The sequence below is a fragment of the Cryobacterium sp. TMT1-2-2 genome (genome assembly GCF_004403505.1).
GTDB lineage: Bacteria > Actinomycetota > Actinomycetes > Actinomycetales > Microbacteriaceae > Cryobacterium > Cryobacterium flavum.
Window position 1 is genome coordinate 1 of sequence record NZ_SOGS01000005.1, and the last position, 55,570, is coordinate 55,570.

Consider the following 55,570-nt stretch of genomic DNA (forward strand, 5'->3'; position numbering starts at 1 on the left):
CGCCGGCACTCCTCGATCGGAGATGTCAGCCCCGTCGCCTTCGAACTGCAATACTCATCACAGACCGCGGAAGTTCAACTCGCCGCTTAACCCGTGTCCACTAACCGGGGGCAAGGCCATTCTGAGGGACCAGAATCCCGTATGACCCGCCTGAGAAAATGCCCGGTCAAGGGGCGACAAACGGAACATCAAAATCAAGCGTCGGCCATACTCAACCAGACTGGACATTGAGCAATTCGTCTCCGACCGGTGATCGGCGGGCGACCAGCGCGGTGGATCAATCGCCGCGTCTCAGCGAGGTAAGCCCGCGTCCGGGCTCTCGTGCAACCTCGTCAGACACGCCGAGCGTGTAACAGTCTGGTGCCCGCCGGACATTATTAGGTATGACCGCCTTTGACGCACACGACAGTGACGCAGACCTCTGGTCGCAGGTGCGTTCGGGCAACGGTCAATCATTCGGGGCGCTCTTCGACAGGCACCGCGACCGCGTCTTCCGCTACAGCCTCAGACTGGTCCGGTCCCACGCCGAAGCCGAAGACGTCACCGCGATGGTCTTCCTCGAAGCCTGGCGACGACAGGCACGTGTTCGTCTCGTCAACGGCTCCATCATCGCCTGGCTGCTGGCCACAGCTACCAACGTCGCTCGGAACCGACTTCGCTCCGCCATGCGCTACCAGCGGACGCTCAACAAGATTCCCCGACCGGACCCAACCCCCGACCACAGCACCCACGTTCTTGACGAACTCGCCGCGGCTCCCGTTCGCCGCACCGTCCAGGATGCCTTCCACGGATTAAATCACCGCGATCAAGAGATCCTCTCGCTCTGTGTGCTCGAAGAGCTCTCAGCGCCAGACGTCGACGAGATTCTCGGCATCGCACCCGGCGCCGTCCGGGCACGTCTGATGCGCGCCAAACAGCGCCTCAGCCACACCCTCGCAATCGATTCCTTGACCGTGCCCTCAGGAGAGACGCAATGAATATGAACGATGAAAACCTCCCTGTTTTCGATGAAGCACGCAGCGCCTCCCTGCGCGCGATGCTCGTCGACGTCGCAGAGATCGGCACCACTCAGAATCGTCGATTCCGTGCGGCTCAACGCGCCTGGACCATCGTCCCGGCCGCCCTCCTCGTGGTCGGCCTCTCAGCAGGCACGTTTTTCGCCACTCAATCAGTGACCGATGATTACTCAGTCGCCTGCTTTGCCCGGGCTGAGTTGGACTGGCGCGGAGCCTTCCCCGGCACGACCGGCGCGTCCTTGATCGGCACAACCGATGGCAGAGATGGAGGATCGGCTCCCATCACGGACGCCGTCGCGTTCTGTTCCGACCTGTGGGCCCAGCACGCACTCGATGCCAGTTCCCCTAACGGAACACCCCCCGGCCCCGGATACGAAGATCGCACCTTCTCCCACCCCGTCCCCAGCCCTTTAACCGAGTGCGTCATGAAAAACGGCGCAGCGGCCGTCATCCCCGGCGGCCCCGACGTGTGCAGCCGACTAGGCCTCGCCTCAAAATCCGAATAAATCGCACCATCGGCACTAGGCACGAAACGCGGCCGGCCTACTCAATTACCGAGCCCGGAGCTCCTCCGATACAGAGTGGCGCGACATGCTCAGATCTGGCGCGACCTGGGTTGCGGATTCGCCGGCTTTGACCAAGCGCCGTGCATTCAGGACTTGGCTTTTGGTGAGACGTCGGCGTCGCCCACCGCAATCCATCCCGGCAGCGCGGCGCTTACCCACACTTTCCACGATGCGTTCGCGTTTAGTGGCCAATTCCATCTCGGCCAACGCGGCCATCATCGTAAAGCCCAGGCTTCTCGCCCCAGGTTCAACACGCGAAGGTCTGCCCCGCGCGTGGGTAGCGATCCAGCGAGACCGAGCAGGATGGCCGTCGATCTTCCTAAACCATGAATTCTTTGCTGCCGACAGGTTGATTCCGCGGGGTTTATGCGGGGTCGTCGAATGAACATCGACCACCGTGTCGAGAGCGAATTTTCCCTCTAAAACGGAGGTCTGGCGGGTAGACAAATAAGCCGGAATTGGGTCGTTGAAACGATCAAATCGAATGTACCCGCTAATTCAATGTGCGGGGTTGATGGTGGCAAAACCGCAATTCAGCGAAAAAATACCCCGGACTTCCGCAGAAGTCCGGGGCGAATTTAGTGAATACCGTGTAGCGGGAGCGGGAATTGAACCCGCGACACCACGATTATGAGCCGTGTGCTCTAACCAACTGAGCTACCCCGCCGCGACTTGTCGGCTGTTCGCTTCCAAGCCTGAGCCCCCTGTGGGAATCGGACCCACTACCTCTTCCTTACCAAGGAAGTGCTCTACCAATGAGCTAAGGGGGCAGAGCAACCAAAAGACAGTAGCACTGCCGCGTTTTTGGCAACCTAGAAACTTTATCACCCCGACGGCGAGGTCCAGACCACTTCCACCACGCTACAGGCATCCAGCAGCGATGCCGTAGCATTTTAGGATGACTGGCACCGAACTGACCCATGGCACCGAATGGTGGCGCACAGCCGTTATCTATCAGATCTACCCGCGATCGTTCGCCGACGCGAACGGTGACGGAATGGGTGACCTCGCCGGCATTAGCGCACGACTGCCGCAACTGAAAGACCTCGGCATTGATGCCATCTGGCTTTCTCCTTTCTATACCTCTCCGCAACGCGACGCCGGCTACGACGTCTCTGACTATTGCGACGTCGACCCTCTGTTCGGCACCCTCGACGACTTCGAGGTATTGCAACGCACCGCGCACGATCTCGGCATCCGCGTCATCGTCGACATCGTGCCCAACCACTCATCCAGCGCTCACGGTTGGTTCCAGGCCGCCCTCGCCGCTGGCCCCGGCAGCGACGAACGCGCCCGCTACACCTTCCGTGACGGAAAGGGCCAGAACGGGGAGCTACCCCCGAACAACTGGGAGTCCGTCTTCGGCGGCCTGGCCTGGACCCGAACGACCGATTCAGATGGCACCCCCGGCCAGTGGTACCTGCACCTGTTCGACAGCAGCCAGCCCGACTTCGACTGGGACAGCGAGTGGGTGCGCGAACAGTTCCGCGCCGTGCTGCGCTTCTGGCTCGACCGCGGCGTCGACGGCTTTCGAGTGGATGTTGCGCACGGCATGATCAAGGCTCCCGGCCTCCCCGATTACACGCCTCCCGCCGAGGGCGGCAGCATGGGCGGAGCGCCGGCATCCGCTCTTGAGCCGGGCATCACCGCCGAGACGCCGCTGACCGCACCGTACTGGGCGCAGGATGGCGTGCATGAGATCTATCGCGACTGGCACAAAGTGCTCGCTGCCTACCCGGGCGACCGGGTTCTCGCTGCCGAAGCCTGGGTCGACCCGCTCAGCCAGATGGCTAAATGGGTGCGCCCGGACGAGATGCACCAGGCCTTCAACTTTGCCTATCTTGAAACGCCGTGGAACGCCGCGCGTCTCAAGGCCGTCATCGACGAGTCCCTCGAAGCCTTCGGCAATGTGGGAGCGCCGAGCACCTGGGTGCTTTCCAACCACGACGTCGTGCGCCACGCCTCCCGGCTCGCCCTCACCGGCGAAAACCTGCAGGGACACGGCATCGGCCCGAAAACGGTGGGCCTGCCCGACACGGCGCTGGGCCTCCGACGCGCTAAGGCGGCATCCGCTTTAATGTTGTCGCTGCCGGGCTCGAGCTACCTGTATCAGGGCGAGGAACTCGGCCTGCCTGAGGCCGTCGACCTGCCCGACCACGCCCGCGAAGACCCCACCTGGTTTCGCACCAACGGCGAGCGTTACGGACGAGACGGATGCCGCGTGCCTATTCCGTGGGAAGCCGCCAGCGAATCGTTCGGCTTCAGCACCGGCGCGAAGAGCTGGCTGCCGCAGCCAGCCGAGTGGGCTGGCCTGGCTCGCGACCAGCAAGACGGCGTCGCCGGATCCACCCTCGAGCTGTACAAGCACGCGCTGACCCTGCGCCGGGAGCACTCCCTCGCCTCCGGAACCGTGGAGTGGATCGACGGCTTCGGGCCGGAGGTCGCGGCGTACCGCAACGGCGACGTGACGGTCGTAGCCAACACCGGCGCGGCATCCGTTCAGCTTCCCGCCGGTGACGTGCTGCTTTCGAGTGAAGAGCTGGTCGGCCGAACCCTGCCGGGCGATGCGACGGCCTGGTTGCGCTCAGTAGAGGCATGACCGACGCCGTTGACCGTTCGAGCGATGCCGGCAGCAACGCGCTGGCGTCGATCGCGGCCATGCAGGAGCTGAAGCTCGAGCTGACCCGGTTCATGATGTCGTATAAGTTCGCGAGCGACGAGATGCTTACGAAGATCAACATTCTGAAGGAGGAGTTCAGCTCGATCCACGACTACAGTCCGATCGAGCATGTCAGTTCAAGGCTGAAGTCGCCGGAGGGCATTCTCAAGAAGGCGATCCGCAAGGGGTACCCGCTCGAGCTCGACGGTATTCGCGACAACATTCAGGACATCGCGGGCATTCGCATCACCTGCAGCTTCATCTCTGACACCTATCGCATCCGCGACCTTCTGGCCGGGCAGCGGGACGTGACTGTGCTGCTGGAAAAGGACTACATTCAGGAGCCGAAGGCCAACGGCTACCAGAGCCTGCACCTCATCGTGGCGATTCCGGTGTTCATGTCAGATCGCGTGCAGCCGGTCACCGTGGAGATTCAGATTCGCACGATTGCCATGGACTTTTGGGCGAGCCTCGAGCACAAGATCTTCTACAAGTACAACGGTACCGTGCCCGATACCCTCGTCGAAGATCTCCGGCAGGCAGCGGATGCAGCCAATCGCCTCGATGTGAAGATGGAGCTGCTGCACGACCAGGTTGTGGCGCTCGAGTCCGTCGATGCCGGCGACGCAGACCTGTTCAGCTTCGACGGCCTGCCGCCGTTTCCGCTGCCGAAGGGCCTGCTCGACTCATTCATGCGCGGCCGCACGCAGCCCGAATAGTCCCTCTACGCCACGGTTCGGCCGGGTGCGGCCTGCCGTGTGGGCATGACTCCTGCAATTCGCGGGCGAACAGAGAAACTCCCGCGTCTTTTCGGGCCTTCAGCTCTCGGGCACAACAAATTGCAGGAGTTATGCTGGCCCGGAGTTCGGAACCGCGGGGCGGAGCTGCCGCGGTTGGGCTAGTTCGTGTTGGCGTAGAGCCAGGCGAGGGGGTCGACCTTGGTGCCGGTGATTCCGCCCTGGCGAATCTCGAAGTGCAGGTGCGGGCCGGTCGACATTCCGGTGCTGCCGGTCTTGCCGATGACCTGGCCGACCTTGACCACATCGCCCTCCTTGAAGAGCATCGAGCCGTGAATCATGTGCGCGTACACGCTCGTCACGAGCTCGCCGTTGATCATGTGGTCGATCATCATGTGCACGCCGAGGCTGGCTTCGCCGTCTTCGGCGTAGCTCACCACACCGTCGGCAATGGCCTGGATCGGGGCGCCGAGGCCGGGGTTGAAGTCCTGTCCGCCGTGGTTCACTGAGCAGCCGGCGCAGTTGCGATAGCCGATCTGGTCACCGATGTGCACGCCCACGGCGAAGGGCCACTGGATGGTGCCATTTGGATTATTGGTGAAGGTGTCTTCCATGCGAATACCGCTGGCCGCAGCAACTTCGGCGATGGTGCTCGACTCGTAGCCATCGCGCTCGACGGTGACGGTGTCGCCACCGGCCATGTCCATGCTCTGCCCCTCATCAGCCGGCAGAACGCGCTGGGCTTCCAAAACGGATGCCTGTACGTCCTGCGACGAGAGCAACGCCTCAGCCGGAATCGAGGTGGCCACGGCCATCAACGCCACGAAAGACATGGCAAGAATGGATGCGCTCTTGGCCGCACGCTTGCGCATGGTGCTGCCCAGCGGTCGTGCGCGCAGGGCGCGGCGCGGCAGCGCGCCAGCGGGAACGAAGTCGCGCGCGGGAGCAAACGTCTCGCCGGGCTTCTGCTCGATACGCTGGCGGCGGCGCGGCAGGTCGCCGGCGGCGGGAATCACCGTCGGAATCGACTGGGTGACGCCGGGAGCCAGCAGCTTCTCATAGTCGGTGGGTTCCGCGTCGGCGACCGGCACGGCCGCGACGATGCGGTCGGTCTCGGTCACGACGGCCGGTTCAAGATCTAGTTCACCGAGGTCGGCGGCGACGATCAGGTCGGCGGCGGGGCTGAGCCGAACGACGTCTTCGACACCTTCGTCGACCGGTGCAGCAGTCGATTCCGCGACTCGAGAGAATGCCACTCGCTCGCGCTCACGCAGTTCGCGACGTGTCAGAGCCGCCGGTTCTGCCGGGGGAAAAACGGTGCCGTCACTCTCGCCGGACACGGAGGTGTCCATGGATGGAGTGTGACGTGACAAAGTGCAGCTTTCGGCGTAGCGGACGGGATCTCGTGCTCGTTCTGGATAACGCCACATGACGCCAGGCAAATATAACGAATTGATTAAGGGTAACGCGCAACCCTGAGAATACCAGAGGAAATTGACCAATCACACCCAAACGGGGGTAAGTGGGCGTAATGTCACTGGGCTTTTGCGCCAAACGGGAAGCGTTCGAAGAGTCCGGCGAGCACGGGTTCGAACTGATCGTAGAGGTCAGGGGCGGCTGCGATGAGCAGATCGTGACCCTCGGCATCCGCTTGCAGAGCGCCAACTTTGGTCCCCGCCTCGCGGGCGATCATGGCGCCGGCGGCGTGATCCCACGGGTTGAGTCCGCGTTCAAAATAGAGGTCGAGCCGCCCGCAGGCGACGGAACACAGGTCGAGTGCGGCCGAACCAATACGACGGATGTCCCGCACCTGGCCGATCAGACCGCCCACGACCTTCGCCTGCCAGACCCGCCGGCTGGCGTCGTAGCCGAATCCGGTGCCGGCCAGCGCGAGCGACAGTGGTACGTCATGGTTGACGTGCAGGCGCGCATCCCCCAGCCAGGCGCCGGAGCCGGCGGACGCTGTGAACACCTCGCCGAGCGCGGGGTTGACGACCGCGCCGGCGAGGGCGTTCCAACTGGCCGGGTCGGGCTCGCCCTGCACGACGGCGATGCTGACGGCGTAGAACGGAACACCGTAAAGGTAGTTGACGGTGCCGTCGATGGGATCGACGACCCAGGTGAGTCCGCTGGTGCCGCCGGTCGCGTCGGATTCCTCACCGTAGAACCCGTCGTTCGGGCGGGCGTCGGCGAGTAGGCCTTGAATGAGCAGCTCGACCTCACGGTCGGCCGCGGTGACAATGTCTTCGGGCGACGACTTCGAGGCGGCGATCTCAACGCCCTGGACGAGGCGACGATGGGCCAGCGCGCCGGCGGTGAGCGCGATGGTGCGCGCGAGGTCGAGCAGCTCGGTCGGGGCAGGATGCGTCATGCCCTCACGCTACAAGCCGCGCCTCAACCAAAACAGGCAGACCCGAAGGCCTGCCTGTTTGCAGTGGTGAACTGCTCTGGTGCTGGTGGCGAGTGCGAGGTTCGAACTCACGAAGGCTACGCCGTCTGATTTACAGTCAGGGATTACCCCTGATCATCAATTATTTTGTGTGCCGCTGAGTGTCGTTTCGTCAGGCACCCAGTGGCTCGCCGTTGCCCTGAGGTTACGTCCTGACACACGCTGACACACACAATCACAGCAGCGGTGTGCTCACCCGCGTGCGCACGGCCCGGCTCATTGCAGGAAGATCGCAACGACCGCGACAGCAAGCGACGCAACTGCAATCCCAACCGATGACCACGAGATTATTCGCGAGTGCTTCTCTACGAGTCGTGCATCCTCACGAGCAGTCTCGGCAAGCGCGAGACTCTGGCTCATTGCGTCGACAAGCTCCGCCAGCGATTGGCTGCTCGCACGCGCATTGCGGTCTGCGTCGCCGTCAGTCGCATATTGAATCGGGTGATCAAAGGACATGTCTATTCGCAATCTGAGTTGTCTAGTGATGGCTCGTGCGGGCAACTACTGCCCTAGAACTGCACGATGTATTCGGCTCCATGCGTTGCCCGCAGTTGGTGACAACACTGCCCGAAACGCGACGAGCTCGAGATGCGCTGAACAACCCTACTTCGCCCGTCGAATTGCCGAACTCAGGGCTAAACCTCGCCGCAAGCGCCTTCCGGCACAAGGGGGTGTCCGTACAGGACAAAAGTCGTCCCGTCGGCTTCTGCAAGGCTCACGTTTGTGACCCCATCAAGGTGCGCAGCGGCGTCGCAGATCGCGAGCGCCGATACAGCCTCAGCACTTCCGGCGTCTCCGCGAGGGTCGACAATCGTCGTCTCCACATTCACACGCCCCGCCTCAGGCTCAGTCGCCGCAACGACCAGTTCGGCGGCGTCGGGGCTGAGTGCCGCCTGTAGCTCAGCAGTACGATCGACGGCTACAGCGCTTGACGCGGCGGGTGCCTCAGATTCTGCGGGGGCACTTGTTCCAGACGAGCACGCCGAAAGCAGCAGAGTGGCAGCTATGGCCAGCGGGAAAAATATTCGTTTCATCCACTCAAGGTATCGGGTCGCCACGACCCTGGCGCTCAAACACGAAGAGCGCGAGAAGTGCTCAGCAGCCCCCTCGCGCTCTTGCGCATTGCTGCGTACTGCTCGGCGGTGAACTCGTGCATGGCGGTGATGAAGGCGGCGAGCGCGGCCCGTCGTCGTGCTTTGGCTTCATGTAGCATCGAGCGCGCAGCGGTGGGTGCCAGAATCGCCTGAGGCGAGCTCTCCCCACCGCTGCCGACAGCGCCGCCCGTTGTGGCGCTGAAAACGCGTCAGATGAGCGCCCAGCACTTCGCTGGTCATCGCCCGCGCCCGTAGAGCTTGCGAATGATGCGCTCCCGCTGCTTATTGATCTCCCGCAGCTCGGCCTCACACTGGTCGGGCGATTCGAGCAAGTCGAGCAGGGCCGCGAGGTCTTCGCCGTCGTCAAGCTCGTCAAGCTGCGGCGATGATTCGAGCAAGTCGAGCAGGGCCGCGAGGTCTTCGCCGTCGTCAAGCTCGTCGAGCTGCGGCGATGATTCGAGCAAGTCGAGCAGGGCCGCGAGGTCTTCGCCGTCGTCGAGCTCGTCAAGCTGCGGCGATGATTCGAGCAAGTCGAGCAGCTCAGATGTGCTGTCGCTCGCGACGAGGCTGTCGAGCATGCGGATGAGCTCGGCGGGTATCGCGGCCTGAGCAGCTTCAGCGTCTCGATTCCATGCAGCTATCTGTTCATCGGTGGGATTGCCGAGCTCGGCCAAGATTGCCGCCGCGAGGTCCAGCGGGTCGAGGCCGTCGGGGTGATTCGCTGAATCGTTCAAAGGGTCACGTCCTGTGGGATCATGCGCGCGTCTGCCCACTGTTGGCCGCTTACGCTCAGCAGCTCATATGCAGGCTCACCCAGTTCGGGGCCGTAGTAGCTGTCGCCGTGGCCGACGTTGTGGCGCAGCTCAACGATTCGCTGATGAGCTTCAGCATTCGAGAGCTCGCGCCAGCTGTCAATAAGGGCCGCGTTGGGCGGGCTGTGCTCGCTGAAGATGTGCAGGTCCCGCAGATAGCTCAGCTGCGCTTTTGAGCTATGACTGTAACGAGACTCAACGGCTGTAGAGGTGTCGTCTTCATTAGCGCTCTCGTGCTGTGCGAAGCGCTGCACGTTATCTAGTTCATGGGTGTTGTTACTGGGTCTAGTTCGGGGCTCTGTCTGAGCCCACCCGTGGGCTCTCTCAGCGCCTACGTGGGCACTCACAGAGCCCACCTCAAGCGGCAGCGTGTAGACGTTGGACAGGTTCTTCCCGCCCACTTTGCGCCGCTCGACACACACAAGGCCGCGCGCTTCAAGCGTCCTCACAGCGCGCTTGACCGTCTCGCGGGAGACGTTCGCAACGGCACCGATGCGGCCAAATCCCGGGTAGCACTTCCGCGTCTGGTCGACGTGCCGCGCGAGCGCTGCGTACACTGCGAGCTCTTGCGCGGTGAGCCCGCCTGTATCAATTACTGCATTTGGAATCATCGTGAATCCTGTTCTGGTCATACTCGCTCTCCGTCGAGTAGTCGTGTCAGTGAGCGACGGGCTCGGCGCACGCGTCGAGCATGGCGAGCAGCTGGGCCGTCGAGACGATGAGGCGCTTGCCGATCTTCAGAGTCGGAATGTCACCACGGCGTGCGGCGTTGTAGGCTGCGCCCCGGCTGAGCCCGAGCACCTGCCCCGCTTGCTCGACGCTGACCGTCACACGCTCGCTCAGTTCACGGCGGTTCATCGCTGTCCCCGCGCCTCTTCTTCGAGAGCGCGCAGCACATCGGCGTATGCGTTCAGGTGCTCCGCGCTCGGGCGGTTGTTGCCCGCTTCCCAGCGGGAAACAGTCATCCGGTTGACACCGAGCGTTCGGGCGATGGCCGACTGGCTGACGCCTGCGCCCTCGCGAATGGCTTTGGCGAGCGCCGGGGCCGGAAGGGCGCGGCGGGCTCGTGCTTCATCAATTGCATTCATCATGACCGTCACGATACGTGAGTGCGACAGTTACGCGCAGCCTTAACCAGTCGCCACTCCCCGCGCGCCATGCGACACCACAACTGTCTAGATAACAACGATCTAAGCCGTTTGAAGATGTCGCACGCGCAAGTGTCGCACTCGGCGCTGCATTCGTGTAGCCTGCCCCTTATGAACTTCTCACGCTGGGACATCAACTTGCACGGGGCACTGCCGCCCGACGAACTCGCCGGGCGTGACTGGCATGCCGTCGACGACACTGAAGGTCATGCTGGGCGGCTCTTCGTTCGCGTCTCTAAAGCCGCAGACGGGCGTCCAGTCATCACGGGCCTACACATGAGCGGCAGCGAGATCACCGCGAACACGCTGCGCGCGATACAGCCCGCCGCGATCCTCCGCACGCTCACATGGCGCGAGGACGGCGGCGCGCCCCCGCGTTCGGTCGGTGAGGTCAGCCCGATGACTGGGCTCGCACGCTTCGAGGGCGTCGCCGACGAAATCTCTGCGATCAGCGAGGCCACTGACGCGACGCAAGAGCAGAGCCAACGCGGGAGCCGAGCGCCTCGCCGCGAACACCTTGTGCGCTTCGCTGAGGTCTATCGGCGGCACCTACAAGAAAGCCCGTACAACGCGATGACGCTCACCGCGCGCGAATTGCTAATGCACCGAGCAACGGCACACAGATGGCGCGACAAATGCCGCGAGCTTGGGCTACTAGACCAGAAAGAGAACGACCGATGATCTTCAGACGCTGCGGATGCCGCGACCAGAGCGGCAAAGTGCTCGGCAACTCATGCCTAAGCCTGAAGTCGAATCCCCGACACGGCACATGGACTTACCGACTGACGCGCACCGACCCCGACACGCGCAAACGCACTTTCGTCACGCGCGGCGGTTTCGCGACAAAGACTGAAGCGAAGCGCGCCCACGACGATGCTGCACGCGTGGTGCGCACCGGCGGCTCGCTGCGCACTCGTGAGCAGACGTTAGGCGACTTCCTCACGCACTGGCTCGCAGACGCTGAGCGCTCGCTGAAGCCGAAGACCGTGGGCGAGTATCGCCGTCACGTCGTCGTCGAGATCATCCCCAAGCTGGGCAAAGTACCGCTGTCACGGCTGCGCAAGCAGCACATTGCCGACTTCATCACGACACTGACGCGGGACGGGCGCGGCGCGACGACTGTGCGGCGCATTCACGCGACACTGCGCAGCGCTCTCAGCGACGCCCTGGGGCGCGATCTCATCGACAGCAACCCAGCCATACTCCCGTCGAAGTCAAGGACATTGCCGAGCATCGAGACGAAGCGGGTCAGCCCGTGGGAGCCCACTGAGGCGGCGCACTTCCTCGACGTGGCATCGGCTCATCGTCTCGGCGCTCTGTTCGAGCTCGCGGTGCTCACGGGGATGCGTCGGGGGGAACTCTGCGGGCTGCGCTGGCAAGACGTCGACCTGACGGCACGCAAGCTGTCGGTGAACGTGCAGCTCGTGCAGGTCGGGGCGAACACTGTCGAGCAGTCGATCAAGACAGCAGCGGGCTCGCAGCGCGTTGTGCCGCTCGGAGATCGTGCCGTGGCCGCGCTCATCACTTGGCAGCTCTCGCAGCTGACCGAGCGTGATGCGGCGGGCGTCGCGTGGGTCACGTCCGGACGTGTGTTCACGATGGATGATGGGCGGCAGCTGCGCCCCGCGTATGCCTCGCGCCTGTTCGACACGATTCAGGACGGCATCGGGGTGCCCCGTCAGCGCTTCCACGACCTGCGGCACCTATTCGCGTCGCTGGCTCTCAGCAGCGGCGAAGACATGGGCGTCGTGTCGAAGCTCATGGGTCACAGTACGTCGGTGATCACGCGTGACCTGTACGCGCATCTGGTCGGCGACCGCGCTCGTCAGGTCGTCTCTGGCGTTGCCGAAATGCTCAGGCCGAGCACTCCAACGTCGCTTTCAGCGACCACGCATGCGTTACTCGCTAACGTCGCATCTTCACCGATCGCGTGAGGACGATGCCGCTAGCTTCTTTGCGGCCTGTGCCCTTACCGCCGCTTCATGAATTTTGGTCATGAGTACGGTGTTTTGACCGCCTATTGTCTGTCCCCCGATCACTCGGTGAAGCGGACGAGAGGACCGAAGAATGTCGGAATTGTTGAAGTCCGGCACGGATTTGTGCCAAAGATGCAGCTTCGACTCATGTGTGAAGTTCATACGCAGGCTCCTGCTCAGCTGCGCCGGAACCCATCGATATCGAGTGTCTTCAATGACCTGATAATCAATTGCACGCGTGGCCACCGCACAAACCCAATCAGCAAACTGAATGTTGGAGCTCAGCACACTGTCGACGTGCATGGGTGGCTCCACGATGCGCAGCATCTCATAGTTCTGCGAGGCCCTAGACAGAATATGACCGTACATATTCGGCAGACGCTTTGCTCTTTCAGCCTCATTGATCTGATCTATGAGCACCATTAGGTTGTGACTGCTGTGCTCTGCATGGGTGCACAAGCGATTGAGAGTTTCGCGCATCGCAGCGCTCTCGCGTTCACCCGTGTTGAGGCTGGTCTGCTTCGGAGTTCCGATTGGCTTTTCGTCAGCGTAGTAAAAGAGCTTGCCCCCTAGGTTCTCAAGCTCCGCGACTAATGCCAAAAAAACGCGAAGATGCTGTGCATGAGTCTCCGGAGTGCGCGGACGAAACATGTCAGCCCCTTTGCGCTCCCACTTGCCGGGATCGGCTGCCGCATCGACCTCAGTCTTGAATAAACGACGCTTCTCAAACGTGAATATCGATCCAAACTTTCGCGCATTCCATTCAGGAATAACAAAGCCCGCATACCCGAAAGCAGGACTTGTCTTGTATCGTGCATCGGTTTTCGAGACGAAGGCCCCAGGCTCTCCGATCTCATCGACGTAGGCAATCTGCATGAGTACGAGTATGCCGCTTAACGCAGAAACCCACGCGCAGTGGCGTGGGTTTCAGGAGTTGGAGCGGGTCCCACTGTTTCAGGGAGCGCTTCCGAGATCAAAGTAGCACAACTAGATCCAAGGTTGTGCGTGTGGCAGAAAAAAGTTCTCGCGTGCAGGAGTAGCGGTGGACTCCTCGCAGCCGCCACATGACGACGCGTTGCGCGAAACGTCCTCGCGTTCGAGGCGGCGCACTAGGTGACACGTGCAAGCTCGAACAGGATTTCAGTTGATCCCAGCACAGGTGTGCTCACGCGCGTGCTCACGCAAACAAGTAAGCCCCGCCTAGCACCTCCAGGGAGGGCGTTGCGGGGCTTACTTCCCAGTAAAACTGGGGTTGTGGCGAGTGCGAGGTTCGAACTCACGAAGGCTACGCCGTCTGATTTACAGTCAGATCCCTTTGGCCGCTTGGGTAACTCGCCAGGCGCTCCCGACCAGGTGTAATCACTTGACCGGAGACGCGGGGTTAACAATACAAGACGAAACGCCTCACCGAGAAATCAGCGAGTGCCGACTTCCGTAGTGAGGCGCATCCGCTACCCCGCCGGCGGGCCACCCACGCCGATCGGCGGGGTGCGCGTCACGGTCGACGTGTCGTCGCCTGGGCCGCTGAGCCCGCTGTCGGTTTGGGTATCGGGGCTGGCAATTGCCGCGTTTAAATCCGCCAGAATCACCTCGTCTCCGGCTTTCACACGAGAAAGCGCACGCGTTGGCGAGGACGGGCGCCCGTTTGAGCACTCCAATCGGGCACTTTTTGCGTCCTCGCGGGTCGGATACCATGGGGGAATGGCAGATTCAACGTTCGACATCGTCAGCAAGGTCGACCCGATGGAGGTCGACAACGCCCTCAACCAGGCGCATAAGGAAGTCGCGCAGCGCTACGACTTCAAGAACGTGGGGGCCTCAATCGCGATGAGCGGCGAGAAGGTGCTCATGAAGGCGAACACCGAGGAGCGCGTCAAGGCGATCCTCGAGGTGTTCGAGGCCAAGCTGATCAAGCGCGGCATCTCGCTGCGCAGCCTCGATGCCGGCGAGCCGTTCGCCTCCGGCAAGGAGTACCGCATCGAGACGACAATGAAGGCTGGCATTGACCAGGAGAATGCGAAGAAGATCAGCAAGATCATTCGCGATGAGGGACCCAAGGGCGTCAAGAGCCAGATTCAGGGTGACGAACTGCGGGTCAGCTCCAAGAGCCGCGACGACCTGCAGGCCGTGATGGCCCTGCTCAAGGGCAAGGACCTCGACGTGGCCCTGCAGTTCACGAACTTCCGCTAGCCGGCGCTCCGCAGACCACCGGGCCCACCTTCGGGAACCGGGACCACGATAGAACATGGGCCCAGTTTCCGCGCCCGGGCCCGGAAAGGTAGACGCGCGGGCCCGGAAGGGTAGACGCGCGGGCCTCCGGGCCCACCTTATGGCCGTGGGCCCAGTTTATAAACTGGGCCCCGGGACGGGGCCCAGGCCCCGTCCGACGAGGGCGGACTACTCGGCTCGAGAGACGGCCACCATCTCGTCGCGGTCGACGACCTTGATGCGGATGCGGCCCACGGCCTCACCGAGGGCGAGCTCGTGCTGGTCCAGGTTGTGCCAGCCGTCGAGGCCCGTGTAGCGAACGCCTCGCGCATCGAGCAGCTCAACGATGCTCTCCTCCGACGGCGACTCGGGCCGCCACCAGTTGCCGAGGTCGTTGATCAGGTGCTTGATGGTTTCCATGGCGTCACTCTTGGTGTGGCCGATCAGTCCCACCGGCCCGCGCTTGATCCACCCGGTCGCGTAGACGCCGTACATCTGCTGGTTGAACAATCCGCCGGTGCCGGCTGACGGGTCGCGGCGCAGCACCTGGCCTTCACGGTTGGGAATGACGCCGCGCTTCTTGTCGAACGGCACGTCGGGCAGTTCGGATCCGAAGTAGCCGACCGCCCGGTAGACGGCCTGAACCGGGATCTCTCGAATTTCCCCCGTGCCGACGACGCCGCCGGCGGCATCCGTTGTGGTGCGTTCCCACCGAAAAGCCGCGACCCGGCCGGTGCCGTCATCGACGATCTCCACGGGCTTGGCGAAGAAGTGCAGGTGCAGGCGGCGGCTGGCCGTGCCGGACTCGCGGGCCCGCCAGACGTTCAGCGTCTTGTCGATCACGAAGACCTGCTTGTTGCTCGCAACGGCGGCTTTCGCGGCCTCGTCGTAGTCGAAGTCTTCGTCGTAGACGATCATGTCGACGTCCCGAAGCTCGCCGACTTCCCGCAGTTCCAGGGGCGTGAATTTAACGGATGTCGGCCCGCGGCGCCCAAAAATGTGCACGTCGGTCACCGGTGACGCCTTGAGTCCGTCATAGACGTTCACAGGAATCTCGGTCGGCAACAGGTCGTCGGCGTGCTTGATGAGCATGCGGGACACGTCGAGCGCCACGTTGCCATTGCCGATCACGGCGATTTCGCGCGCCTCGAGCGGCCAGGTCCGCGGCACGTCGGGGTGACCGTCGAACCAGCTGACGAAGTCGGCGGCGCCAAAGGAGCCGTCATGTGCGGCGCCCGGAATGTTCAGGTCGGCGTCTTGTACAGCGCCGGTCGCGAAGATGACCGCGTTGTAGTGCTTCTTGAGGTCGTCGAGGGTCACGTCGACCCCGAACCGCACGTTGCCGAACACTCGAATATCGCCGCTGTCCAGCACCCCGCGCAGCGCGGTGATGATGCCCTTGATGCGCGGGTGATCCGGACTGACGCCGTAGCGCACGAGCCCGTACGGTGCCGGCAAGTGATCGAACAGGTCGATCGAGACCTCAAAATTGCGTTCGGCCTTGAGCAGAATATCGGCGGCGTAGATGCCCGCCGGTCCTGCGCCGACGATGGCCAGTCTCAATTTGGTCACGGAAGATTCCTTACTGCTCGAGCATTCGGGGCACGCCCCAACACGCTCTAGCTGGAGCGCTCGACGATGGACTCGGCGAATCGGGTGAGTGCTTTCTTGACCGAACCGTTCGGCAACGGCGTCAGGGCGGCGACCGCGTCGCGGGCCCAGCCGTGTGCTTCGGCGAGGGTCTCAGCGGTGACGGCGTGCTCCCGCAGCGCGGTGATGGCCGTATCGGCGGCCTCCGTCTGCGCCGAACCGTCGACCATGACGTCGCGTTCCAGCCGGTGCAGCAGATCAGCGGATGCCCCATCACTCACGGCGCGCTCCCGCAACCGAAGCAGGGGAAGCGTGACGACGCCAGCCCGGAGGTCCGTTCCCGGCACCTTGCCGGTCTCCTGCGGCTGCGGCGACAGGTCGAGCACGTCGTCGATGAGTTGAAAGGCCACGCCGATCTTCTCGCCGAAGTCCACGACCGGCTGCTCGTACTCGGCCGGGGCGTTGGAGAACACCACACCGCCCTGGGCGGCCGCGGCGATGAGCGAACCGGTCTTACCGGCCAGCACCTGAATGTAGTGCTCGACCGGGTCTTCACCCGGGCGCGGACCGACCGTCTCCTGAAACTGGCCGAGCACGAGGCGCTCAAAGGTGGTCGCCTGCAGTTTGATGGCCCGTTCGCCGAGGCGGGCCATCAGCTGGCTGGCGCGGGCGAACAGCAGGTCGCCGGTGAGGATGGCGACGGAGTTGCCCCACACGGTTTGGGCGCTCGGCACACCGCGGCGTTTGTCGGCGTCGTCCATCACGTCATCGTGATAGAGCGAGGCGAGGTGGGTCAGTTCGATGGCCGCCGCCGCCGTGATCACATCGGGCACAACGCCATCGCCCAAGTGCGCGGTGAGCAGCGCGAGCATTGGACGCACCCGTTTGCCCCCCGCGTTCAGCAGGTAGCGACTGGTGACGGTGGCAATTTCGTTGGCGTAGACCAACTCGTCGATGAGCGCGGCTTCGACCTTTTCGATACCGGCATCAATGTTCGCGGCCAGGCCGCGGTCGGCGGGGGAAGAGAAAATGCGATCGCCGAGGCCCGCCTGGCTGGTCACCGACGCGCTGCGTCGAATCACGGGGGCTCTGGATTTCACGTAAGTCAGCCTATCGAGTTGATCCGGGGTCAGGATGCCGCGGGCTTGGTTCCGCGGTGCAGCGCCACGATGCCGAGTGTGAGGTTGCGGTAGGCGACGGCGGAGTATCCGGCCGAGCGCAGCCATCCGCTGAGCACCGGCTGGGTCGGCCAGGCCGCGATCGACTCGCCGAGGTAGTCGTAGGCTTCGGCGTTCGACGAGGCGAGGCGCACCACCCGCGGCATGACGTGATTGAGATACGCGAAGTAGCTCTGGCGCACGAGTGAAAGCGGCGGAGTGGAGAACTCGCAGATGACAACGCGACCGCCGGGCTTGGTCACCCGGTAGAACTCGGCGAGCGCCTTCTTCGGTTCGACCACGTTGCGCAGGCCAAATGAGATGGTGACGGCGTCGAACTCGTTGTCTTTAAAGGGAAGGGCGGTGGCGTCGGCCTGCACGAACTCGATGTTCGGGTTGTGCGCGTGGCGATTCTGGCCGACCTCGATCATGCCGGCCGAGAAATCGGCGGCGACGACGTGGGCTCCGCTGTGGGCGAGGGCCGCGCTGGAGGTTCCGGTGCCGGCGGCGATGTCGAGAATGCGCTCGCCAGCCTGCGGGCTGACCGCCTTGGTCGTCGCGAGGCGCCAGAGCGACGCGTTGCCGACCGACAGCAGCGCGTTCGTGCGGTCATAGTGGGCGGCGACCTCGTCGAACATGGCAGCCACCTGCGCGGGCCGTTTGTTCAGGTCTGCTCTATTCACCCCATCATTCTAGGATGCGAACGACCAGCGAAACTGCATGGTTGCCGGGGCACGGATTCGCATAGCTGCAGTGGCGCGGGCGTAGGCTACAGAAGTGAATGTGCAGGCCTTGACGGTCGAAACCTCCCCGATAGCCGATATCCGCCAACTGATCCTGCTGCTCGATGGCCGCTCGCCCCTGCTCTGGATGCGTCGCAACCAGGGTCTGGCCGGCATCGGCTGCGCCCTGAGGCTTGAATTCTCCGGCCCCACCCGCATGACGGATGCCGCCGCCGCCTGGAAACAGGTCGCCCGGTTGGCCACCGTGACCGACCCGCTCGCGCGCACCGGCACCGGGCTGCTCGCGTTCGGCGCTTTCGCGTTCGATGAGTCGTCTGCGCAAACCAGCGTGCTGATCGTGCCCGAGATCATCGTTGGCCGCGACGATGGCCAGTGCTGGGTGACGCGCATCTGGGCGACCGGGCAGAGCGCACCGGAGAACCCGCTTGCGCTGCATCCGCTCGGCGACGAGTATCGCATCGCCTTGCTGCCCGGAGCGCTGCCCCCCGACGGTTTTCGCGCAGCGGTCAGCTCGGGCATTGAGCACATTCGGGCCCAGCAGGTCAATAAGGTTGTGCTCGCCCGCGACTTGGTCGGGCGGGTACCAGCCGAATCCGACCTGCGCCGCGCCATCACGAAACTCGCCCTCGGGTACCCGGACTGCTGGACCTACGCCGTCGACGGCCTCATCGGGTCGAGCCCGGAGACCCTCATTCGCGCCGACCACGGTTCGGTCAACGCCCGCGTGCTTGCCGGCACGATCTCCCGCGGAGCGGATGCCGAGGACGACCGTGAGGCGGCCCTGGCCCTGGCCACCTCCTCGAAAGACGGCGACGAGCACGAGTTCGCCGTGCAGAGCGTGCTCAAGTCGCTGCGCCCGCACACCTCGGTGCTCGCGACGAGCGAGATTCCGTTCACCGTGAAGCTGCCGAACCTGTGGCACCTCGCGACGGATCTCGAGGGCACCCTGAGCGACGGGTCGACGTCGCTCGACCTGATCGCGGCGTTGCACCCGACCGCTGCGGTCGCCGGAACCCCCACCGACCAGGCACTGAATCTCATTCGCGAGCTCGAACCGTTCGACCGCGGCCGCTACGCCGGGCCGGTCGGCTGGGTCGGCGCCGACGGCGACGGCGAGTGGGCGATCGCCCTGCGCTGCGCCCAGGTTGCTCCCGAAGGCGGCATCACCGCCTACGCCGGCTGCGGAATCGTGCTGGACTCCGATCCGGAACGCGAGCTCGCCGAAACGAAGATGAAGTTTCGCCCCATCGTGGAGGCCTTCGGCTGATTCCGGCCGCGAGCTACTTCCAGCGCCAGGAATCGATGGCGGCGGCGATGATCTCCTCCCCGTTGTCTTCGGGAATGACGAAGGAGATCAGGAAGAACTTCACCGGCTCCCCGGCTGACTGGTATGTGTCCGGGGCGAAGACGGTGAGGAACGCCTTGGTGCGGGTGTTCTCAGCGGTGCTGATCATGCGGGTGAGGTTGGCGTCGACGCCGTCGAGGGTGACGGCTTCTTTCAGGCTCGTTACCTCGCCGGCCTGGGGAAAGTAGCTCTGGTTCAGAAACTCGACCATGTCGTCGAGGCTGCCGCCGGGCACCCAGTCGTCGGTGCTGGCCACCGCCACCGGCTCCACCAGTACGCTCCCGAGGATGCTGCCCACGCCGGTCTTGTGGATGACGCCGTCGGCATCGCGTTCACCCCAGAGTTCCAGGGTGGTGATACAGGCATCCGTCTTCTCAGCGGATTGGTTGCTGAGGTAGTCGCCCGGCCCGTTGAAGGAATAGCAGGGCGTGATGACGGGCTGGGCATCGGTGAGCACAGCCGTGCCGATACCCGAATTCACCAGCGCGACCACGACCACAATGGTCACGAGCACGTTGGCCAGCACGGCCAGGGAAGATCCGATCAGGCCCGCGAGTCCGAACGATCTGCCGCCCGGCCTGCGCATTGCCAGGATTCCGAGGATGATGCCAGCGACACCCAGCAACAGTCCTAGAATCGGAATCCAGCCGCTGACGAAGGCGCTGATGCCCACGATGAGCGCCGCAAGAGCGAGGCCGCCACGACGTGTCGGTGGGTGTGGTGGTTGTCCGGGTGCCTGCCCGGGTGCGTACTCAGGGAGGCCGCCGGTCTGCGGAGGCCCCTGGGGCGAATCGGTCATCTGGGCCTCCCGGCATCCGTGTGTCTTAAACGGTACCAAGCGGCCGCCTGAGCATCCGCTCGCCACAAATCTGTGGATAACTCGCCCCAACCTCGCGAGTGTGGAGATAGCGGCGCCGCTAGCGAAGGAGAGGCACCTCGAGGATCGTGGGACGGGTGGGGGCACCGGTGAGGGCGCGCTCCAGGTCGGCTCTAGTCGCGGCGAACTCGTAGTCCCAGCCGTAGGCAGCGGCGAGCGACTTCAGGTCCACCTTCCGCGGGGTATATAAGACCCGCTCCATCGCCTCAGCGGGAGCCGTCGCGGCTACCTCGAGGCCGTCGAAGATGCTGCCGCCACCATCGACGCCGACGATGACCTGCAGCCGGGGCTCGGCTTCGCCCGGGGCCAGCAGCAGCGATCCGACGTCGTGCAGAAAAGTGAGGTCGCCCAGCAGAGCCCGGGTCACGCCCGCCGAGCGCGGTTCCGGTTCGGCCTGGCTGGCCAGCGCCACGCCGAGCGCGGTGGCAATGGTGCCATCGATGCCAGCCAGACCCCGGTTGGCGCGCACGGTGATCTTCTTGCCTGGCACGCGCTTGTCGGCCTCGCGAATAAGCCGGGACGCCCCGAGCACGAGCCGGTCATGCGGCCAGGATGCCCGCCACACCGCGTCGACGAGCAGCGCCCGGGTGAGCGGCGCACGCAAGACGGCCAGTTCGGCGCGGGTGATGCCGCGCTTGTCGATCGGCACCCGGCCTTCGCCAGCCGCCGCCTCGGCGAGGGCACGGCTGGTCCTGAGCCACCGGCCGAGCCATTCGCGGCCGGCCGGTGTGCGTGCGACCGCAGTGCAGGCGGCATCCGCTCCGACCGAGCGGGTGAAGGCGCGTGCAGCGTGGCCCGGATTGTACCATTCGAGGCCGGTCGGGGCGACGACGATGGTCTCGACGCCGTCGCGGGCGATCAGGGCCGGAATCTCCCGGCTGAGGGTAGGGTGCCCGAAGACGATCACCCGTTCCACCTCGCCGCCGAGGTCGACAGCGGCGAGCAGCTCGCGGTAGTGCACGATCAGGTTCGGCCCGAATCGGGCGCCGCTCGAGACTTCGGCCAGCAGCGGCCAGCCGCCGGCGTGCGCCAGCTCTTCGGCCGCGGGCCCGGCGCCGTCGCCGGCCACGACCACGGTGCGCGGCCCCGGGGCGAGCAGCATGGCCGGCCCGTCGGGCAGCGCGTCCGGCCCGGCGGCAGGCTCAGCCGCGGCCCCAGCGGGAATCATCGGCAGTCCGACCGGCACCGCAGCCGACAGCGGCTCGCGAAAGGCCAGGTTGAGCTGGGCGGGGCCGGGAGCTGCGTTGACAACGCCGGTGGCAGCATCCATCGCCTGCCGGGCGAGCGCCACGGCAATGGTGGCCTCATCGGGTTCGCCGACCGGTGCCGGAACGTCGAGGCACAGCCGGGTGGCAACCCCGAACAGGCCAGCCTGCACGGTGGTCTGGTTTGAGCGGATGCCGCGCAGCTCGGCCGGGCGGTCGGCCGTCAGCAGAATCATCGGCACTCCGGCATGGTGGGCTTCGAGCACGGCCGGGTGCAGGTTCGCGACGGCGGTTCCCGAGGTCACCACGACGAGGGCGGGCAGACCGGTCTCGAGGGCGAGGCCGACGCTCAAAAATCCGGCGCTGCGTTCGTCGGTGCGCACGTGCAAGCGGATGCTCCCGACCCGTTCCAGCTCAGCCGCGGCCAGGGCAAGCGCCTGCGAGCGAGCGCCGGGGCACAGCACGAGGTCACGCACGCCGAGCCGAACGAATTCGTTCAGGAGGGCGACGCTGAAATCGGTCGCCGGGCTACGGGGGTTGAGGGTGGACCGCTCAGGCATCCCGACGGCCAGGCTGTTCGCCCTCGCCCGGTTCGTTCTTCTTCTTCGTCGGGTCAACGCCGGCCGTACCAGCGGTGCCACCCTTGCCCGGCGTCGGGTCGTTCTTGTCGAGGTCCGCGAGGTCCTGCTCCATGCGACGGATGCGCTCTTGCTGGTCTTTTTCGTTGAACGGACGGTTCTCGCCGCTGTCCGTCTTCACGCTGCCGCCGTTGTTAAGACCACGCAGGAACTCTAAATCGTCATCCGGGGCAACGGAACGAAAGGACCGCGTGGTAGGTGTGGCGCGGCCGTGGCCGACGAGCAGCCAGAGCAGCGGGCCAATCAGCGGCACCAGCACGATGACGAAAATCCAGACCCAGCGCGGCAATCCGCGAATGCGCTTGCGGTCGAACACAGCACACTCCACGAGGGTGTAGACGGTGAGGATGACCAGGGCCAGTCCTAGTCCGATCAAAAGCTTGGGCATAACTAGATTGTAAGCCGTTTGACCGTGAGAGACATGTGCGCCCACTCAGCCGCGGCATTCTAAGCTGGATCCATGAAATCCGTGGCCCCCTGGCTGTACTACTCCGTGTTGCGCGTCTTAATGTTTGCCGTTCCACTGGCGATTCTGCTGTCTCTGGGATTCTGGCCCTGGGCATCCGCTGTGATCGCCGCCCTGATCGGGCTGTGCCTGTCGTACCTGTTGCTCGGCAAATCGCGCGAGAGCGTTGCGCGCGACCTCTACAAAGCGCGGCACCCCGACAAGGAGCCGGTGAACCCGGATTCCGAGATCGAGGACTCGGCGTTGAACGCCGCTGAGCAGCAGTCCAACTCAGAACGCGAAAGCAAGTCCCAGTAGCAGCCCGTAGGCCAGCGCCGCGAGGCTCGTCAGTTTGAGGGCGAGGATGAGTTCCTTTGCCGACGTCGCGGTGATGGTGATGAGGCAGGCGGGCAGGGCCAGCAGCAGAACGAAGAACGTGAAGATTCCGAGCGGGTAGACCAGGCTGAACAGTCCGGAGATCACGAACGGCAGCAGCAGGAAGACGCAGAACACGACCCGGGAGGCCCTACTGCCGATGCGCACGGCAAGGGTGCGCTTGCCGGCGGCCTTGTCGGGCACGATGTCGCGCAGGTTGTTGACCATGAGCACGGCGCAGGCGATCAGCCCGATGGCGACGCCGCCGAGCACGCTCTCGGTGGTGAAATCGCCGACCTGCACGTAGGTCGTGCCAGCGGTGGCGACGAGGCCGAAGAAGACGAACACGAATAGTTCGCCGAGGCCGAGATAGCCGTACGGCTTCTTGCCGCCGGTATAGAACCAGGCGGCGGCGAGGGCGACGACTCCCACCAGCAGCAGCCACCAGTACTGGGTCAGAATGACGAGCGTCAGGCCGGCCCCGGCCGCGAGGCCGAAGAAGACCAGCGCGACGCGCAGCACGGTGCGCGGGTTGGCGACACCGCCGCCGGTGAGCCGGGCTGGCCCCACGCGAAAGGCGTCGGTGCCGCGAACACCGTCGGAGTAGTCGTTGGCGTAGTTGACGCCGATCTGCAGCAGCAGGGCCACGGCGAGCGCGAGGAGCGCACGCACCGGATGATAGACACCAGGGCCACTCGCGACGATGGCGGCGCCGGTGCCCAGCAAAACAGGAGCGATGGCGAGCGGCAGGGTGCGCAGGCGGGCACCAGAGATCCAGTCAGAGGCCGTCGCCGGCTTCACCTTCGCCGGCCCCTTGCGGGGCGGTCCGTTCTTATACGCCGGGTGGCCCGATTTGCCGCTGCCCGCGGCCTTACCGGTCTTTGGAGCGCCAAGATCAGCGCCAGCCAGTGTCGCCTGGGGGTTCAATCGTTGTTGTTTGGGCCTGACCGGCCGAGCTCCTTGTGCCACGCCCCCATGCTACTGGCCACTCACGTGCAAAGCGGGCAGCTGCGCGGTCAGCGCTCTGCGGTCGGGCTTGCCCGAGGTCAGCATCGGAATTTCCGCCACCCGCACGATGCGCGCTGGCCTGGCCGCGCGCCCCAGCGCCGCCACAACGGATGCCGCCACCCCGGCATCATCCGCAGCCTCCCCGGCCACCACCACGACCGGCACCTGGCCCCACTTCTCGTGGTCAACACCGATCGCAACGGCCTGTTCGAAACCCGGGCACGAGCGCACGACGCGTTCGACGGCATCCAGGGACACCTTTTCCCCGCCGGAAATGATCACATTGTCGGCCCGACCGAGCACAGTGACGCGTCCGTCGACGATTTCGCCGAGATCGCCGGTGCGATACCAGCGCACGCCGTGCTCCAGCTGAAACCGGTCAGTGGTGCGCGGGTCATCATCGAGGTACCCCTCGGCGAGCACCGAACCGGACAGTTCAAGCTGCCCGTCCACGACCCGCACGAGGGTGTCGCCAATCGGCACACCGTTGTAGATGCAGCCTCCAGCGGTCTCCGATGAACCGTAGGTGCGCACGACCCGCACGTCTTGCTCGGCCGCCCGGGCGATCAGATCGGGTCGAATCGCCTGCCCACCGACCAGAATCGCCGTGAAGCGACGCAGCACGGCCAACAGGGCCGGGTCATCCGCTGCGTCGAGCAGGCGCGCCAGCTGCACCGGAACCAGCGCGGTGTAGCGCAGTGGCTCGGTCATGGTCTCGGCCAGCCGCCGAAATTGCTGCGGATCGAAGTGACCAGGCGGCAACACGACGGGGCTGGTTTCGGACGCAATTGAACGCACGAGCACCTGTACCCCGGCGATGTAGTGCACGGGTAGGGCGAGCAGCCACTGGCCGGCTCCGCCAAGGGCAACGGCCGAGGCCGCGGCGCCGGCGAGCAGGGCGTTGGTGGCGAGCATGACGCGTTTGGGTGCCCCGGTCGATCCCGAGGTCTCGATGACGACGGCGACTCGCTTCGGCACGTCGCTGAGAGTGACCGCGGCACTGCCCACCGGCACCGGCAGCACAGCCGGCCCGCTGCCGGCGAGCGCAGCTCGCAACACGGTCAGAAAGTCGAGCGGATGCTCCGGCGCCAGCGCCCGCAGCGCCCTCACGAGTGCGCTGTCACGGCCCGGAAGCCCGCTGAGAAGGGTTCGGGCACCTGTTCGCTCATGGTGTCAGCCTACGCGGCGAGGCTGCCGACATCTCAAATTTTGCAACTCGTAAGATTAGGAGTTGAGAAGACGAAAAAACCTCAGGTACTGTGGACCAAGCAAGAAGTCAACCCCTTGTCATCCACCCCGTTCGGGGGTGTACTAATGACTTGGAAAGTACGGGGAGGTCGCCATGAAAAGCACGAACGGCAGCACGAGCAAATGTGGGGGCACAGAGCCATGACAACCACGGTTCAGGAATCACGCACCACGACCGCCACGCCTCGTCGCACCGTCTCCCCGGGTAATTACAACGCCGCCTCAACGGATGCCTTCGGCGATTACCTGCGGCGCATAGGCAAGGGGAGCCTGCTCAACGCCGAGCAGGAAGTCGATCTGGCTCGCCGCATCGAGGTCGGGCTGTTCGCCGAGGCTCGGCTGCTGCAGGGTGTCGGTACGCGCGATTCGGCCGACGAGCGCGAACTCGCCTGGCTCGTGCATGACGGGCGCCGTGCCAAGAATCAGTTCATCGAGGCCAACCTGCGTTTGGTCGTGAGCATTGCCAAGCACTACTCCGGTCGCGGTGTGCCCATCATGGACCTCGTGCAGGACGGCAATATGGGGCTCGTTCGCGCCGTCGAAAAGTACGATTTCATGACCGGCTACAAGTTCTCTACCTACGCCACCTGGTGGATCCGCCAGGCCATTCACCGGGGCATGGCCGACAAGTCGCGCATGATCCGCATCCCGGTGCACACCGCCGAGAAACTCAACAAGATCAAGCGCATCCGGCGCGACCTGACCAGCGTGCTCGACCGCGACCCCACAGCACGCGAAATCGGCGAGGCCGCCCAGCTTCCCGTGCGCGACGTGCTTCGACTGCTGCAATATGACAACGAACCGATCTCCCTGCACACCCCGGTCGGCGATGGTGCCGGGGACATGGCCGAGCTCATCATTGACGATGACCTCCCCCAGCCCGACGAACACGCCACTCTGACCCTGCGGGCGGCAGACATCCGCTATTTTCTCGACACGCTGCCGCCGAGGGAGCGTTCCATTCTGAGGGCCCGGTTCGGCCTCGACGGCAACGAGCCGCGCACCCTCGACCAGATCGCCCATATCGAGGGAGTAACTCGGGAGCGGGTGCGGCAAATTGAGAAGCGCGCCCTGGCCCTGTTGCATGTACCGCGGCTGGAGCACTACCTGAGGGACTAAGGCGCCGACCGCACCGATTGCACGCGAGCAGGAGCGAGACATGGGAAAGCTGACCTACGACTCCACCCTCACCGCGGACTTCGACGATCGGGTACTGGCGCATATTCAGGTTGTCATCGGCGCAAAGCTGCGCCGTGGGGAATCGTTCTACTTCAGTTGGCGCGACGACCCGCAGGCTGGCGACGGCCGCAGCACGATCTGGCTGCACCCCGGCATCCCCATCGCCTACAAATACTTCGGCAGTCGCTCACCCACCCTGAACCGCGACTGGATCGAAGTACTCATGGCCACGGCCAATTCTTCCGCCGGATTGCAGATCGTTCCGGAACCCCGCTCTGGAGCCGCACAAACGTCGGCTGCACAATCGAGTTCAGTGAAGGACGAACCATGAACCGCATCGACATTGTCTATGGCGGCAAACCATATTCGATCGGCGGCCGTTCCATTGAAGCAGTCCAGGTGGAGATCGACGGCGCCCTGGGCGCCGGGCTCCCGTACTGGCTGCGCGTGAACAGCGGTGAAGGCCGGTTCGAAGACGCCTATTTGCTTATCGCGCCCGGCATCGCCGTGGCGATGGTCAACGTCAAGCCGAACGGTGTCGATCACGATCACGACGGTGACGAGCTGTACGAACAGGATTAGCGCCCCGCTCTGGCCGTCTATCCAGCCGGAGGCTGACACACTGGAACCATGATGACCTCACTGGATGCCACGGTCCCCCCCCTGGAAGAGCTTCTCGATTCCGCACATGTCGTCTCCCTGAAACTGTTCGACCGGTTTCGCGGGTTGGACAGCCGGGAAGCACTGCTGTTGGAAGGCCCGGAAGGCTGGACCGAGTTCTCGCCATTCGTCGAGTATGCCGATGCCGAGGCCGCCAACTGGTTGCGGGCCGCGATCGACTTCGGCTGGCAGGGCACTCCCCACGCGCTGCGCACGAGCATTCCGGTCAACGCCACCGTGCCCGCCGTTCCGACCGAGAAGGTGGCCGAGGTACTCGCCCGTTTTCCCGGCTGCCGCACCGCGAAGGTCAAAGTCGCCAGCCCCGATCAGACCCTCGCGGACGACGTCGCCCGGGTAGCCGAGGTGCGCCGCGTGCTCGGCCCTGAGGGGCGCATCCGCATCGATGCGAACGGGCTGTGGAACGTCGACGAAGCCGAACACGCCATTCATGCGCTGAGCGCTTTCGACCTCGAGTACGTCGAGCAGCCCTGCATGACCGTGCCGGAGCTCGCCGATATCCGTCACCGCACGACCTATCTGAGCGTGCCGATCGCCGCCGACGAGAGCGTGCGCAAGAGCGGCGACCCGCTTGCCGTGGCCAGGGCCGGCGCCGCCGACATTCTGGTGATCAAGGCGCAGCCGCTCGGCGGCATCCGTGCAGCGCTGTCCATCATCGGCCAGACCGGACTGCCGGTCGTCGTCTCCAGCGCCCTCGACACGTCGATCGGACTGTCGATGGGCGCGCACCTGGCAGCATCCGTTCCGGGGCTGTACTTCGACTGCGGTCTCGGTACGGCGTCGTTGCTGGCCGAAGACGTCACGACCGAGCCGCTGCTGCCGGTCAACGGCGCCGTCCCGGTGCGCCGGGTCGTGCCTGATGCCGCGCTGCTGGCGCAGCACGCGGCCAGCCCCGAGCGCCGCGACTGGTGGCTAGCGCGCTTAGCGCGCACCCACGCGTTGATCGCCGCCGAGTAGCCCGGGATTCTTCCTGCGACAGCGGAAAAACGTTGTTTCAGACCGACCGAAGCAACGTTTTTTCGCTTTCGCGTCGTTAACGGCTACAGGCCCGAATAGGCGTGCAGGCCCTTGAAGAACACGTTGACGATGCCGAAGTTGAACATGACGGCGGAGAAACCGATGATCGCCAGCCAGGCTGAGCGTGATCCGCGCCAGCCGCGGGTCGCGCGGGCGTGAATATAGCCGGCGTAGATGACCCAGATAATGAACGTCCACACCTCTTTGGTGTCCCAGCCCCAGTATCGGCCCCAGGCCTTCTCGGCCCAGATCGAGCCGGCCATGAGGGTGAAGGTCCACAGAATGAAGCCAATGATGCTGATGCGGTAGGCCAGGTTTTCCAACGTTACCGACGACGGCAGCGTGGCCAGAAAACGAAGACGCAGCGCGGATGCGATCGGCCCGCGAGGCGCGGCCGCCCCCTCCAGTACGTGGTTCTCCCGCCGGGACTGCAACAGTTGCACGGCCGACAGGGCAAAGCCCAAGGCGAACATTCCGGTGCCGAGTGACGCCACGAAGACGTGGATCACGAGCCACGCTGACTGCAGAGCCGGCGGCAGCGGAGCGACCTCCACGTAGAACTGCAGGGCGGCAATGCCGAGCAGTACGAGCACGAGCCCGGTAACGAAGGTTCCGAGAAAACGCAGGTCGGAACGGACCAGCACGATCAGGAACACGGTCATGATGAGCAAGGTGCCCGTCATGGCAAACTCGTACATGTTCGCCCACGGCACCCGATCCGCCGCGACACCGCGCATGATGGTCGCCGCGAGGTGCAACGCCCAAGCCAGCACGGTCAGGGCGACGCCCACGCGAAGGCTCGACGACCGGCCGTATGGCAGCGCGGCGTCATTGTCCATGCGGGCGCTGATCCGGCTCAGTACGGGCCGCTTCAGCGCCGGTCGCTCGAGGGTTCGGGTGCTGCCGACGGAGGCGGCGGAACCCGCTGATGAGGCGGCATCCGCTTCGATCGAATCGGCCTCCTCGATCGCACCGACGGCACTGGACCGGCGGGCCAGATCGATCGCGAAGGCGATGAAAGCGAGGGCGTAGACGGCCATCGCCGAATACAGCGCGTAGAGCGAGTACGAATTGAGCAGTGCGGAGTCAGTCAGATTCACAATGTAAGCCTAAGTCGATTCGGGGGTGGCGGCGACGGTTTGGTGGGAGTTGAGCAGTTTCAGGTGCCGGTCGGCTACGGCCGTGACGGCGGCCTCGAGGGCCGGGTCGTCGCCGCGGGCGAGGCCGGCGTACTCGAGCTGCACGGTGCCGTCGGCGCGGGTCGTTGCCTTCACCCAGACTCGGCGGCGCGGCACGAGCAACCCGGTGAACAGGCCGAACAATACGAGCGTGGAGAAGGAGATGAGCCAGATCTGCGTCGGGTCGTAGTGAATATCGAAGCTGGCAAAGCGCGAAACCGACTTGGTGAAGTCACCGGCGGCCGACGCGGCCGGGTCATTGTCGACGAAGCTGACCGTGCCGAGGCCGTTCGGCAACTCGGCTGAGGCGCCCGGCTTGAGTTCGATCGATTCGACTCCGGTTTTGCCGCCGGTCTGCTGGGTCAGAGTGTCGGTGACGAGCGAATAGACGGATGTCGGCACACCGGCATCGAGACCGAGGTCGCCGGTGTACACGTTGAGGGTCAGCAGCGGATATTCGAGATCGGGATAGCTGGAGAAATTCGCTCCCGACGCCGCTTTGTCCTGGGTGGGATAGAAGAAGCCGATCATGCCGAGCTGTTCGGCCAGGCCGTCGGGAACCTTCACGATGCCCAGCGAGGTGAGGTTGGCGTCCTGCGGCAGGAACGGCACCGAATCGGAAAACACGACGGTGCCGTCGGGGGCCGTGACCTGAATGGTCGGTGCGTACCCGTTGCCGAGCAGGTAAATACTGGTGCCGTTGGTGCGCAGCGGTCCGTTGACCTTGACGACGCCGGGCTCTGGAGCCTCACCTTTGGGGGTGACAGTGACGTCGGCGGTAAAGTCGATCGGCTGCCCGTAGGCCTGCAGGTTCTGCTGTTCGTAGGAGACCGAGAAGTCCTCGAGGCTCAGCGTGTACGGGTCGAGGGTGGTGTCATCGAAGAAGCGCCCAGGGTTGAAGGAGTCGTAGGCGAGCAGGGTGTTCACGAAGGTCTGGCCTTCAACCAGCACGCGCTGGCCGGCGAAGCCGTAGCCGCCACCGAAGCCGACGGTCACCAGAATGCCCACGAGCGCCGCGTGAAAAACGAGGTTGCCGGTTTCCCGTAGGTACCCACGCTCGGCCGAAACGGATGATTCGGTGTCGGAATCGAAGCGGGCGACGCGGTAGCCGCTGGATTTCAGGACCGTGCGGGCGTGGGTGATGGCGGTGGCGGCATCCGCTTGCGCCGGCGCGTCTCGTTCGGTGAAACCCGATAGTCGGGAGAGCCGGGCCGGCGTGGTCGGCGGCTTGGCGCGCAGGGCCTGAAAGTGGTGCTTGGTGCGCGGAATGACGCAGCCGATGAGCGAGATGAACAGCAGCAGGTAGATCGCCGAGAACCAGGCCGAAGTGTAGACGTCGAAGGCCTGCAGCTTGTCAAGGTTCGGCGCGAGGTCGGGGTTGTCGGCGAAGTACTGGGTGACGCCGTTCGGGTCGGAGCTACGCTGCGGCACGAGCGACCCTGGAATGGCCGCGATGGCGAGCATCAGCAGCAGGAACAGCGCGGTGCGCATGCTCGTGAGCTGACGCCAGAACCAGCGCAACCAGCCGGTCAGACCGAGTTTGGGCTGCACGACGCCGGGCCCCTGTGTCTGCGGGCGGGAATCGTAGTGGTCAGATGGCCGGGACAAAGTTGCCAATCACCCCTTGCAGATCGAGGAGCCAGGTGTTCCAGATGCCGCTCACCATGAGTACTCCGATGACGACGAGCAGAATCCCGCCGAACAGGTTGATGGCACGAATATGCCGTTTCAGGAATGCGACCGATCCGGTGGCCCAGTTGAGTCCGAGTGCGATCAGTAGGAACGGAATTCCGAGGCCGAGAGAATAGAACAGGGCGAGCAGGCCGCCCTGCCAGGGCGATCCGGTGCCGAGGCTGAGCGAGTTGATGGCGGTGAGGGTGGGGCCGGTGCACGGCGTCCAGCCGACCGCGAAGACCGCGCCGAGCACCGGCGCTCCGGCCAGGCCCATCTTCGGGCGCCAGTTGGTCTTGATGGTGCGTTGCATGGCACCGAACTGCCCGACGAAGACCAGGCCGAGCAAAATGACCACGACACCGGCAATGCGGGTGATCAGGTCGCGATAGGAGTTGAGCCAGAACCCGGCGGCACCGAACACGACTCCGGTGAGCACGAACACCACGGTGAAGCCGAGCACGAACAGGCCCACGCCGGCGAGCAGCCGGGTGCGGCCGCGCCGGTCACGCTTGGACGCGCCGGTGCGTCCATCGGTGAAACCACCGATGTAGGCGAGGTACCCGGGTACGAGCGGCAGAATGCACGGCGAGGCGAAGGACACCAGCCCGGCAAGCAGTGCGATGGGAATGGCGAAGAGCAGCTGACCGCTGAAGACGATCTCTCCGAAGGGATTGTTCACTCGGTCGTGCCAGTCTCCGCGATCGTGTCCCGAATCAGGGTTTCCAGAATGGACGGCGAGGTGACCTGGCCGAGAATGCGCGCAGCGACCCGGCCTTCGGCGTCGAGCACGAGGGTGGTGGGTACCGCGTTGGGCGGGATACTGCCACTGAAGGCGAGCTGCATGGCTCCGGTATCGACGTCGAGCACCGAGGGGTAGGTCACGCTGTAGGTGTCGTTGAAGGCGATGGCGTTCGGCGCCTGGTCGCGCACGTTGACGCCGAGAAAGCTTGCCCCGTCGTTTTCGAACTGGGCGTTCAGGCTTTGCAGGTCGGATGCCTCGGCGCGGCACGGCGCGCAGCTCGCGTACCAAAAGTTGACGACGAGAACTTCGCCGAGCTTGTCAGCACTCGTCACGGTCTCGCCCGTCTCGGTCACCCCGGAGAAGTCGATAGCGTCACCGCGATCGGCGAGGGCGATCTCGGTGACGCTGCCGTCGCCGGCGATGAAGCCCTTGCTCGAGCCCTCCCGGTACTGGTCGGCGAGCGGGTCAGAAGAGCAGCCGGCGAGGAGCAACGCGGCGGCCGCGAGTGCGATCAGTGGAAGGCTGCGGCGGTTCATACGGCACCCACATCGTTGCTCGGGTCGAGAAGGGCCAGTGCCGGGCTGGCGTAGGCGGTTTCGGCGAAGTGATCGCCGTGCCAGGAGAGGGTGGTGATGCTCGACAGGTCGCAGCGGCGCTGGCGCGGGTCATGGGCGAGCCGCTCATGGGCGAGGGAGCGATGCACCATCCAGATCGGCAGCTGGTGGCTGACCAGCACGACGTCGCCCTCGTCGACCGAGTTCCAGGCCTCGTCGATCGCCGCAAGCATCCGCTCGGAGACGGCGCGAAACGGTTCGCCCCAGCTCGGCTTCAGGGGGTTGATCAGGGCCGGCCAGTTGCGCGGGTCGCGGAGCGCGCCACCCTGGCCGCGCATCCGCTTGCCTTCAAAGACGTTGGTCGGTTCGATGATGCGTTCGTCGGTGTCGATCGACAGCGAAAAAGCTGTCGCGACCGGGGCGGCCGATTCCTGCGCGCGCTGCAGCGGCGAAGCGATGACGCGCACGACCGCGCGGCCGCGTTCGACTAGTTCGTCGGCGGCGGTGGCCGCCATGAGCACGCCCAGCTCGGAGAGCCGATAGTTCGGCAGCCGTCCGTAGAGCACGCGTTCGGGGTTATAAACCTCACCGTGACGCACGAGATGCACTTGACTGGCTACCACCCCACTAGTCTACGGAGGGGCCAGCCTTGAAACCGCCGTGAGAGCGCTCAGGCGTCAAGAATGCTGATGCTCCGAGCGAGGTCATCCACGATCGGCAGCAACTCGGTCATCAGCGCAATGTTGAAATTGGCGGCGATCACCACCACGTCCAGGTCGTCACCCTTCCACGCATACTGCGCAATCGCGGCAATGTCATGATCGGGCTCCCCGACGTCGGCGTAGCGGATGGTGCGCACCCCGTCACCGAGCAGCTCCGACGAAAACGTGGTCGCCGTGACGGGGCTCGTCGCCGCGGGGTCGTGCACCGCCGCGAGGTCCTCGAGGGTCAGCTCGGATGAGCTGGCGGGGTACAGCACGCTCACAAAGAAGACGTACTCCGCCGGGTTCGCCAGGTAGACAAAGCGGGACTCGGTCTCCGGTCTGTCATTTGCGATCGAGTGCAACGATTCATCGATCCAGCTCGCGGTCGCCGCATCGAGGGTATGGGCATCCGTCAACAGACCCGTGATCGTGCCGGCCCAGGCGTCGAGATCCGCGAACGGGTTCCACGGCCATTCCTCGGGTACGTAGAGCCATAGGTCACGATCAAAGTCGACCCGAATGGTTGCTGTCATGCCCAAACCACCGATTCCATCATGACGTCGAAGAGCTCGGTGAGCGCTTCCACAATTGGTTCGAACTCCGCGATCGGCGCTCCGGAGACCGAGAGCGCTGACACCAGGAAGCTGCCGGTGCGCCGGGGACCGGCCCTGGTGCGGGCGACCGTCACGTTCGGTCCCCCGGGCTGCATTCGTTCCGCCAAAAGGGCGACGGCAGTGTCTGACGGAACGTCGGTGCGCACCTCGCTCGTCACGATTCCCGCTGAAACTGGAACCAGCCACGGCATCGCCAGTGGAAACACGAGGTCAAGCCCACCGGCTCGGCGCGCTTTGGCCGCGATGGTGCGCAGGCCGGCCCCGAGTCGTTTCTTCTGCGGGCCGTACGTGTCAGTGGGCAGGCCGGCAAATTGTCGGTCGACCAGATTCGCGATGGCAGCATCCGCCGAGTCGCCTACCGGAATCAGAACCCAGCCCGGGGAAAGCACGAGTCGGTAGGCGCATCGAACACGCGGCGCCGATAGTGCAGCTGGCTGCGGCGAAACGGATTCAGGCATCCGCCGACGCTGGCTTCCCTGCGCGGCGAGTGCGCACCGATGGGCCCTCACGCCAAGCCAGCGGAACGAGATGCACCCAGCCCAGGATGTCGCGTACGACGAAGACCAGCCACGCCACGAGGTAGACAAACAACGCCAGCGTGCCTTCGTTATGGATGCCGGGAGCCCCGAAATAGGCGGTGCCCAACGGAATGGAGAACAGGAAGGCCACGAAGGCAAACCAGGCGAACGTGGCGCGCCCCGGTTTGGGAAACCGCCGCAGTGGCAGCGGGATGGTCCAAATAGAGAGGAACAGCATTCCGGCTGCCGGGATGAACAGCGTCCACGATTGGGGGTTGAACGCCGGATACTCGGCGCTCCAGCCGAAGAACCCGCCCTGTTCCTCGGTCGGCGTCGAGCCGGTCAGGAGCCCGAGCACCGCGATGACGAGCGCTGGCCCCATACAGACAATGACGAAAAACACCAGGGACCCGAAGAACACGCGGTCCGAGACACGGAGTGCCATCTTCTGCCAACCCGGCTTCACCATGACGATCCCACTCTCCATGTTGCCTGGTCGTTGACCTGCTTGTACCAATCGTCGAGGGAGGCACCCGCGTTGAGGACGGGGCGGTTGCTTCGCTCACCGCGTCGGAATAGTGGTCGGCCCAGGACTGAGCGATCGCTGCTTCGCCCGCCGCGTAATCACGCGCATCGATCGCCTGCCGCGCCAATGTCTGGGCCGTTTCCAGGGAATCGGCGTAGGCGGAGAGCGACGAGCCCGCCGTTTCATAGCGGCCGTGCAGCTTTTCCAGCCGGCCGGCGACGTCGCCGGACAGCTCCACGAGTGCCGATACGGCCTCGCTCCGGCCCAGGTCATCAGAGGCAATGAGCCGGCGCAGTTCGGCGGCCGATTCGCGTACGGCATCCGCAGTCAGTGTGTACTTGGTCGCCGCTGAGCGCACGCTGGTCGGGTCGCCCGGGAGCGGATCGTAACCGCTCACGACGGAGGAGTTTCAGTCAACGCTCGAGCGGGTTCGGAATCCACCGATTCGAAGCCGTCCGCGACGGTTTGCCCCATCGCATGCATCTGCGTGAGCTGCTCGGTCAGTTCGTTGCGACGGTCGTCCCACTTCGAAGAGAAATCGTCGATCACGCTCGCCAAATGAGCATGCCGACCATGCGCCCAACTCCGCGCTGACTGCGCTGGCATCGCTGAGGCCGCGACGAACGGCGTCGAAATTCTCGGCGAGGCCGCGAACGGCCCCGGTATCGACCTCAAGTTTGCTCTGCGTCATGAACCGTCCCTCCCGAACCACACTCTACCGGGCGCTCCTCGGCGGGTCCCCGCGAGCGGCTCCGGCTAAGCTCGAACAGTGACTTCGCGCGTATTAATCAAGAACCTGTCCGCTCTCGACGACGGCCCCGTATCGGTGTCCGGCTGGGTCGATACCGTTCGAGACCAGAAAAAGGTGCAATTCGTCGTCCTCCGCGACGAATCCGGTGCCGTGCAGCTGGTCAATCCCCGCACAACGGATGCCGACGGCCAAGTCGTCGCGGACGAACCAGCCACCAGCATCTCAGGGTTAGCCCAGGGCACCTTCGTAACCGTCACCGGAGCGCTCAAGCACGACGAGCGAGTCAAGCTCGGCGGCATCGAGATCAAGCTGGCGACCCTCACCGTGGTGTCGGCCGCCATTCCCGAGACGCCGATCGCGGCCGACTCGAGCCTCGACAAGCGCATGGACTGGCGCTTCCTCGACCTGCGCAACCCCAAGCAGAACCTCATCTTCCGCATCCAAACCACGTTCGAGCACGCGATGCGCACGTACTGGATCGAGCACGACTTCATCGAACTGCACACTCCCAAGCTCATGGCGAGCGCGAGCGAGAGTCGCGCCGAGCTGTTCGAGGTCGGCTACTTCGACACCAAGGCGTACCTGGCGCAGAGCCCGCAGTTCTTCAAGCAGATGGCCCAGTCGGCCGGCTTCGGCAAGATCTTCGAGGTCGGGCCGGCGTTCCGTGCTGACCCCTCGTTCACCAGCCGCCACGCCACCGAGTTCACCAGTGTCGACTCCGAGATCAGCTGGATCAACAGCCACGACGACGTCATGCAGCTGCACGAAGACCTCATGGTCGCCGGGTTCACCGCTGTGAAGGCGAAGCACGGCGACGAGGTGCTCGCCCTGTTCGACGTCGAGGTGACCGTTCCGAGCACCCCGTTCCCGCGCATCCCGTTGGCTGAGGCGAAGGAGATCGTGAAGAGCCGCGGCTACGAGGTTCCCCGCGACGACGACGACATGGACCCGGAGGGCGAGCGCCAGATCGCCGCCTACGTGGCTGAGAAGTACGGGCACGAGTTCGTCTTCCTCACCGACTACGCCTCGAGCATCCGTCCGTTCTATCACATGCGTCACGACGGAGACGCGTCGATCACCAAGAGCTACGACCTCATCTTCAACGGCACCGAGATCTCCACCGGCGCCCAGCGCGAGCACCGCATCGAGGTGCTCGAAGCGCAGGCGATCGAGAAGGGCCTCGACCCGAAGGAGATCGAGGGCTACCTCGACTTCTTCCGCTACGGCGTGCCGTCGCACGGCGGTTTCGGCATGGGCCTGGCCCGGGTGCTGATGCTCATGCTGCACCAGGCGAGCATCCGCGAGGTGACGTACCTGTTCCGCGGCCCGACCCGCCTCGAGCCGTAGTAACCCCGCCGGGCCGGTACGTAATGCCGGTAAAATTTGCGACACGCCAGCCCGAGCATCTGGCGTGTCGCAAATTTACCGGCATAGCCTACGCCAGCGGATGCCCCCGCCCCGTTACAGAGATCGGCGCCGGCTAGACCTCGAGGTCCACGGCCAGGCGATCAGCAACGACGGTGCGAATGAACGCGCCGACCTTCTTGTGCTCCGGGTGCTTCTGGTAGCGGTCGAGGGCCTCGAGGTCGTCGAAGTCGGCGATAAGCGCGACGTCCCAGTTTTCGTTACCGGCAACATCCGGCCCAACCGTCAACGCCCGAATCTCGGGAACGATACCCACCAGCGCCTCCAGGCCGGCCACAATGCCTGCGGCATCATCGGCCTTCTTGCGGGGCGTGAGTGCGGTGAGCTTCCAGCAGACGATGTGGCGAATGGTCATGAGACCTCCAGTAGGGCGGTGCGCAGGCGCACGGGATCGATGCGCCAGTAGTTGTGCACTTTGCCGTTGATGAGGAGCACCGGGATGTCCTCGAGGTACAGCTCGTGCAGTTCGGCGTCATCGAGAATGGAACGTTCCTCGAACGTGATCGTGGGCGCGCCAGGGTCGCCAGCGAGCTTGGCGACGACACTGCCGACCAGGTCGCGTGCGTCGTCGCAGAGGTGACAACCGGGCTTGCCGATCAGGGTCAGGTGTGCGGTGGCCATTGTCCCAGCCTAGGGCGACTTGCACCTCGAGACGACGGGCACGGTGGCGCATCGACCAGGGAACGGTCGGGGACAGCAAAAAGCGCCAGTCCCGAGGGGCTAGCGCTTTGCTCGATGAGCAGTTGAAAAACTACGAAGTCGATCTACTTTTTATTACGACGCTGGTGGCGAGTCTTGCGAAGCAGCTTGCGGTGCTTCTTCTTCGCCATACGCTTGCGTCGCTTCTTAATTACAGAACCCACACGGACCTCACAAGTATTGGTTTAGTCGCGGGGCCCGCGACTGACACGAAAACACCATTCTACCGGACAAAACCCGCTCCAACTACTCAGGGGGCGGATCGGGCCTGATCTAGCCGTTTCTGCGCCACTTTTTCGCGGTGGCATCTTTGACGACGTGTGACATTTGCGAAGCGTCAGCGAAGGCCTTCCCGATCGCCGAAGCGAACGCACGCTGCTCTTCTTTCAGGCCAGCGTCGGCCTCAAGATCGGCGTTCTTGACGGCCTGGTCGAAGTCGACGCTGAGGAACGGAATCAGCCAGTCCTCGATCTCTTCAAGCGGTGAATACTCCAACCGGTAGAACCGGTGCTGCCCGTCTTCACGCACGGCGACCAGGCCGGCTTCGCGCAACACCTTGAGGTGTTTGGAGACGGTCGGCTGGCTCAGACCGAGGTGCCCGACGATGTCGGACACGCTCAGCTCGCCTCGAACATCCCCGGAGGGACCGCGAATTTCGCCCGCGGGAACAGCGCGCTCCAAGAGGATGCGCAGGATGTCCCGCCTTGCCGAATCCGCCACCACGGTAAAGATGTCTGCCATAACTTCAGGGTAGTCATTACTGCTGGGTAATCACCACCGCTGCGTAGTACCATTTCAAACTGGCAATAGTCGCAGGTCAATCGGGGGTTCCAGGTGTTGTCTCGAACCGGAACTGAACCATTTTTTCCGCGCCCACTCTCCATTTTGGTGCGCCTCCGCGATGGCGTGGATTCGCTCGCCCACAAGTCGCCATCGCGCTTCGCCATTCTGGTGTTCAGCGCGCTCATCCTGGTGTTTACGGTGTTGTTCTCGCTGCCGATCGCCTCGGCCGATCGCACGGTTACGCCCCTGCACGACGCGCTGTTCACTGCGGTCTCTGTCATCTGCGTCACCGGCCTCACCACGGTCGACATGGCAACGCACTGGTCAGCGTTCGGCAACATTCTCGTGTTCGTCGGCGTCAACATCGGCGGCATCGGCGTTCTGACGCTCGCGTCCCTGATGGGACTGGTCATCTCGCGGCGGCTCGGATTGCGCGCCAAGCTAATGGCGGCCAGCGACTCCAACCCCTCCCGCATCCATTCCGGCCCGGTCAACGAGGGCCAGACCGTTCGGCTCGGCGAGGTCGGCAGCCTGCTGTTGACCGTCGCGATCAGCGCACTCGTCATCGAGGTCGGCGTTGCAGCGCTGCTCTTTCCCCGCATGCTGCTTGATGGCGTCGCGATCGGCGAAGCTCTGTGGCACAGCTTCTATTACGCCGCGATGGCGTTCACCAACACCGGGTTCAACCCGAACTCCGGTGGACTCGACCAGTTCGCCGGCGACTACTGGTTTCTCGGCGCGCTCATGATCGGTGTATTCCTCGGCAGCCTCGGGTTTCCGGTGATCTACGCCTTTGCGCGCGGCTGGCGCAGGCCGCGCCGCTGGTCGGTGCACGTCAAGCTCACCCTGGTCACGACGATCGCCCTGATGATCCTCGGCATGATCTTCTACATCATTCTCGAGTTCGACAATCCGAAGACCTTCGGGTCACTGAATGCCGGCGACACCATCTTTCAATCGTTGTTCATGTCGGTGATGACGCGCTCGGGCGGTTTCGCAACGATTGACATCAGCGACCTGCACGGGTCGAGCCTGCTGCTCAGCGACATGCTCATGTTCATCGGTGGCGGGTCGGCGTCGACCGCTGGCGGTATCAAGGTCACGACCCTGGCCATCCTCTTTCTCGCCGCCTTTGCCGAAGCACGCGGCAAGCAGGAGATGGAAGCGTTTGGCAAGCGCATTCCGAGCGACATTTTGCGCCTCTCGGTCAGCGTCGTGCTGTGGGGCGCGACCACCGTCGCCGTCGCCAGCATCCTGATTCTGCACATCTCGAAGCAACCCTTCGACATCGTGCTGTTCGACGTGATCAGCGCCTTCGCGACCTGCGGACTGTCCACCGGACTTACAGCGGACCTGCCGCCTGAGGGCGTCTACGTCATGGCGGCGACGATGTTCATGGGCCGGGTTGGTACAGTGACTCTCGCGGCAGCACTGGCCGCAAGCCACAGCAGGCAACTGTTCAAACGCCCGGAAGAGAGACCCATCGTTGGTTGATCGCATCAAACACGACGCCCCCGTGCTCATCATCGGGCTCGGACGGTTCGGCGCAGCCACGGCCGGCCAGCTCGACCGACTGGGCCGCGAAGTACTCGTCGTCGACACGAGCGAGGCGCTCGTATCCAAGTGGTCGGAGCGCGTCACTCACGCCGTTCAAGCGGATGGCCGTTCTCTCGAGGCCCTGCAACAAATCGGCGCGCAGGACTTCTCGATCGCGGTCTGCGCCGTCGGCTCATCGGTGGAAGCCAGCGTGCTCATCGTGGCCAACCTGGTGGACCTCAAGATCCAGCAGATCTGGGCCAAGGCCATCTCCAAGTCGCATGGCAAGATTCTTGAACGCATCGGCGCCAACCACGTCATCTACCCCGAGGCCGAGGCCGGCGAACGGGTCGCCCACCTGGTGTCGGGTCGCATGCTCGACTTCATCGAATTCGACGACGATTTCGCCCTCGTGAAGATGTACCCGCCGAAGCCGATCCGCGGCCTCAACCTCATTGATTCCGGGGTGCGCCGCAAGTATAACGTGACCGTCGTCGGCGTCAAGAGCCCCGGAAAACCGTTCACCTACGCGACCGCGGAGACCGTCGTCTCCAACCACGACCTCATCATCGTGTCCGGGGCCGAGGCCGATATCGAGCGGTTCGCCGCGCTCGGTTCCTAGCTCTCCCCCTATTTGGGGGAGACGACCGGCTAGTCTCCTATTTACGGACATTTCTCGCAGCAGCTCACCCGAGGTTGCGCGCTGACGACGTGTGCGCGAACGGAAAGGCTCACCCATGTCACCCGACGTGCCCGCTCTTGCCAACACCCCGGCCGATATTGTCGCCGCAGTTCAGACCGACACGACGGGCGAGGTGACCATCGATGGTTCCCGCCGCCGCGTCACCGGCACCGATGAAGCCGGAGTTCGCGAGGAGATCATCGGCCTCGTGGTCGAGACTGCCCGGAGCCGCGGAAAGTCGGTTCTGCTGCGGGTCAGTGACGAGCAGGGAGACTGGCCGCTGACCGTGCATCCCAACGGGAGAGTCGAATCCGCCGGACCGGTCGTCGTGGTCGGCCGCCCGAAGCCGGCGAAAACTGCGCCCCTGCCCGTTGTGAGCGACATCGAGAAACCGACGCCGTTTGCCACGCTGCTGCAGCCGCCCGTCGCAGCGCCGGCGAGCGCCCTATTCGAGTCGCTGTTGGCGCCCCCAGCGGATGCCACGCCCCCGTCACCCGCAGCGTCACCCGTTGCGCCCAACCTGGCCGACTTTCTCAGCTCCCGGCCACCGGCACCAGCCGGACCGGCCGAGCACGGCTGGCAGGGCGCCGTGCGCCGCCTCAGCGGCGGCCTGGTCTCACCCACGCCGAGTTCCACCGAGCGCAGGCAGCGCACCGCCATCGCGGCCGTGCAGCGCAGCTTGAACGGCCCGCGCACCATCGTGGTGCTCAACCCCAAAGGCGGAGCGCACAAGACCACGGCGACGCTTCTCATTGCGGCCACCTTCGGCATCTACCGTGGCGGCTACACGCTCGCCTGGGACAACAACGAAACCATGGGCACGCTCGGCGTTCGCGCCCAAGCGGCCAGACACACCAATACCGCCGTCGACCTGCTGCGCGACCTCGACCGGTTTGGCGATGCCCGTTCCCGGGTGGGCGACCTCGACAACTATGTGCGCTCGCAGGGCGACGCACAGTTCGACGCGCTCGCCTCCGACCTCGACCCGGCGGGTGCTGCGAGCATCGACGACGACGCTTTTCGCAAACTGCACACGACGCTGAGCCGTTTCTACCGGGTTCTCGTCATCGACACCGGCAACAACATGCGAGCCAGCAACTGGGAGGCGGCGGTCGATACCGCCGACCAGCTGGTGATCGTGTCGACCATTCGGGAGGACACCGGTTACGGTGCGGCGTCACTGATCGACGGCCTGCGACAGAAGGGCCACGCGGACAAGGTTGCCCAGGCGGTCACCGTGCTCGCCTCGCCGTCGAAAACCGCTGACGAGCAACTGTCGAAGCGTCTGCACGACCACTTTCGCCAACTCACCCGCACGGTCGTCGACGTGCCCTACGACGCCTCACTGGTCGGTGGCGGCCCGCTCATCATCGACGCCCTGGCACCGCACACCCGTGCAGCGTGGCTGCAGGCGACGGCGGCCATCGCGGAAGGGCTGTAAGGCGCGCAGGGCTGTAATGCGCGCACGGCTCTAGCGGGAGGCCTACGAGGCGGCGAGTTCCTTCGCACGGGCGAGTGCGGCATCCGTTGCGGCGTCGAAGAGCTCCTTTAGGCCGCCCTTTTCGAGTTCCCAGACGGCACGCTCGGTGGTGCCGGCCGGGCTGGTCACCTGGCGGCGCAGCTCGCTCGGCGACTTGTCGGAGACGGCGAGCAGCGCGCTCGCGCCGAGGAAGGTGCCGTTGACCATGACGGCGGCCTCTTCGGGGGTGAAGCCCTTGCTAATAGCCGTTTCGGTGAGCTGCTCGATCAGGTAGAACACGTAGGCCGGGCCGGAACCGGAGATGGTGCTGAGGGCGTCGAGCTTGCTCTCGGGCACGACCAGCACGTCGCCGACCGTGGCGAACAGTGCGCGGGTGAGCTCCAGGTCGGCGTCGCTCGATCGGGTGCCGGCGCTGATGCCGGTGACGGCCATGCCGACCACGGCCGGGGTGTTCGGCATGGTGCGGATGACGTGCACGGTTTCGGGCAGGAGCGATTCAAAGGTGTCGATGGTCACGCCGGCCGCGACACTCAGAATGAGCGTGCCGGGTGCAAGGGAACTGCCGATTTCGGCCAGCAGATCGGCGACCATGTAAGGCTTGACGGCGATGATGACGATCTGAGCGCCATCGATGGCCTTGAGGTTCGCATCCTTGTCGACCTCGGTCGCGTACGCGGTGACCCCCTCGGTGTCGGCCAGCTCAGCGGCCTTCACCGCGGTGCGGTTGGTGACCCGGATGCCGCCCGTGACGGTCACACCGGGCTTCAGCAGGCCGGCCAGAATGGCGCGGGCCATGGAACCGGCGCCGAGGAAGGCGATCGTGGGCAGAGTCACGTTCTGGGAAGAAGTCATCCGACCAGTCTACTTTTTTGCGCTCTCGGGACGCCCAAAACGGCCAGCCCGGGCGCAGCCTTCGACCGCAGACGCGCGGTTCTAAGATGTTTTCATGAGCGCATCCGGCGGAAACAAAGCAATCGTGGCAGCATTCGCGGCAAATCTGGGCATCGCAGTGACCAAGTTCGTGGCCTGGGGCTTCTCCGGATCGTCGTCGATGCTCGCCGAGGGGGTGCACTCGGTAGCGGATGCCGGGAACCAGCTGCTCCTCTTGCTCGGCGGTCGCAAGGCGAAGAAGCGGGCCGACCTGGAGCATCCGTTTGGCTATGGCCGGGAACGCTACGTCTACGCTTTCGTGGTGTCGATCATTCTATTCTCGATCGGCGGGGTATTCTCGCTCTATGAGGGTTTCGACAAGCTGCAGCATCCGCATCCGCTCGAAAATGCCTGGCTGCCGATTCTGGTACTCGCCATCGCAATGGTGCTCGAAGGATTTTCGCTGCGCACCGCGATTCGGGAGTCGAATCACACCCGCGGCACACAGTCCTGGGTGCAGTTCATTCGCCACGCCAAGGCGCCAGAGCTGCCCGTGGTGCTGCTCGAAGATGTCGCGGCTCTCACCGGCCTCGCCTTCGCCTTTGTGGGGGTCGGCCTGACCATCCTCACCGATGAACCGCTCTGGGACGCCGTGGGAACTCTCTTGATTGGCGCACTGCTCGTTCTGGTCGCGATCATTCTCGGGATCGAGACCAAGAGTTTGCTCGTGGGCGAGGGCGCCAGCAAGAAGGACTTCGACGCCATAGAAGCGGCCATTCTGAACGGCCCGGAGACCAAGCGCATCATCCACTTGAAGACGCTCTACCTCGGCCCGGACGAGATTCTGGTCGGCGCCAAGCTGGCCTTCGACGGCGAGCACCGGTTCGCCGACGTCGCAACCGACATCAATGCCGTTGAAACCCGAATACGCGCGGCGGTGCCGCTGGCCCGCACGATCTATCTCGAACCCGACATCTTCTTCGACCCGAACCTGGCCAATCCGCCCACCGACACCTTTGTGATCAAGGGCCTGGAGTAGGCCTCAGCGCGCGGCCCGACGGGCCGGGTCCTCGAAAAACTCGCGCAGGACTTCGCCGCACTCGGCGTCATTGACGCCGGCGAACACCTCAACCCGATGGTTGAGCCGGCGGTCGCGCAGCACGTCGTAGACCGATCCGGCCGCGCCCGCCTTCGCGTCCCAGGCGCCGAACACGACCGTGGGCACCCGGGCGGCGAGGATCGCGCCCGCGCACATCACGCAGGGCTCGAGGGTGACGATCAGGGTGGCGCCGGTCAGGTGCCAGTCACCGGTGTGCGCGGCGGCCTGCCGGATAGCGACGACCTCGGCGTGCAGGGTCGGGTCCTGGTGCAGTTCCCGCTCGTTGCGGCCGCGCCCGATCACCACGCCCGCAGCATCGATGACGACGGCTCCCACCGGTACGTCGTCGGAGGAGAGCGCCGCGCGCGCCTCGCTGAGGGCGAGCAGCATCCACTCTTCGTGTTGATCTTGTGCACGCATGTGTCACCTTAAGCCGGGGGATTGCCTCTAGTAGAATTGAGCCTATGCGAGTCCATGTTGCCGACCACCCGCTCATCACGCACAAGCTCACCGTGCTTCGCGATAAGGACACGCCGTCACCGCTGTTCAGATCGCTCGTCGAGGAGCTCATGACGCTACTCGCCTACGAGGGCACCCGTGGCGTGCGGGTGGAGGCCGTCACCGTGCAGACCCCCGTGTCTGCCGCCCAAGGCGTGCGCATCAGCGACCCGAAACCGCTCGTCGTGCCGATTCTGCGCGCTGGCCTCGGCATGCTCGAGGGCATGGTCAAGTTGCTGCCGACCGCCGAGGTTGGCTTTCTGGGCATGGCGCGCAACGAAGAGACTCTGCAGCCGACGACCTACGCCGAGCGCCTGCCCGACGATCTCTCGGATCGGCAGTGTTTCGTTCTCGACCCGATGCTCGCCACCGGCGGTTCGCTCATTGCCGCCATCAACTTTCTATTCGACCGCGGCGCGGTCGACGTGACGGCCATCTGCATCCTGGCCGCGCCGGAAGGGCTCGCCGCCGTGGAGAAAGCCCTGGCCGGCCGCGAAGTGACGATTGTGCTCGGTGCCGTGGACGAGAAGCTCGACGAGCAGGGCTATATCGTGCCCGGCCTCGGCGATGCCGGCGACCGGTTGTACGGCCTGGTCTGACGCCCCGGCCTTCCTCCTGATCGACGAGACCCGGCCGGCGCGCGCAGGTTCTGCGACCGGCAACACGCCAGACCCGGTTCACATCAATAATCTTTGATTGATTAGATCTTGAGCACGGAATATTTCATAAAGTCGTGATTGTGCACTGATTCGCCTAAATGGGCGGTGCCCCGCGAACGTGGTGCGCGTCATGCGGCGACTTACCGCGACGCCAAATTGACACACGGCGTCACATTCCGCTTTACTCGCAGGTATGACAACCAGCGCACGCCCCCTGACCTCCCTCGAGGCCCCCGGGACTGCCGCCATGATGATGGCCGGCACCCCCGCCATCCGCTGTTGCCGAATGTGCCGCTAACCGAGACTTCCCCTAGGCGTCCTGTTCCTGACTGATTTCATTCGTCAGACCGACGCCCCGAGCGCTTGTTTGAAGCACTCGCCCTCCGGCCCCACGGGCCTTCCGGAGCCACCACGAAGCAGCGCTTTCGCGCATCCGTCGAGCTCCCTTCGATCGAACAGTCAAGGACCCCTCATGTCTCTCGCACACATCCACGCCACTCGCCCCGCCTACTTCAACCGCCCCGAGCTGACCCTGGCTCCGCCGGTTGCCGCACCGCGCATTCGCGCCGTACCGACCGGCACCGAGGCTCGCGGCTTCGTGCTCTACGTCGGCATCGACGAGGCCAAGGCGGCCGCAGCCGGCACGAGCCTGAACCGTATCGTTGAGGCGCTCAAGGCCCTGGCCGCCGGCATCGCTCCCTCCGCCGAAACCTATGCTGCCGTCGCACTGGCACCGGAGGGTGCTGGCGGACGCGACGTGGACGTCGTGCGTCTCGCGTTGCAGGACCCGTCCGCACTTGCTGCGCACCGCGCAGAGCCCGAAGAGCTCGACCGCGCTCGCAGCGGTGTAGTCGTCGACATCTCCCGCAAGCGCGTCATCCTCGACAACGAGACGGCCGCGCTGACCTACAAGGAGTTCGAACTGCTGCAGTACCTCGTACTGCGCGAGGGACGCACCATCGACCGGGCCGAGATCATCTCCGCGCTCTGGAACTCCGCCGATGAAGAAGACACCCCGAACGAGCGCACCATCGACGTGCACGTTCGTCGCCTGCGCTCCAAGCTCGGCCGCTACGAAGACATCGTGCGCACCGTGCGCGGCGTCGGCTATCGCTTCGACCGCCACGCGGACGTCGCCATCCGCCAGTCGACCACGCCGAGCCCCGACCTGTTCTAAGCCGGTCTGGCGGGCATCGCGTGATGCCGCGTTAACGGACTGAGGGTCAGTCGCAGAGGCTACGACTGACCCTCTTCCCTTGCACCAAGAGTGTCCTGCAATCACATTTCACGTCTTCCGCCACAGCAAACGGTTGACGCACCTAAAAACATATAACGAATAGGTAACGGGCGCCACCTTTCGTCAACAAAATCACCTGCGAGTTTCATGCCAAGAACCTGACCGTTCTCCGGCCTCGCAGATGCTGGCCCACGGCCCGCACGGTGCCCGCGCCCCCGCTCGAGTCTCTATTCTTGGAGAACGACGTGGTAAACGAGGCAAGGAGCCGCAGGTGGTGGATCGAACGATCGCGGTGGGCGCGTGGGAGTCCCTGTTTCGGGCCCAGGTCGCCATCATGCGCAGTCTGGCGTCGAATTTTCCCTCCAAGGAAATCTCCCTCAACGAGTACGACGTGATGTTCAACTTGTCTCGGCAGCCGGACCGGCGCATCCGCTTGCGTGATCTTAACCAGCACGTGCTGCTGACGCAGCCGAGCGTGAGCCGGCTCGTGGACCGCCTCGTCTCGCGCGGCTATGTGCACAAGCACACCGACCCGACCGACGGGCGCGGCGCCATCATCGAGCTGAACGATGCCGGCCTCGCGCTGTTTCGGCGGGTCGCCGTTGATCACATGAGGTCGATTGCCGAGCGGATCGGAGAGACGCTCAGCGAAACCGAGCTGGAGCAGCTAACCGTGCTGTGCGACAAGCTGCGCATCGATTGTCCCAGCGACGACGGGGCGGGCCAGGGCTAGGCGAAAGGTGGGGCGATGGAACGAGGGCCCTACCCCTCGTCCCACCGAGGCAGTCCCTCGCAGGAATGCCTTCCTCACCGGGCGCCCGAACATTGCCCGGTGAGAAACTCGGGCGCAAGCACGTATCGGATCTTTGAAAGATAAAACGAATACAGACTCGTTGAGTTTTGCTCACGTCTGCCGATCGTATCCCAGCTTGGGGGTGGAAAGCCTAATCTTGCGCAACCACACAGCATCCCGTCTACTCTGACACTATGACTTCTCTCGCCGGCTCATCCATTCTCGTCATCGGTGCCACCGGCGGTTTGGGCCGTGAGATCGCGCGACTCCTGAGCGCGGATGGCGCCCTGCTCACCCTGCACGGTCGCCATCCGGAACGCATCAGCGAGACCGGAATCGCCGGAGCCCCCGTCACCGGCGACCTGCGGGATCCGGGCACGGCCGCCCAGCTCGTGGCCGCGGCCCTGGCCGCTCATGGCCGCCTCGACGGAATCGTGAACGCTGCCGGACTCGTCGCCTTCGGACCGATGGCTGAGGTCTCGGACGAAACGATCGATGCTCTTCTGGCGGTCAACGCGACGGCACCCATGCGCCTGCTTCGGGCCGCCTATCCCGCCCTGGTCGAATCCTCCGCCGCGCATCGCGATCCGTTCTTCCTCACTCTCAGCGGCGTGGTGAGCGAGAGTCCGACTGCGAACATGGCGGCGTACTCGGCGTCGAAGGCCGCCCTCGCGGCATTCGGCAAGGCGGCGGGCCGGGAATTGCGGCGGGACGGCATCCGCTTTCTCGATGCCCGACTCGGGCATACCGAAACCGGACTGGCGACGCGACCGATCCAGGGGTCAGCGCCACGGCTGCCCACGGGATACAGCCCAGCGAATGTCGCCCGTCGCTTGGTCGACGCGATCATCGCCGGCGAGCGCGACCTGCCGAGTACCGCTTTCGCCGGGTAGGCCTACCAGCGGGTACGCGCACGCTCCTGGGCGACAACCGCGTCGCGGTCCGCGAGCCGCCTCAGACCGGCTAGTGGCTGAGCCATGCGGTGATTACCCCGGATGCGCGGTTCCACGCGATCGAGGAACGCCCAGTAGCCAGCCGTGAATGGGCAGGCCTGTGGGCCCAGCCTGATTTTCGGATTGAACCGACAGCTGCCGCAGAAATCCGTCATCTTTGCAATGTAGGCGCCACCCGAGGCGTAAGGCTTCGTGGCGACTATTCCGCCGTCCGCGTGCTGGGACATACCCACAACGTTTGCCGGCATAACCCACGGCGTTCCGTCGACGAAGGCATTGATAAACCAATCCGACAGCGCCGACGGCTCATATCCCCTCTGAAGCGACCAGTTGCCGAGAATCATCAGACGTTGAATATGATGCGCCCACCCGGTGCGGGACACTTCATCGAGCACGTGACTCAAACACCGCGCTTCGACGGCAGCACCATCCAACTGCAGGAACGCTGGCGGCAGGGACTCGTGGGCGGCGAGGAAGTTGCTCCGGGCAACGTAGTTCTCACCGAGGTGCCAGTACAGGTGCCAGACCCAATCCCGCCAGCCCATGATCTGGCGCACCACCGCCTCAACGCTCGCCAGCGGCACGCCACCGGCACCGTAGGCGGCGACGACAGCGTCGATGACCTCCTGCGGGTGCAGGAGGCCCAGGTTGAGTGGCACGCTCAGCCGCGAGTGTGCCATCGTGCTGTCTCCGGTCAGCGACGCGTCCTCAAAGGGCCCAAAGTCTGACAAACGGGTGTCAATGAAATCATCGAGCGCCGCGAGCGCTTCCGCGCGGGTCGCCGCGAAACGACGCGGACCATCCGCTCCGATCAGGTGCACTCGGCCGTCCCTTACGAGCTCGTCGAGGTCGCGACGAACGTCGTCGTCGATGTCATCCTCCACCGGAGCCCACGGGTCGGGCAGGCCGAGACCGACCGCATTTCGCGGGGGCGCCTGTCGATTGTCGTGATCGAAGTTGAAGCGGCCGCCCTCCGGCTCCGGTCCCCGCATTAGGACGCCCGTTTTCGCTCGCACGTGTCGGTAGAACTGCTCCATCACGAGTCGGGATGCCGGTCGTCCGTCAGCCCAGCGAGCAAAGTCCTGCTCGCTCGTCACGAACCCCCTGCTGGGCAAAACGGATGCCCCCAATTCGGCGACCAGGGCGCGCGCACCCCACGACGTGGGGTTGATCACCTCCAGTTCGCGACCGGCGAGAACGTCCCGATAGTGCTCTGCGCGCAGGAACTCGACGCGATCGCCCAACTCGCGGGCTCGGTGGCGAAGCGCACTCAAGATGAGGTGCGCCTTGGCCCGGTGATACGTGCGGCGCTCGAGAACGGCAGACGCCTCAACCAGCACAATCGGCCCGCCGTCGTCGTAGTGCGGGCCGAGTTGGTCAGCAAACAGGAAGCGGGGAAGGGACACGAGACCGATTCTACGTAGGTTGCGTCGGCCTGGCCAGATTCTCACAAAAAAGCCCCGCTCGACGTAACGTCAAACGGGGCTGAATCTGTGCGCCCGAAGGGATTCGAACCCCCAACCTTCTGATCTAGGGTCGTGGTTTTTGCCACTATTTAATACCGATCAGCAGCGTTCAGGTTTAGCGGTCTGATCAGGCTTTTGTGGACTCCCGTTGCCAATTGCGGCACTGGTCCGGGAGCCCCATAGTGGCGAACGCAATGTGGCGCATGGCGGGCCAAAGTGGCGAACCGTCTTCACCTGCCGCGACGGCGACATCGCCAGCCGCCGTCGCGCTTACGGTAGCAAACACGGGATTCGAGCAGTGCGCCCGCCAACATCGGGATTCCAAGACCCATGGTCTCTTCCATGTAAATACGGATACTGCCTTCCGTATTTTTAAGAAAAAGGCAATGATGAGGTCATCATCCTCTCCGAAGATCCGGTCGCGGCACGCACCTGGCGCTCCGGATACGCCAGCCTCGCGCAAACCTACGCCGACCTGTGGGCGAGCCCAGGATGGCAAGCCGCCGAGTTCACCCGTGCGCTGAAAGCAAAACTATTCACCGACGCCGATTGGGAGCAACGCACCAGTGCCTAACCTCTACGAAGACGAGAACGGAGTCATCCGCGCACTCGTCGACCGGCTGGGTCACGACCTCGAGCTGGTGGTCCGACCTCGAGAAGGTCGTTCAGCCCAGCGCAGAAGCTGACGCACCTCGCCGCGTAAGACGCGGCTATCAAGAACCACAAGGGCGGCGCCTATCTGCGCACCGAAGGGCTGTATACCTCGCAGATCACGGAATGGCGCAAGCTGCGTGACGCCGGTGCTCTTGCGGGGAAAAAACCCGGTGAGAAGATTGGCCGGTTAACGCCGGAGCAGGCGGAAATCGCCCGGCTGCGCCGCCAGCTGAGCAAGACCGAGCAGCGCCTCGAGACGACGGGGTGGCGTTGGAGATCATGTCAAAAATGCACGAGCTACTCGAAAGTCTTTCGAAGAGCTCGCGGGACGAAACACCGTGCGCGTTGCCGTAATGACCGCCTACCGCGAACTGGCCAGCCGAGGAACCTCCACTCGCGTCGCGGCCGATCTGGTCGGGATGCCCCGAGCGATTCAGTACCAGCCACGCACCAAAGATTCTGTCCATTCCCGCGACGGCATGGATCAACAAACCCGCCGACAAACCCACCGAGCACGACGGGCTCGAACTAGCCGCCTAAACTCCCACTGGCCTCATTCACCTTGATAAATTCCGCTGCGTCCGAAAAACTTCCGCAACCACAGAGCGTCGAGTGCGCGATGGCGTTAACGGGCGAGACCGGCCAGCCCCGAGGGGGTCGACCGGTCTCTTCGTAACTAACGGGTGCTACTTGGTGAGCTGAGACAGCTCGGGGTTCTCCGCGTACGCCTCGACAGCGTTAGCCGCGGTAACGATGACTGGCGTGAGCAGGTCAGCGGGGACGATCTTGTTGCCGTTGTCATAAGACTTGGTGTCGTTGACGGTGGGCTTGTCGCCAGACTGCAGAGCGGATGCCATGGCGATGGCTTCTTTGACCAGCGCGCGGGTGTCCTTGTAGATGGTCGAGTACTGTACGCCGGACATGATCAGCGGGATCGAGGCGGCCTCGGAGTCCTGACCAGTCACGACGGGGAGCTCAGCCTGGCCGGCATCCTGCACCGAGGTGATGATGGCGCGGGCGAGGGTGTCGTTCGGCGAGAGGACGCCGTCGACGGACTCGGTCTGGTACGTGCCCTGCATGAGGGTGTCCATGCGACGCTGGGCATTCTCCGGCTTCCAACCGTCGGTTGCCGTCTGGCCAATGTCGGTCTGGCCGGAGACGATCTTCAGGGTTCCGTCGTCGATCTTCGGCTGGAGTACGTCCATGGCGCCGTTGAAGAAGACCGCGGAGTTCGAATCGTCGGCGGAACCTGAGAAGAGCTCTACGTTGTAGCTGGTCTTGTCCGGGAACTTGGCGGCCATGCCGTCGAGGAGAGCCTGTCCCTGGAGCTGCCCAACCTTGAAGTTGTCAAACGCGACATAGTAGTCAACGTCGTCGGTGTTCAGGATGAGGCGGTCGTACGCGATAACGGTCACGCCCGCGGCCTTGGCGTCAGCGACCTGGGTGCTGAGCTGCGCGCCGTCCTTGGCGCCGATAATGATGACCTTGGCGCCGTTGGTAACCATGGTGGAGATCTGCTGCTGCTGGTCGGCGACCGCGTTGCTGGCACCGGCGTACTGCACGTCGCCCTTGAAGCCAGCGTCGGCTAGTCCCTTTTCGAAGAGGCTGCCGGCGAGGACCCAGTTCTCACTGGTCTTGTCGGGAAGTGCGACGCCGATGAGGGAGTCGGCGCTGAAGCCACTGGCGGGCGCGTCGGTTCCTGCCGCGCTGCCGCGTCCGGTGTCGGAGGAGCAGCCGGTGAGGCCGAGTGCTGCAACTGCCATGACGGCGGTCGCAGCAAGAAGGATCTTCTTCATGAGGTTGTCTTTCTTTCTGTGTGTGGTGGTGAAGGGTGGAAGTTTGAATCAGTGGGTGAGAATTAATTCTTGAGGTCGGCCGGCACCGCGGTGTCCGGCGTTCCGCCGCCCGGCGTGACCTGCGCTGAGGTGGAGTTGTCGGTTAGCCCTTGGCCGCTCTTGTTGCGCGTCATCAGCCCGATGATCGACGGACGTCCCTGTGACTTGTTGTAGACGTCGACGCCGACGGCGATCAGGAGTACGAGGCCCTTGATGATCTGCACGAGGTCGGACTGGATGCCTTTGAGCGCCAGTCCGTTCGACAGCACGGCCATCACGAGTCCACCGATGATGGAGCCGGCGACGGTTCCGATACCGCCGGAGACCGCCGCGCCGCCAATGAACACCGCGGCAATCGCGTCGAGCTCCCAACCGGTTCCGTCGAACGGTCCGGAGGCCTGCGAGCGAGCGACGAAGATCATGCCGGCCAGCGAGGCCAGTACCGACATGTTCATCATCACGAAGAAGTTGACGCGCTTCGAATTGACGCCCGACAGCTCAGCCGCGTGCTTGTTGCCGCCGACCGCGTAGATGTGGCGTCCGATGGTCGTACGGTTCGTGAGGAACGAGTACGCCACGACCAGCACGGCGAGGATGATGCCGGAAACCGGGAAGCTCGTGCCAACGCGACCGGTGGCGAACAGGTAGGCGGCCACCAGGACGACGCCGCCGAGGATGAGGACGCGGAGCACACTGAGCCAGACGGGATCGGATTTCGCGCCCATCACCTTGCGGGTGCGGCGGCCACGCACCTCGAGGCCGATGAGGATCAACACGACGAGAATTCCGAGGAGCATCGTGGCATTGTTGACGCCGAAATTCGGCCCGAACTCGGGGAGGTAGCCCTTGCCAATGCCCTGGAAGCCCGTGCCGACGGGCACAGTGGCCGAGTCGCCGATGAACTGGTTGCCACCGCGCCAGATGAGCATGCCAGCCAGTGTCACGATGAACGCCGGGACCCCGATATAGGCGACCCAGAATCCCTGCCAGGCGCCGATCAGCGCACCGACAACGATGCCGAGGATAATCCCGGCCCACCACGGGAAGTTCCAGTCCTGCATGGCGAGGGCAACGATGATGCCGGTGAAGGCCGCGACCGATCCGACCGAGAGGTCGATGTGGCCGGCGATGATCACCATCACCATGCCAATCGCCAGGATCAGGATGTAGGAGTACTGCTGCACGATGTTGATGATGTTGCCGGGCTGCAGCGTCTTACCCCCCGTCCAAATCTGGAAGATGATGATGATGACGACGAGGGCACCGAGGATGCCGAACTGCTTGAGGGAACCACCGCCGCCGAACAGTTTCTTCAGGTCACGGATGTTGGATCGGCCGCTTTTCTCAGTATCGGATGCGCTCATTACGCGACTACTTTCTGTGAGTCCGAGGTCATGCTGCGCATGAGGGTTTCGGGATCGGCCTGGGCGACCGGGAGTTCGTTGGTGATTTTTCCTTCAAAGATCGTGTAAATGCGGTCGGAGACGCCGAGGAGTTCGGGCAGCTCAGACGAGATCATGATGATGCCAGTGCCCCGCGCAGCGAGGTCGCGGATGATCTGGTAGATCTCGGCCTTGGCCCCCACGTCGATGCCACGGGTCGGCTCGTCGAGGATCAGCAGGTCTGGATCGGTGAACATCCACTTCGCCAGCACGACCTTCTGCTGGTTTCCGCCGGACAGCTTGGTGACACCCTCCTCGACTGTGGGGGTTTTGATGCGCAGGCTCTTGCGATACTCCTCAGAGACCCGCGTCTCCTGCAACTCGTTCACCACGATGCCGCGGGAGATTTTGCCGAGCTTGGCCGACACAATGGAGCGCTTGATGGTGTCGAGCAGGTTGAGGCCGAGCGACTTGCGGTCTTCGCTCACGTAGGCAATGCCGTGGCCGATCGCCTCGGAGACGGTGCGCAACTTGATCTCCTCACCGTCCTTAAAGACCTGGCCGGAGAGGAACTTGCCGTAGGAGCGGCCGAACAAGCTCATCGCGAGCTCGGTGCGGCCGGCACCCATCAGCCCGGCGAACCCGACGACCTCGCCTCGGCGCACGGTGAAGCTCGAATTCTTCACGACGAGACGCTCGGTGGTGAGCGGATGCTGCACCGTCCAGTTGCGCACCTCGAAGAAGACCTGACCGATTTTGGCGGAGTGCTCGGGAAAACGATTCCCGAGCGTACGCCCGACCATGCCCCGGATGATGCGGTCTTCGTCGACGCCGTCGGCCTTCACGTCGAGGGTCTCGATCGACTTACCGTCGCGGATGATCGTGATCTGGTCGGCGATCTGCTCGATCTCGTTCAGCTTGTGGGAGATCATGATCGACGAAATGCCCTTACCCTTAAGACCGAGGATCAGGTCGAGCAGGTGCTGTGAGTCGTTTTCGTTGAGCGCGGCGGTGGGCTCGTCGAGGATGAGTAACTTCACGTTCTTGTTGAGAGCCTTGGCGATCTCGACGAGCTGCTGCTTGCCGACGCCGATGTTCTTGACCTGGGTGTCTGGGTCGTCATCGAGTCCGACACGGGCGAGCAGTTCGACCGAACGGCGCTGGGCCTCAACCCAGTTGATGATGCCGCCTCGGCCGGGCTCGTTGCCAAGGAAGATGTTCTCTGTGATCGAGAGCTCAGGGATGAGCGCAAGTTCTTGGTGGATAATGACGATGCCGGCGGCCTCGCTCTGCTTGATGTCGCGGAAGCGCACGACCGAGCCCTCGTAGACGATCTCGCCGTCGTAGGTTCCGAAGGGGTACACGCCGGAGAGCACCTTCATCAGCGTGGACTTGCCTGCACCGTTCTCGCCGCAGATCGCGTGGATCTCTTGGGCTCTGACGGTGAGAGACACCTTGTCGAGGGCCTTCACGCCCGGGAATTCCTTGGTGATGGACTGCATCTCCAGGATGGTGGGGTGACTGTTGTGAGACGTCTCCACGTCTGACCTCCTCGTCTGGCAGGACCACAATATTGTGCCCCATTTCTAGAATCTAAACCCCACGCCCGTTGTCGTCAACTTGTGAACACAAAAACATGGCAACGATCAGCTTAGGGCGGGGTGAATCCCCGAGTGTTGCAGCACGAGCGCCGCGCCGCCGAGTGCCTCGGCTCGCTCGCCCAGCGACGACATCACCAATTCCGTGGTCTCCACGATCATCGGCACGGCGTAGCGCTGGAGTCCGCGGCGGATCGGACTCAGCAGCATCTCGCCCAGATCGGCCAGCGGACCGCCGACAATGATGGTGTGCGGGTTGACGAGGTTGGCTATCGCAGCGATCGACCGGCCGACGGCGAAGCCGGCGTCGTCGACCACGCGGATGGCGCGTTCGTCGCCCGCGAGCACGAGGCGCACGATGTCGCGCGTGCGCACCGGCCGATCGAGGGCACGCGAGAGCATGTCAATCATGATGGCCGTCGAGGCCACCGTCTCAAGGCATCCGCGGTTGCCACAGCGGCACAGGAGCCCGTGCTCATGGATGGGAGTG

The 55,570-nt window shown here is 64.3% G+C and carries 58 protein-coding genes and 3 tRNA genes (1 of these 61 cut by a window edge); 22 read left to right on the top strand and 39 right to left on the bottom strand.

The genetic code is table 11. The features are described 5' to 3' along the window. Window positions 1-383: 383 nt before the first annotated feature. Both E3T35_RS03660 and E3T35_RS03665 read left to right on the top strand, forming a co-directional pair. Window positions 384-977: an RNA polymerase sigma factor gene (locus E3T35_RS03660; protein ID WP_134377897.1), complete on the top strand. Its 594-nt coding sequence runs from the start codon at window positions 384-386 to the stop codon at window positions 975-977. Next, complete coding sequence (locus tag E3T35_RS03665; RefSeq protein ID WP_134345033.1) at window positions 974-1,522, top strand: hypothetical protein; 549 nt, start codon at window positions 974-976, stop codon at window positions 1,520-1,522. The genes E3T35_RS03660 and E3T35_RS03665 overlap by 4 nt, the downstream gene beginning before the upstream one ends. A 653-nt stretch (window positions 1,523-2,175) precedes the next feature. On the opposite strand, the gene E3T35_RS03675 is transcribed toward E3T35_RS03665, so the two are convergent. Both E3T35_RS03675 and E3T35_RS03680 read right to left on the bottom strand, forming a co-directional pair. Further along, window positions 2,176-2,249 (bottom strand) — tRNA-Met (locus tag E3T35_RS03675). Between the two features lie 31 nt (window positions 2,250-2,280). Beyond that, window positions 2,281-2,352 (bottom strand) — tRNA-Thr (locus E3T35_RS03680). A gap of 128 nt (window positions 2,353-2,480) precedes the next feature. Here E3T35_RS03680 and E3T35_RS03685 point away from each other — a divergent pair. After that, window positions 2,481-4,181 carry a glycoside hydrolase family 13 protein gene (locus tag E3T35_RS03685; protein ID WP_134377898.1) on the top strand — a complete coding sequence of 567 codons (1,701 nt, stop codon included), beginning with the start codon at window positions 2,481-2,483 and terminating at the stop codon, window positions 4,179-4,181. Continuing rightward, window positions 4,178-4,960, top strand: coding sequence for a GTP pyrophosphokinase family protein (locus tag E3T35_RS03690; RefSeq protein ID WP_174776411.1), 783 nt, complete (start codon window positions 4,178-4,180; stop codon window positions 4,958-4,960). Before E3T35_RS03685 ends, E3T35_RS03690 begins: the two co-directional genes overlap by 4 nt. A 179-nt stretch (window positions 4,961-5,139) precedes the next feature. Here E3T35_RS03690 and E3T35_RS20080 read toward each other — a convergent pair whose 3' ends face one another. From E3T35_RS20080 to E3T35_RS03725, 7 genes are all read right to left on the bottom strand, one after another. Then, entirely contained in the window at window positions 5,140-6,330 is a 1,191-nt protein-coding gene (locus E3T35_RS20080) for a M23 family metallopeptidase (protein WP_166789816.1), read from the bottom strand. A 182-nt stretch (window positions 6,331-6,512) separates the two neighbouring features. Next, window positions 6,513-7,349, bottom strand: coding sequence for an inositol monophosphatase family protein (locus tag E3T35_RS03700; protein ID WP_134377900.1), 837 nt, complete (start codon window positions 7,347-7,349; stop codon window positions 6,513-6,515). A 294-nt stretch (window positions 7,350-7,643) separates the two neighbouring features. After that, window positions 7,644-7,883, bottom strand: coding sequence for a hypothetical protein (locus E3T35_RS03705; RefSeq protein WP_134377901.1), 240 nt, complete (start codon window positions 7,881-7,883; stop codon window positions 7,644-7,646). Between the two features lie 874 nt (window positions 7,884-8,757). After that, on the bottom strand, window positions 8,758-9,255 hold the full coding sequence (locus E3T35_RS03710) for a hypothetical protein (protein ID WP_134377902.1): 498 nt from the start codon (window positions 9,253-9,255) through the stop codon (window positions 8,758-8,760). Beyond that, entirely contained in the window at window positions 9,252-9,965 is a 714-nt protein-coding gene (locus E3T35_RS03715) for a helix-turn-helix domain-containing protein (RefSeq protein WP_134377903.1), read from the bottom strand. The genes E3T35_RS03710 and E3T35_RS03715 overlap by 4 nt, the downstream gene beginning before the upstream one ends. Before the next feature lie 25 nt (window positions 9,966-9,990). After that, window positions 9,991-10,191, bottom strand: coding sequence for a helix-turn-helix domain-containing protein (locus tag E3T35_RS03720; RefSeq protein WP_134377904.1), 201 nt, complete (start codon window positions 10,189-10,191; stop codon window positions 9,991-9,993). Beyond that, entirely contained in the window at window positions 10,188-10,424 is a 237-nt protein-coding gene (locus tag E3T35_RS03725; RefSeq protein ID WP_134377905.1) for a helix-turn-helix transcriptional regulator, read from the bottom strand. Before E3T35_RS03725 ends, E3T35_RS03720 begins: the two co-directional genes overlap by 4 nt. A gap of 168 nt (window positions 10,425-10,592) precedes the next feature. Between E3T35_RS03725 and E3T35_RS03730 the strand changes: the two genes are divergently transcribed. Together E3T35_RS03730 and E3T35_RS03735 are read left to right on the top strand one after the other, a co-directional pair. Next, window positions 10,593-11,162 (top strand): hypothetical protein, encoded by a 570-nt coding sequence (locus tag E3T35_RS03730; RefSeq protein WP_134377906.1) that lies wholly within the window; start codon window positions 10,593-10,595, stop codon window positions 11,160-11,162. Next, window positions 11,159-12,415, top strand: a complete 1,257-nt coding sequence (locus tag E3T35_RS03735; protein WP_166789817.1) for a tyrosine-type recombinase/integrase — start codon at window positions 11,159-11,161, stop codon at window positions 12,413-12,415. Before E3T35_RS03730 ends, E3T35_RS03735 begins: the two co-directional genes overlap by 4 nt. On the opposite strand, the gene E3T35_RS03740 is transcribed toward E3T35_RS03735, so the two are convergent. Next, entirely contained in the window at window positions 12,401-13,333 is a 933-nt protein-coding gene (locus E3T35_RS03740; protein ID WP_134377908.1) for a DUF3800 domain-containing protein, read from the bottom strand. The two genes, E3T35_RS03735 and E3T35_RS03740, sit on opposite strands and share 15 nt — an antisense overlap. 379 nt (window positions 13,334-13,712) lie before the next feature. Next, window positions 13,713-13,794 (bottom strand) — tRNA-Tyr (locus E3T35_RS03745). Window positions 13,795-14,158: 364 nt separating this feature from the next. On the opposite strand from E3T35_RS03745, the gene E3T35_RS03750 reads away from it, so the two are divergent. Beyond that, window positions 14,159-14,647: a YajQ family cyclic di-GMP-binding protein gene (locus tag E3T35_RS03750; protein WP_092340465.1), complete on the top strand. Its 489-nt coding sequence runs from the start codon at window positions 14,159-14,161 to the stop codon at window positions 14,645-14,647. 207 nt (window positions 14,648-14,854) lie between these two features. Here E3T35_RS03750 and E3T35_RS03755 read toward each other — a convergent pair whose 3' ends face one another. The 3 genes from E3T35_RS03755 to ubiE are packed head-to-tail and all read right to left on the bottom strand — an operon-like array spanning window position 14,855 to window position 18,095. Then, a complete protein-coding gene (locus E3T35_RS03755; RefSeq protein ID WP_134377909.1) occupies window positions 14,855-16,237 on the bottom strand; it encodes an FAD-dependent oxidoreductase in 1,383 nt (460 codons plus the stop codon). 47 nt (window positions 16,238-16,284) lie between these two features. Beyond that, entirely contained in the window at window positions 16,285-17,355 is a 1,071-nt protein-coding gene (locus tag E3T35_RS03760) for a polyprenyl synthetase family protein (RefSeq protein ID WP_241987711.1), read from the bottom strand. 29 nt (window positions 17,356-17,384) lie between these two features. Next, a complete protein-coding gene (gene ubiE / locus E3T35_RS03765; RefSeq protein ID WP_092340468.1) occupies window positions 17,385-18,095 on the bottom strand; it encodes a bifunctional demethylmenaquinone methyltransferase/2-methoxy-6-polyprenyl-1,4-benzoquinol methylase UbiE in 711 nt (236 codons plus the stop codon). Between the two features lie 94 nt (window positions 18,096-18,189). On the opposite strand from ubiE, the gene E3T35_RS03770 reads away from it, so the two are divergent. Continuing rightward, window positions 18,190-19,422: an isochorismate synthase MenF gene (locus E3T35_RS03770; RefSeq protein ID WP_241988720.1), complete on the top strand. Its 1,233-nt coding sequence runs from the start codon at window positions 18,190-18,192 to the stop codon at window positions 19,420-19,422. 13 nt (window positions 19,423-19,435) lie between these two features. On the opposite strand, the gene E3T35_RS03775 is transcribed toward E3T35_RS03770, so the two are convergent. The 3 genes from E3T35_RS03775 to E3T35_RS03785 form a co-directional block, all read right to left on the bottom strand. After that, window positions 19,436-20,299 carry a DUF4190 domain-containing protein gene (locus tag E3T35_RS03775; RefSeq protein WP_134377911.1) on the bottom strand — a complete coding sequence of 288 codons (864 nt, stop codon included), beginning with the start codon at window positions 20,297-20,299 and terminating at the stop codon, window positions 19,436-19,438. A gap of 118 nt (window positions 20,300-20,417) precedes the next feature. Next, window positions 20,418-22,142 carry a 2-succinyl-5-enolpyruvyl-6-hydroxy-3-cyclohexene-1-carboxylic-acid synthase gene (gene menD, locus E3T35_RS03780; protein WP_134377912.1) on the bottom strand — a complete coding sequence of 575 codons (1,725 nt, stop codon included), beginning with the start codon at window positions 22,140-22,142 and terminating at the stop codon, window positions 20,418-20,420. Then, window positions 22,135-22,608: a PLD nuclease N-terminal domain-containing protein gene (locus E3T35_RS03785; protein WP_092340477.1), complete on the bottom strand. Its 474-nt coding sequence runs from the start codon at window positions 22,606-22,608 to the stop codon at window positions 22,135-22,137. Before E3T35_RS03785 ends, menD begins: the two co-directional genes overlap by 8 nt. Before the next feature lie 72 nt (window positions 22,609-22,680). On the opposite strand from E3T35_RS03785, the gene E3T35_RS03790 reads away from it, so the two are divergent. Next, a complete protein-coding gene (locus E3T35_RS03790) occupies window positions 22,681-22,983 on the top strand; it encodes a DUF4229 domain-containing protein (RefSeq protein ID WP_134377913.1) in 303 nt (100 codons plus the stop codon). Here E3T35_RS03790 and E3T35_RS03795 read toward each other — a convergent pair. Both E3T35_RS03795 and E3T35_RS03800 read right to left on the bottom strand, forming a co-directional pair. Beyond that, window positions 22,957-23,949 carry a 1,4-dihydroxy-2-naphthoate polyprenyltransferase gene (locus E3T35_RS03795; RefSeq protein WP_370449298.1) on the bottom strand — a complete coding sequence of 331 codons (993 nt, stop codon included), beginning with the start codon at window positions 23,947-23,949 and terminating at the stop codon, window positions 22,957-22,959. The two genes, E3T35_RS03790 and E3T35_RS03795, sit on opposite strands and share 27 nt — an antisense overlap. A gap of 69 nt (window positions 23,950-24,018) precedes the next feature. Beyond that, window positions 24,019-25,158 (bottom strand): AMP-binding protein, encoded by a 1,140-nt coding sequence (locus tag E3T35_RS03800; RefSeq protein WP_241988721.1) that lies wholly within the window; start codon window positions 25,156-25,158, stop codon window positions 24,019-24,021. Window positions 25,159-25,437: 279 nt separating this feature from the next. On the opposite strand from E3T35_RS03800, the gene E3T35_RS19515 reads away from it, so the two are divergent. From E3T35_RS19515 to E3T35_RS03825, 4 genes are read left to right on the top strand one after another with little or no spacing between them, the layout of a single operon-like run. Further along, window positions 25,438-26,415 (top strand): RNA polymerase sigma factor RpoD/SigA, encoded by a 978-nt coding sequence (locus E3T35_RS19515; RefSeq protein ID WP_166792308.1) that lies wholly within the window; start codon window positions 25,438-25,440, stop codon window positions 26,413-26,415. A 40-nt stretch (window positions 26,416-26,455) separates the two neighbouring features. Then, entirely contained in the window at window positions 26,456-26,806 is a 351-nt protein-coding gene (locus E3T35_RS03815) for an ATP-dependent DNA ligase (protein WP_134377915.1), read from the top strand. Continuing rightward, window positions 26,803-27,057, top strand: a complete 255-nt coding sequence (locus E3T35_RS03820) for a hypothetical protein (RefSeq protein ID WP_104129780.1) — start codon at window positions 26,803-26,805, stop codon at window positions 27,055-27,057. The genes E3T35_RS03815 and E3T35_RS03820 overlap by 4 nt, the downstream gene beginning before the upstream one ends. Window positions 27,058-27,105: 48 nt before the next feature. After that, the gene (locus E3T35_RS03825; RefSeq protein ID WP_241988722.1) at window positions 27,106-28,110 is read left to right on the top strand and encodes an o-succinylbenzoate synthase; all 1,005 of its coding nucleotides are present in this window, start codon (window positions 27,106-27,108) and stop codon (window positions 28,108-28,110) included. An 83-nt stretch (window positions 28,111-28,193) separates the two neighbouring features. Here the strand turns inward: E3T35_RS03825 and ccsB are convergent, their stop codons facing one another. From ccsB to E3T35_RS19130, 9 genes are all read right to left on the bottom strand, one after another. Beyond that, the gene (gene ccsB, locus E3T35_RS03830) at window positions 28,194-29,210 is read right to left on the bottom strand and encodes a c-type cytochrome biogenesis protein CcsB (protein WP_134343868.1); all 1,017 of its coding nucleotides are present in this window, start codon (window positions 29,208-29,210) and stop codon (window positions 28,194-28,196) included. A gap of 69 nt (window positions 29,211-29,279) precedes the next feature. Continuing rightward, the gene (locus tag E3T35_RS03835; RefSeq protein ID WP_134377927.1) at window positions 29,280-30,956 is read right to left on the bottom strand and encodes a cytochrome c biogenesis protein ResB; all 1,677 of its coding nucleotides are present in this window, start codon (window positions 30,954-30,956) and stop codon (window positions 29,280-29,282) included. Beyond that, window positions 30,940-31,701, bottom strand: coding sequence for a cytochrome c biogenesis CcdA family protein (locus E3T35_RS03840; protein WP_092340483.1), 762 nt, complete (start codon window positions 31,699-31,701; stop codon window positions 30,940-30,942). Before E3T35_RS03840 ends, E3T35_RS03835 begins: the two co-directional genes overlap by 17 nt. Then, window positions 31,698-32,300 carry a TlpA disulfide reductase family protein gene (locus tag E3T35_RS03845; protein WP_134343859.1) on the bottom strand — a complete coding sequence of 201 codons (603 nt, stop codon included), beginning with the start codon at window positions 32,298-32,300 and terminating at the stop codon, window positions 31,698-31,700. Before E3T35_RS03845 ends, E3T35_RS03840 begins: the two co-directional genes overlap by 4 nt. Next, on the bottom strand, window positions 32,297-32,941 hold the full coding sequence (locus E3T35_RS03850; protein ID WP_092340485.1) for a histidine phosphatase family protein: 645 nt from the start codon (window positions 32,939-32,941) through the stop codon (window positions 32,297-32,299). Before E3T35_RS03850 ends, E3T35_RS03845 begins: the two co-directional genes overlap by 4 nt. 47 nt (window positions 32,942-32,988) lie before the next feature. Then, window positions 32,989-33,555, bottom strand: a complete 567-nt coding sequence (locus E3T35_RS03855) for a hypothetical protein (RefSeq protein WP_134377916.1) — start codon at window positions 33,553-33,555, stop codon at window positions 32,989-32,991. Next, a complete protein-coding gene (locus tag E3T35_RS03860) occupies window positions 33,552-34,094 on the bottom strand; it encodes a hypothetical protein (RefSeq protein WP_134377917.1) in 543 nt (180 codons plus the stop codon). Before E3T35_RS03860 ends, E3T35_RS03855 begins: the two co-directional genes overlap by 4 nt. Then, complete coding sequence (locus E3T35_RS03865) at window positions 34,087-34,623, bottom strand: hypothetical protein (protein WP_134343857.1); 537 nt, start codon at window positions 34,621-34,623, stop codon at window positions 34,087-34,089. Before E3T35_RS03865 ends, E3T35_RS03860 begins: the two co-directional genes overlap by 8 nt. A gap of 450 nt (window positions 34,624-35,073) precedes the next feature. After that, window positions 35,074-35,229 carry a hypothetical protein gene (locus E3T35_RS19130; RefSeq protein WP_166789819.1) on the bottom strand — a complete coding sequence of 52 codons (156 nt, stop codon included), beginning with the start codon at window positions 35,227-35,229 and terminating at the stop codon, window positions 35,074-35,076. Between the two features lie 220 nt (window positions 35,230-35,449). Here E3T35_RS19130 and aspS point away from each other — a divergent pair, with 220 nt between their 5' ends. Further along, complete coding sequence (gene aspS / locus E3T35_RS03870) at window positions 35,450-36,778, top strand: aspartate--tRNA(Asn) ligase (protein WP_134377918.1); 1,329 nt, start codon at window positions 35,450-35,452, stop codon at window positions 36,776-36,778. 133 nt (window positions 36,779-36,911) lie between these two features. Here the strand turns inward: aspS and E3T35_RS03875 are convergent, their stop codons facing one another. The 4 genes from E3T35_RS03875 to E3T35_RS03890 all read right to left on the bottom strand — a co-directional run bounded on the left by E3T35_RS03875 (window position 36,912) and on the right by E3T35_RS03890 (window position 38,296). Further along, complete coding sequence (locus tag E3T35_RS03875; RefSeq protein ID WP_092340492.1) at window positions 36,912-37,211, bottom strand: Dabb family protein; 300 nt, start codon at window positions 37,209-37,211, stop codon at window positions 36,912-36,914. Next, window positions 37,208-37,477 carry a glutaredoxin family protein gene (locus tag E3T35_RS03880; RefSeq protein WP_092340493.1) on the bottom strand — a complete coding sequence of 90 codons (270 nt, stop codon included), beginning with the start codon at window positions 37,475-37,477 and terminating at the stop codon, window positions 37,208-37,210. The genes E3T35_RS03875 and E3T35_RS03880 overlap by 4 nt, the downstream gene beginning before the upstream one ends. Window positions 37,478-37,620: 143 nt before the next feature. Further along, entirely contained in the window at window positions 37,621-37,719 is a 99-nt protein-coding gene (locus E3T35_RS03885; RefSeq protein ID WP_003792170.1) for a 30S ribosomal protein bS22, read from the bottom strand. A 109-nt stretch (window positions 37,720-37,828) separates the two neighbouring features. After that, window positions 37,829-38,296: a helix-turn-helix transcriptional regulator gene (locus tag E3T35_RS03890; RefSeq protein WP_134343854.1), complete on the bottom strand. Its 468-nt coding sequence runs from the start codon at window positions 38,294-38,296 to the stop codon at window positions 37,829-37,831. Between the two features lie 144 nt (window positions 38,297-38,440). Between E3T35_RS03890 and E3T35_RS03895 the strand changes: the two genes are divergently transcribed. From E3T35_RS03895 to E3T35_RS03905, 3 genes are all read left to right on the top strand, one after another. Beyond that, the gene (locus E3T35_RS03895; RefSeq protein ID WP_134377928.1) at window positions 38,441-39,832 is read left to right on the top strand and encodes a TrkH family potassium uptake protein; all 1,392 of its coding nucleotides are present in this window, start codon (window positions 38,441-38,443) and stop codon (window positions 39,830-39,832) included. After that, window positions 39,825-40,496 (top strand): TrkA family potassium uptake protein, encoded by a 672-nt coding sequence (locus E3T35_RS03900; protein ID WP_092340496.1) that lies wholly within the window; start codon window positions 39,825-39,827, stop codon window positions 40,494-40,496. The genes E3T35_RS03895 and E3T35_RS03900 overlap by 8 nt, the downstream gene beginning before the upstream one ends. 115 nt (window positions 40,497-40,611) lie before the next feature. Further along, entirely contained in the window at window positions 40,612-41,997 is a 1,386-nt protein-coding gene (locus tag E3T35_RS03905; protein WP_166789820.1) for a cobalamin biosynthesis protein CobQ, read from the top strand. A gap of 42 nt (window positions 41,998-42,039) precedes the next feature. On the opposite strand, the gene proC is transcribed toward E3T35_RS03905, so the two are convergent. Next, window positions 42,040-42,888 (bottom strand): pyrroline-5-carboxylate reductase, encoded by an 849-nt coding sequence (gene proC, locus E3T35_RS03910; protein ID WP_104088147.1) that lies wholly within the window; start codon window positions 42,886-42,888, stop codon window positions 42,040-42,042. Between the two features lie 94 nt (window positions 42,889-42,982). On the opposite strand from proC, the gene E3T35_RS03915 reads away from it, so the two are divergent. Continuing rightward, entirely contained in the window at window positions 42,983-43,945 is a 963-nt protein-coding gene (locus tag E3T35_RS03915; RefSeq protein ID WP_092340498.1) for a cation diffusion facilitator family transporter, read from the top strand. A gap of 3 nt (window positions 43,946-43,948) precedes the next feature. Here E3T35_RS03915 and tadA read toward each other — a convergent pair whose 3' ends face one another. Next, window positions 43,949-44,425: a tRNA adenosine(34) deaminase TadA gene (gene tadA, locus E3T35_RS03920; RefSeq protein ID WP_206750604.1), complete on the bottom strand. Its 477-nt coding sequence runs from the start codon at window positions 44,423-44,425 to the stop codon at window positions 43,949-43,951. Window positions 44,426-44,469: 44 nt separating this feature from the next. Between tadA and upp the strand changes: the two genes are divergently transcribed. The 4 genes from upp to E3T35_RS03940 all read left to right on the top strand — a co-directional run bounded on the left by upp (window position 44,470) and on the right by E3T35_RS03940 (window position 48,085). Next, window positions 44,470-45,102: a uracil phosphoribosyltransferase gene (gene upp, locus E3T35_RS03925; protein WP_134343852.1), complete on the top strand. Its 633-nt coding sequence runs from the start codon at window positions 44,470-44,472 to the stop codon at window positions 45,100-45,102. Window positions 45,103-45,634: 532 nt separating this feature from the next. After that, entirely contained in the window at window positions 45,635-46,339 is a 705-nt protein-coding gene (locus tag E3T35_RS03930) for a winged helix-turn-helix domain-containing protein (RefSeq protein ID WP_134377919.1), read from the top strand. Between the two features lie 331 nt (window positions 46,340-46,670). Beyond that, entirely contained in the window at window positions 46,671-47,132 is a 462-nt protein-coding gene (locus E3T35_RS03935; protein ID WP_370449092.1) for a MarR family winged helix-turn-helix transcriptional regulator, read from the top strand. 254 nt (window positions 47,133-47,386) lie between these two features. Further along, window positions 47,387-48,085 (top strand): SDR family oxidoreductase, encoded by a 699-nt coding sequence (locus tag E3T35_RS03940; RefSeq protein WP_134377921.1) that lies wholly within the window; start codon window positions 47,387-47,389, stop codon window positions 48,083-48,085. Between the two features lie 2 nt (window positions 48,086-48,087). Here the strand turns inward: E3T35_RS03940 and E3T35_RS03945 are convergent, their stop codons facing one another. The 5 genes from E3T35_RS03945 to E3T35_RS03965 all read right to left on the bottom strand — a co-directional run. Continuing rightward, complete coding sequence (locus tag E3T35_RS03945; RefSeq protein WP_134377922.1) at window positions 48,088-49,551, bottom strand: cryptochrome/photolyase family protein; 1,464 nt, start codon at window positions 49,549-49,551, stop codon at window positions 48,088-48,090. Between the two features lie 1,400 nt (window positions 49,552-50,951). Next, complete coding sequence (locus E3T35_RS03950) at window positions 50,952-52,061, bottom strand: sugar-binding protein (RefSeq protein WP_092338736.1); 1,110 nt, start codon at window positions 52,059-52,061, stop codon at window positions 50,952-50,954. Window positions 52,062-52,123: 62 nt separating this feature from the next. Further along, window positions 52,124-53,464, bottom strand: a complete 1,341-nt coding sequence (gene mmsB / locus E3T35_RS03955) for a multiple monosaccharide ABC transporter permease (protein WP_370449091.1) — start codon at window positions 53,462-53,464, stop codon at window positions 52,124-52,126. Next, window positions 53,464-54,984, bottom strand: a complete 1,521-nt coding sequence (mmsA, locus tag E3T35_RS03960) for a multiple monosaccharide ABC transporter ATP-binding protein (protein WP_092338734.1) — start codon at window positions 54,982-54,984, stop codon at window positions 53,464-53,466. Before mmsA ends, mmsB begins: the two co-directional genes overlap by 1 nt. Before the next feature lie 144 nt (window positions 54,985-55,128). Continuing rightward, window positions 55,129-55,570, bottom strand: the 3' end of a protein-coding gene (locus tag E3T35_RS03965; protein WP_134343847.1) for an ROK family transcriptional regulator. The gene runs 740 nt beyond the window's last position; 442 of the gene's 1,182 nt are visible here — the last part of the coding sequence; the start codon falls outside the window, past its right edge — the gene reads right to left on this strand; its stop codon occupies window positions 55,129-55,131.

Coding starts and splice junctions, on each gene's coding strand:
- E3T35_RS03700 (WP_134377900.1), bottom strand. CDS start 7,349: ATGACGCATCCTGCCCCGACCGAGCTGCTCGACCTCGCGCGCACCATC.
- E3T35_RS03685 (WP_134377898.1), top strand. CDS start 2,481: ATGACTGGCACCGAACTGACCCATGGCACCGAATGGTGGCGCACAGCC.
- E3T35_RS03665 (WP_134345033.1), top strand. CDS start 974: ATGAATATGAACGATGAAAACCTCCCTGTTTTCGATGAAGCACGCAGC.
- E3T35_RS20080 (WP_166789816.1), bottom strand. CDS start 6,330: ATGGACACCTCCGTGTCCGGCGAGAGTGACGGCACCGTTTTTCCCCCG.
- E3T35_RS03725 (WP_134377905.1), bottom strand. CDS start 10,424: ATGATGAATGCAATTGATGAAGCACGAGCCCGCCGCGCCCTTCCGGCC.
- E3T35_RS03915 (WP_092340498.1), top strand. CDS start 42,983: ATGAGCGCATCCGGCGGAAACAAAGCAATCGTGGCAGCATTCGCGGCA.
- E3T35_RS03855 (WP_134377916.1), bottom strand. CDS start 33,555: ATGACAGCAACCATTCGGGTCGACTTTGATCGTGACCTATGGCTCTAC.
- E3T35_RS03705 (WP_134377901.1), bottom strand. CDS start 7,883: ATGTCCTTTGATCACCCGATTCAATATGCGACTGACGGCGACGCAGAC.
- E3T35_RS03930 (WP_134377919.1), top strand. CDS start 45,635: ATGTCTCTCGCACACATCCACGCCACTCGCCCCGCCTACTTCAACCGC.
- E3T35_RS03715 (WP_134377903.1), bottom strand. CDS start 9,965: ATGACCAGAACAGGATTCACGATGATTCCAAATGCAGTAATTGATACA.
- E3T35_RS03875 (WP_092340492.1), bottom strand. CDS start 37,211: ATGACCATTCGCCACATCGTCTGCTGGAAGCTCACCGCACTCACGCCC.
- ccsB (WP_134343868.1), bottom strand. CDS start 29,210: ATGGCCGTCTACGCCCTCGCTTTCATCGCCTTCGCGATCGATCTGGCC.
- E3T35_RS03825 (WP_241988722.1), top strand. CDS start 27,106: ATGATGACCTCACTGGATGCCACGGTCCCCCCCCTGGAAGAGCTTCTC.
- upp (WP_134343852.1), top strand. CDS start 44,470: ATGCGAGTCCATGTTGCCGACCACCCGCTCATCACGCACAAGCTCACC.
- E3T35_RS03865 (WP_134343857.1), bottom strand. CDS start 34,623: ATGGTGAAGCCGGGTTGGCAGAAGATGGCACTCCGTGTCTCGGACCGC.
- E3T35_RS03950 (WP_092338736.1), bottom strand. CDS start 52,061: ATGAAGAAGATCCTTCTTGCTGCGACCGCCGTCATGGCAGTTGCAGCA.
- E3T35_RS03815 (WP_134377915.1), top strand. CDS start 26,456: ATGGGAAAGCTGACCTACGACTCCACCCTCACCGCGGACTTCGACGAT.
- E3T35_RS03740 (WP_134377908.1), bottom strand. CDS start 13,333: ATGCAGATTGCCTACGTCGATGAGATCGGAGAGCCTGGGGCCTTCGTC.
- E3T35_RS03905 (WP_166789820.1), top strand. CDS start 40,612: ATGTCACCCGACGTGCCCGCTCTTGCCAACACCCCGGCCGATATTGTC.
- E3T35_RS03845 (WP_134343859.1), bottom strand. CDS start 32,300: ATGAACCGCCGCAGCCTTCCACTGATCGCACTCGCGGCCGCCGCGTTG.
- E3T35_RS03940 (WP_134377921.1), top strand. CDS start 47,387: ATGACTTCTCTCGCCGGCTCATCCATTCTCGTCATCGGTGCCACCGGC.
- E3T35_RS03730 (WP_134377906.1), top strand. CDS start 10,593: ATGAACTTCTCACGCTGGGACATCAACTTGCACGGGGCACTGCCGCCC.
- E3T35_RS03720 (WP_134377904.1), bottom strand. CDS start 10,191: ATGAACCGCCGTGAACTGAGCGAGCGTGTGACGGTCAGCGTCGAGCAA.
- E3T35_RS03860 (WP_134377917.1), bottom strand. CDS start 34,094: ATGCCTGAATCCGTTTCGCCGCAGCCAGCTGCACTATCGGCGCCGCGT.
- E3T35_RS03890 (WP_134343854.1), bottom strand. CDS start 38,296: ATGGCAGACATCTTTACCGTGGTGGCGGATTCGGCAAGGCGGGACATC.
- E3T35_RS03820 (WP_104129780.1), top strand. CDS start 26,803: ATGAACCGCATCGACATTGTCTATGGCGGCAAACCATATTCGATCGGC.
- E3T35_RS03785 (WP_092340477.1), bottom strand. CDS start 22,608: ATGCCCAAGCTTTTGATCGGACTAGGACTGGCCCTGGTCATCCTCACC.
- menD (WP_134377912.1), bottom strand. CDS start 22,142: ATGCCTGAGCGGTCCACCCTCAACCCCCGTAGCCCGGCGACCGATTTC.
- E3T35_RS03690 (WP_174776411.1), top strand. CDS start 4,178: ATGACCGACGCCGTTGACCGTTCGAGCGATGCCGGCAGCAACGCGCTG.
- E3T35_RS03775 (WP_134377911.1), bottom strand. CDS start 20,299: ATGACCGATTCGCCCCAGGGGCCTCCGCAGACCGGCGGCCTCCCTGAG.
- E3T35_RS03750 (WP_092340465.1), top strand. CDS start 14,159: ATGGCAGATTCAACGTTCGACATCGTCAGCAAGGTCGACCCGATGGAG.
- E3T35_RS03880 (WP_092340493.1), bottom strand. CDS start 37,477: ATGGCCACCGCACACCTGACCCTGATCGGCAAGCCCGGTTGTCACCTC.
- tadA (WP_206750604.1), bottom strand. CDS start 44,425: ATGCGTGCACAAGATCAACACGAAGAGTGGATGCTGCTCGCCCTCAGC.
- mmsA (WP_092338734.1), bottom strand. CDS start 54,984: ATGCAGTCCATCACCAAGGAATTCCCGGGCGTGAAGGCCCTCGACAAG.
- E3T35_RS19515 (WP_166792308.1), top strand. CDS start 25,438: ATGACAACCACGGTTCAGGAATCACGCACCACGACCGCCACGCCTCGT.
- proC (WP_104088147.1), bottom strand. CDS start 42,888: ATGACTTCTTCCCAGAACGTGACTCTGCCCACGATCGCCTTCCTCGGC.
- E3T35_RS03660 (WP_134377897.1), top strand. CDS start 384: ATGACCGCCTTTGACGCACACGACAGTGACGCAGACCTCTGGTCGCAG.
- E3T35_RS03735 (WP_166789817.1), top strand. CDS start 11,159: ATGATCTTCAGACGCTGCGGATGCCGCGACCAGAGCGGCAAAGTGCTC.
- E3T35_RS03790 (WP_134377913.1), top strand. CDS start 22,681: ATGAAATCCGTGGCCCCCTGGCTGTACTACTCCGTGTTGCGCGTCTTA.
- mmsB (WP_370449091.1), bottom strand. CDS start 53,464: ATGAGCGCATCCGATACTGAGAAAAGCGGCCGATCCAACATCCGTGAC.